At 42.3% G+C, this 55,182-nt stretch carries 44 protein-coding genes and 1 riboswitch (1 of these 45 cut by a window edge); of the genes, 28 read left to right on the top strand and 16 right to left on the bottom strand.

The features are described from left to right. The 4 genes from G500_RS0102070 to G500_RS24710 form a co-directional block, all read right to left on the bottom strand. Window positions 1–390: PD-(D/E)XK nuclease family transposase (locus G500_RS0102070; RefSeq protein WP_211220121.1), on the bottom strand; the 390-nt coding region annotated here is incomplete at its 3' end. Between the two features lie 278 nt (window positions 391–668). Beyond that, window positions 669–1,487, bottom strand: coding sequence for a hypothetical protein (locus G500_RS0102065; protein WP_027001386.1), 819 nt, complete (start codon window positions 1,485–1,487; stop codon window positions 669–671). Between the two features lie 167 nt (window positions 1,488–1,654). Further along, entirely contained in the window at window positions 1,655–2,248 is a 594-nt protein-coding gene (locus tag G500_RS0102060) for a hypothetical protein (RefSeq protein ID WP_154656979.1), read from the bottom strand. A gap of 289 nt (window positions 2,249–2,537) precedes the next feature. Further along, complete coding sequence (locus tag G500_RS24710; protein ID WP_051203219.1) at window positions 2,538–3,296, bottom strand: C40 family peptidase; 759 nt, start codon at window positions 3,294–3,296, stop codon at window positions 2,538–2,540. A gap of 743 nt (window positions 3,297–4,039) precedes the next feature. On the opposite strand from G500_RS24710, the gene G500_RS24705 reads away from it, so the two are divergent. Further along, on the top strand, window positions 4,040–4,576 hold the full coding sequence (locus G500_RS24705; protein WP_154656978.1) for an FKBP-type peptidyl-prolyl cis-trans isomerase: 537 nt from the start codon (window positions 4,040–4,042) through the stop codon (window positions 4,574–4,576). Here the strand turns inward: G500_RS24705 and G500_RS21995 are convergent. Together G500_RS21995 and fabG are read right to left on the bottom strand one after the other, a co-directional pair. Further along, on the bottom strand, window positions 4,544–5,623 hold the full coding sequence (locus tag G500_RS21995; protein WP_051203217.1) for a glycosyltransferase family 2 protein: 1,080 nt from the start codon (window positions 5,621–5,623) through the stop codon (window positions 4,544–4,546). The two genes, G500_RS24705 and G500_RS21995, sit on opposite strands and share 33 nt — an antisense overlap. A 230-nt stretch (window positions 5,624–5,853) precedes the next feature. Continuing rightward, window positions 5,854–6,600, bottom strand: coding sequence for a 3-oxoacyl-[acyl-carrier-protein] reductase (gene fabG, locus G500_RS0102020; protein ID WP_027001384.1), 747 nt, complete (start codon window positions 6,598–6,600; stop codon window positions 5,854–5,856). Between the two features lie 252 nt (window positions 6,601–6,852). Between fabG and G500_RS0102015 the strand changes: the two genes are divergently transcribed. The 10 genes from G500_RS0102015 (at window position 6,853) to G500_RS0101960 (ending at window position 21,575) form a co-directional block, all read left to right on the top strand. After that, complete coding sequence (locus tag G500_RS0102015) at window positions 6,853–7,716, top strand: tetratricopeptide repeat protein (protein ID WP_027001383.1); 864 nt, start codon at window positions 6,853–6,855, stop codon at window positions 7,714–7,716. A gap of 242 nt (window positions 7,717–7,958) precedes the next feature. Next, complete coding sequence (locus tag G500_RS21990) at window positions 7,959–11,363, top strand: two-component regulator propeller domain-containing protein (RefSeq protein ID WP_051203216.1); 3,405 nt, start codon at window positions 7,959–7,961, stop codon at window positions 11,361–11,363. A 7-nt stretch (window positions 11,364–11,370) separates the two neighbouring features. After that, entirely contained in the window at window positions 11,371–11,772 is a 402-nt protein-coding gene (locus G500_RS0102000) for a hypothetical protein (RefSeq protein ID WP_027001382.1), read from the top strand. Window positions 11,773–11,852: 80 nt separating this feature from the next. Continuing rightward, entirely contained in the window at window positions 11,853–14,768 is a 2,916-nt protein-coding gene (locus G500_RS0101995) for a CHAT domain-containing protein (RefSeq protein ID WP_027001381.1), read from the top strand. A gap of 163 nt (window positions 14,769–14,931) precedes the next feature. Beyond that, window positions 14,932–15,031, top strand: a riboswitch (SAM riboswitch). A 388-nt stretch (window positions 15,032–15,419) separates the two neighbouring features. Next, window positions 15,420–16,742 (top strand): O-acetylhomoserine aminocarboxypropyltransferase/cysteine synthase family protein, encoded by a 1,323-nt coding sequence (locus tag G500_RS0101985; RefSeq protein ID WP_027001379.1) that lies wholly within the window; start codon window positions 15,420–15,422, stop codon window positions 16,740–16,742. A 194-nt stretch (window positions 16,743–16,936) separates the two neighbouring features. Then, on the top strand, window positions 16,937–17,914 hold the full coding sequence (locus tag G500_RS21985) for a sulfite exporter TauE/SafE family protein (RefSeq protein ID WP_051203215.1): 978 nt from the start codon (window positions 16,937–16,939) through the stop codon (window positions 17,912–17,914). Between the two features lie 43 nt (window positions 17,915–17,957). Then, entirely contained in the window at window positions 17,958–18,656 is a 699-nt protein-coding gene (locus G500_RS21980) for a phosphoadenylyl-sulfate reductase (protein ID WP_035756006.1), read from the top strand. Continuing rightward, a complete protein-coding gene (gene cysD / locus G500_RS0101970) occupies window positions 18,632–19,582 on the top strand; it encodes a sulfate adenylyltransferase subunit CysD (protein ID WP_281169309.1) in 951 nt (316 codons plus the stop codon). Before G500_RS21980 ends, cysD begins: the two co-directional genes overlap by 25 nt. A 32-nt stretch (window positions 19,583–19,614) precedes the next feature. After that, the gene (locus G500_RS0101965; RefSeq protein ID WP_027001377.1) at window positions 19,615–20,874 is read left to right on the top strand and encodes a sulfate adenylyltransferase subunit 1; all 1,260 of its coding nucleotides are present in this window, start codon (window positions 19,615–19,617) and stop codon (window positions 20,872–20,874) included. 239 nt (window positions 20,875–21,113) lie between these two features. Beyond that, window positions 21,114–21,575, top strand: coding sequence for an OsmC family protein (locus tag G500_RS0101960; RefSeq protein WP_027001376.1), 462 nt, complete (start codon window positions 21,114–21,116; stop codon window positions 21,573–21,575). 41 nt (window positions 21,576–21,616) lie between these two features. Here G500_RS0101960 and G500_RS0101955 read toward each other — a convergent pair whose 3' ends face one another. The 4 genes from G500_RS0101955 to G500_RS0101935 all read right to left on the bottom strand — a co-directional run bounded on the left by G500_RS0101955 (window position 21,617) and on the right by G500_RS0101935 (window position 26,838). After that, window positions 21,617–23,008, bottom strand: a complete 1,392-nt coding sequence (locus G500_RS0101955; RefSeq protein ID WP_027001375.1) for a TlpA family protein disulfide reductase — start codon at window positions 23,006–23,008, stop codon at window positions 21,617–21,619. Between the two features lie 255 nt (window positions 23,009–23,263). After that, on the bottom strand, window positions 23,264–24,955 hold the full coding sequence (locus tag G500_RS21975; RefSeq protein WP_425402035.1) for a sodium:solute symporter family protein: 1,692 nt from the start codon (window positions 24,953–24,955) through the stop codon (window positions 23,264–23,266). A gap of 72 nt (window positions 24,956–25,027) precedes the next feature. After that, window positions 25,028–25,312 (bottom strand): DUF4212 domain-containing protein, encoded by a 285-nt coding sequence (locus G500_RS0101940; RefSeq protein WP_051203214.1) that lies wholly within the window; start codon window positions 25,310–25,312, stop codon window positions 25,028–25,030. 131 nt (window positions 25,313–25,443) lie between these two features. Next, window positions 25,444–26,838: a hypothetical protein gene (locus tag G500_RS0101935; protein WP_027001373.1), complete on the bottom strand. Its 1,395-nt coding sequence runs from the start codon at window positions 26,836–26,838 to the stop codon at window positions 25,444–25,446. 675 nt (window positions 26,839–27,513) lie between these two features. Here G500_RS0101935 and G500_RS25925 point away from each other — a divergent pair. The 5 genes from G500_RS25925 to G500_RS26430 all read left to right on the top strand — a co-directional run bounded on the left by G500_RS25925 (window position 27,514) and on the right by G500_RS26430 (window position 29,072). Next, window positions 27,514–27,837 (top strand): hypothetical protein, encoded by a 324-nt coding sequence (locus G500_RS25925; protein WP_161626061.1) that lies wholly within the window; start codon window positions 27,514–27,516, stop codon window positions 27,835–27,837. 82 nt (window positions 27,838–27,919) lie between these two features. Then, on the top strand, window positions 27,920–28,156 hold the full coding sequence (locus tag G500_RS0101920) for a hypothetical protein (protein WP_027001371.1): 237 nt from the start codon (window positions 27,920–27,922) through the stop codon (window positions 28,154–28,156). Window positions 28,157–28,167: 11 nt separating this feature from the next. Further along, window positions 28,168–28,368 (top strand): hypothetical protein, encoded by a 201-nt coding sequence (locus tag G500_RS0101915; protein WP_027001370.1) that lies wholly within the window; start codon window positions 28,168–28,170, stop codon window positions 28,366–28,368. 213 nt (window positions 28,369–28,581) lie between these two features. Then, the gene (locus G500_RS0101910; protein WP_027001369.1) at window positions 28,582–28,902 is read left to right on the top strand and encodes a hypothetical protein; all 321 of its coding nucleotides are present in this window, start codon (window positions 28,582–28,584) and stop codon (window positions 28,900–28,902) included. Window positions 28,903–28,940: 38 nt separating this feature from the next. Then, entirely contained in the window at window positions 28,941–29,072 is a 132-nt protein-coding gene (locus G500_RS26430; protein WP_281169308.1) for a hypothetical protein, read from the top strand. Here G500_RS26430 and G500_RS0101905 read toward each other — a convergent pair. Next, window positions 29,056–29,487, bottom strand: a complete 432-nt coding sequence (locus G500_RS0101905) for a transposase-like zinc-binding domain-containing protein (RefSeq protein ID WP_027001368.1) — start codon at window positions 29,485–29,487, stop codon at window positions 29,056–29,058. The genes G500_RS26430 and G500_RS0101905 overlap by 17 nt on opposite strands. A 105-nt stretch (window positions 29,488–29,592) precedes the next feature. Further along, a complete protein-coding gene (locus G500_RS25920) occupies window positions 29,593–29,775 on the bottom strand; it encodes a hypothetical protein (RefSeq protein ID WP_027001367.1) in 183 nt (60 codons plus the stop codon). 39 nt (window positions 29,776–29,814) lie between these two features. Here G500_RS25920 and G500_RS0101895 point away from each other — a divergent pair, with 39 nt between their 5' ends. Both G500_RS0101895 and G500_RS0101890 read left to right on the top strand, forming a co-directional pair. Further along, entirely contained in the window at window positions 29,815–30,258 is a 444-nt protein-coding gene (locus tag G500_RS0101895) for a DUF4168 domain-containing protein (protein WP_161626060.1), read from the top strand. Between the two features lie 51 nt (window positions 30,259–30,309). After that, a complete protein-coding gene (locus tag G500_RS0101890; protein ID WP_027001365.1) occupies window positions 30,310–35,130 on the top strand; it encodes a carboxylesterase family protein in 4,821 nt (1,606 codons plus the stop codon). Between the two features lie 110 nt (window positions 35,131–35,240). Here G500_RS0101890 and G500_RS0101885 read toward each other — a convergent pair whose 3' ends face one another. Beyond that, window positions 35,241–36,404, bottom strand: coding sequence for a serine hydrolase domain-containing protein (locus tag G500_RS0101885; protein WP_027001364.1), 1,164 nt, complete (start codon window positions 36,402–36,404; stop codon window positions 35,241–35,243). A 389-nt stretch (window positions 36,405–36,793) separates the two neighbouring features. Between G500_RS0101885 and G500_RS21970 the strand changes: the two genes are divergently transcribed. The 7 genes from G500_RS21970 (at window position 36,794) to phhA (ending at window position 43,752) form a co-directional block, all read left to right on the top strand. Beyond that, complete coding sequence (locus G500_RS21970) at window positions 36,794–38,470, top strand: S8 family serine peptidase (protein ID WP_086047774.1); 1,677 nt, start codon at window positions 36,794–36,796, stop codon at window positions 38,468–38,470. Window positions 38,471–38,643: 173 nt separating this feature from the next. After that, complete coding sequence (locus G500_RS0101875) at window positions 38,644–39,471, top strand: alpha/beta fold hydrolase (protein ID WP_027001363.1); 828 nt, start codon at window positions 38,644–38,646, stop codon at window positions 39,469–39,471. Window positions 39,472–39,534: 63 nt separating this feature from the next. After that, window positions 39,535–40,485 (top strand): DUF3078 domain-containing protein, encoded by a 951-nt coding sequence (locus G500_RS0101870; protein WP_027001362.1) that lies wholly within the window; start codon window positions 39,535–39,537, stop codon window positions 40,483–40,485. 305 nt (window positions 40,486–40,790) lie between these two features. Further along, entirely contained in the window at window positions 40,791–41,168 is a 378-nt protein-coding gene (locus G500_RS21965) for a phasin family protein (protein ID WP_051203212.1), read from the top strand. 172 nt (window positions 41,169–41,340) lie between these two features. Beyond that, a complete protein-coding gene (gene ubiE / locus G500_RS0101855; RefSeq protein ID WP_027001360.1) occupies window positions 41,341–42,063 on the top strand; it encodes a bifunctional demethylmenaquinone methyltransferase/2-methoxy-6-polyprenyl-1,4-benzoquinol methylase UbiE in 723 nt (240 codons plus the stop codon). Further along, the gene (gene porT, locus G500_RS0101850; protein ID WP_051203211.1) at window positions 42,012–42,797 is read left to right on the top strand and encodes a type IX secretion/gliding motility protein PorT/SprT; all 786 of its coding nucleotides are present in this window, start codon (window positions 42,012–42,014) and stop codon (window positions 42,795–42,797) included. Before ubiE ends, porT begins: the two co-directional genes overlap by 52 nt. A 202-nt stretch (window positions 42,798–42,999) precedes the next feature. Beyond that, window positions 43,000–43,752, top strand: a complete 753-nt coding sequence (gene phhA, locus G500_RS0101840) for a phenylalanine 4-monooxygenase (protein ID WP_027001358.1) — start codon at window positions 43,000–43,002, stop codon at window positions 43,750–43,752. A 345-nt stretch (window positions 43,753–44,097) separates the two neighbouring features. Here phhA and nqrF read toward each other — a convergent pair whose 3' ends face one another. Continuing rightward, window positions 44,098–45,375, bottom strand: coding sequence for an NADH:ubiquinone reductase (Na(+)-transporting) subunit F (nqrF, locus tag G500_RS0101830; protein WP_027001357.1), 1,278 nt, complete (start codon window positions 45,373–45,375; stop codon window positions 44,098–44,100). A gap of 144 nt (window positions 45,376–45,519) precedes the next feature. Further along, window positions 45,520–46,275 carry an L-serine ammonia-lyase, iron-sulfur-dependent subunit beta gene (gene sdaAB / locus G500_RS21960; protein ID WP_086047773.1) on the bottom strand — a complete coding sequence of 252 codons (756 nt, stop codon included), beginning with the start codon at window positions 46,273–46,275 and terminating at the stop codon, window positions 45,520–45,522. 229 nt (window positions 46,276–46,504) lie between these two features. On the opposite strand from sdaAB, the gene G500_RS0101815 reads away from it, so the two are divergent. Continuing rightward, window positions 46,505–48,292: an ABC transporter ATP-binding protein gene (locus G500_RS0101815; RefSeq protein WP_027001356.1), complete on the top strand. Its 1,788-nt coding sequence runs from the start codon at window positions 46,505–46,507 to the stop codon at window positions 48,290–48,292. 150 nt (window positions 48,293–48,442) lie between these two features. Here G500_RS0101815 and G500_RS0101805 read toward each other — a convergent pair whose 3' ends face one another. Beyond that, entirely contained in the window at window positions 48,443–52,267 is a 3,825-nt protein-coding gene (locus tag G500_RS0101805) for a two-component regulator propeller domain-containing protein (protein WP_027001355.1), read from the bottom strand. A gap of 95 nt (window positions 52,268–52,362) precedes the next feature. Here G500_RS0101805 and G500_RS0101800 point away from each other — a divergent pair, with 95 nt between their 5' ends. Then, on the top strand, window positions 52,363–54,324 hold the full coding sequence (locus G500_RS0101800) for an OmpA family protein (RefSeq protein ID WP_051203210.1): 1,962 nt from the start codon (window positions 52,363–52,365) through the stop codon (window positions 54,322–54,324). Between the two features lie 536 nt (window positions 54,325–54,860). Continuing rightward, on the top strand, window positions 54,861–55,182 hold the beginning of the coding sequence (locus G500_RS0101785) for a PhoH family protein (protein ID WP_027001353.1). Its footprint extends 731 nt past the window's final position; the window shows 322 of its 1,053 coding nt (coding positions 1–322); it begins with the start codon at window positions 54,861–54,863; its stop codon lies off the right edge, out of view.

Raw genomic sequence — 55,182 nt, 5'->3', positions numbered from 1 at the left:
AACTTCGTCTAAAATGGGCTTGCCATTTTTTTCGCTAATAGTGTAAGGTGCAGTCAAAATCACTATCATATAAACGGTTTGGTCTATATTGTACTCTTTTGCACTTCTTTGTTGCTCGGTAATGAGCATTAAAAAATAGTGCAAAAAACGGTCAAAATGATGGTCGTACTCTACACGCTGAATTTCTATACACACTCTTTTGTCGGCACTTTCGGCATAAATATCCAACTCAAAATCAACAAAGCCGATTTTAGGGCTAAATTTCTTTTCGGTTTCAATTTTTCCCATTTCAAAATCAATTCCCAAAACGTCTTTTACAAATGACTTGAATACTAATTCATTTGTAAATGCTTTTTTGAAAATTACTTCGTTATCTAAATTGGCGAGCATATTCTTATTGATTAAGTTCTTTGTGCAAAGATACGAAAAAAAAGAAAAGCAAGTCGGGTCGGGACTTGCTTTTATCAAAGTTTTTACAGTGGATAGTTTTTTTGAGATTTCGCTGTCTGCCAAGGCTCTGTTATACATTCGGATATCGAAAAATGCTGAACGCAGGTACAGGATTTGAAAGTAAAATGTTTCAATTCAGCACAATGCAAGTTATTGCACTGTCGTTTCAAGTTACGCACAAGACCTGCACTTGTTATTTTAGCATATGTTAGGCAAATTTATTCATAATATTCATATTTAAAAAATTCTGGAACATATCCACGTATACTTTTTAAAAGCCCATTGGAATAGTAAGTGTAAATCAAGTTATACTCAAATTTTCTGTCAATTAAAAATGTTTGATAAACATATGAACTAACTAATTGACCAGATGCATTATATTTATTACTTATTGTTTCAGTTTGTTCAAATCTCTGTAAATCTTTATAGTCTGAATATTGGTATCTTAATGTATCCGTTCCATTAGTAAAATAGCCTTCTTTAAGTTTTGGTTCAATAGTGTATCCAGTTGATTTATAAACATAAAAATCATATTCATACTCAACGGAGTTTCGGTAAACTATCATAGAATCATTTTGTCTAATTGTTACAGACTTATAAGGCGAATAATAATAGTTAGTTACATATAATGGTCTTTCAAATTTTCGCTGAAAATATTTTGAAACACTTAATCTTCCAATGGAATCGTAATAAAAGTAAGTGTTGTTAATACCAAATGTATTATTCCAATATATTGTAGAATCAATAATTTGAATTAATTTATCATTAAAATTATATTTATAATAACTTATCAAATCTATTCGTTTCCTTTTTCTTGTCTTTCTGTTGTAAGATACACTATATTTAACTTTACGAGTTATTTGTCCTTTTGGATTAAAATAAATTATTTCAGAAAGGTCTTTTGGTGAGTTTAAAAATGCTATTATTTTTTTTACTTTTCTATTTTTATATATGCTATCTGGTTGTAGTCTGTTATCAAGCTGTCCATAGACTGTTGAAACTATAAAGATTAACCATATTGTCAATATTTTCTTCATTTAGTTTTTAATAATAGTCAGATTTTTATTTTGCCTAACGGAAAAGCATTTGTGCAGGGCGGGCTTGATAGCAATTCCCTTTCCCTACGCACAAAGTTTTTAGAAAGCACAAAAGCCAAAACTTAGCACATAAGCCCGCCTTTTCGCAAACACAATGTTGGCGGTAGTTATTCATTGTTATAACCTTGCTTTTCAATCCATAATCTCCATTCTTCAAGTTCTCGTTCTTTTGATTTTTCATATGGTTTGTTTGTTTTATTAAATCCATTTTGTTTTCTGACTATATATACAATTTCAAGACTTAGACGAAGTTCTTTAAGTTTTTCTTTTTCAGTTGTATTATTTAGTTTTTCTATCTCTTTTTTTAGTAAGTCAATCTTTTCAGAAAAAAACACTTCTTTTTGATTAGCGTCCATTGTGTTAATCTCATTTTCCAATTCCAGTTTTAAATTATATCGCTTATCTTCATTATTTACTTTATTCTTTTCTGGAACTACTTTTTCTTTCTTTTTTGCTTTGTCTTTTAGGTATTCTTCAAGCAATATTTCATTCTTAGAGATTCCTATTTCTTCTTTTATACTAGTTACGTGCCAACCCGCACAAAAACTACAGTAGTAGCTTCGCTGAGGGGCAATGCCTGTTTCTGCTTTTATCTCTTCTTGGTTAAATGCAATGAAGTTATCTGCCTTTTTTTCTGTTTCAAAAAGCATTTTTGTCCTTCCACAATCTCTGCAAAATACTCTATTTTTTGTAGGTTTCATATCTTTTCACTTCTCGTGTTTAGTATGAATGTCTTTATTTTTGTCAGTTGAAACTCGTATAATTACCGCCAACATATAGTCACACGCAAGCCCTTGCGCATTTTCAAAGTTTTTTGCATTCCTCATCATATCCAAGGGGCTTTTCACCCTTCGATGATACGATAACCTTTATACGCTTTTAACAGTTGCAAGTTACACCTTTTTTGGTGTTGTTACAACGGTCAGGCTATTAAAAAAAAGGCTTTTGTTCGTATCTTAGCGTTTCAAAACCAAAAGAAGCGCAGATAGGCTAATAGTTTTCGCCGTTTCCGTGTTCGATAATCATTTCTTCTTGTTCCTGTGTGTTTTCGTCTGTAATGACTCTTTTGGCAAATAAAAATCTTTTTGCGTAATAATTGCGCCAAGCAGGAGAGTCGAGGCTATCTATCAAGATGCCACGTGAGCAGGAATGTATCATCTTCAAATCGCCTTCTTCGTTGGAATAAACCATAGCGGCATGGCTTACGCGGTGGCTTTTGCCGTATTTATAGCCGAAGAAAAGCAAATCGCCCTCTTTTGCGTCTTTCAAAGGTATCAAAATTCCTTGTTTGGCTTGTGCGCTGCTGCTGCGCGAAACCTTGATGCCAAATTTGGCGAGTACGTGCGAAGTAAAGCCTGAACAATCTAAGCCATTCTGACGGTAACGCCAGCCTAAAAAGTCTTCGGCAAAGTCTATAATTTGGGCGCGAAGTGCGTCTTCTTGGCTTCTATCTTCTAAAAGTTCCGCTTCGGGCAAATCTATGCAGGGAAGGGTAGGATAAGAGGCTAATTCTAAGTAAGTGGTGGCGATAAAGGTAGTAGGGACTTCTATCTGGGGAGCTAAAAAATAGTCGTTTTTTTCGGTAGTGGCGGCAAGCGTTGGAACTTGGCGCGAGGCGATTTTGTTGGTAGAAAAAGCGGTTTGCTTTGCAGAATGGCTTGGAAAAACAGTGGTGTAAATTTGACAACCGCCCACTAAAAGACTTCCTAAAAGCAGTGCGGCAAATTTCGAGTAAGGTTTTAAATCCATAAGAAAGCAAAATTGAGTGAAACTATGGGTCGTTCTTTTTCGTCTTATCAGAAAAGACTGCAAAACTAAGAAAGCAAGACCGCAATAGATTGAAAATTTTTAGAAAAGTGGGAAAAAGGATAGTAATTGAGGTAGCAGCAAAGCCAATAAAATGCTGCGCCTTATTATAGAGAAAAGACCGTAAAAAGCGGGCGTTGTTTTGGGTCAGATTTGCATTTTTTATTTCGCTTTTTGCCAAATCCGACAAAGAAAAACAACCCGATTGCCATTTTTACAAAGGCAATAATAAGTCAAATCTTTCGAAGCGCAAAAGCAAAGCCGCTAAAAATCAGGCTTTTTTTCTAAAACTTTTCTAAAAAAATGGAAAAATCATAAAAAATAGGAAAAAAGTCCTATCTTGAATAAAGTAGGAACGCTTTTTTTCGGATACCTTGCAACACACGCCGCCCTTCTTGCGTGTTTTGGTTTCAATGCTTTGAGTTCGTAAAAATTGATAGGGCTACTACTCACAAGACCCAAAAAGTTTTGAAAAGGCTGCACGCTTCTTCAAAAAAAATGAAAAAAATGTGAAAAGTGCAGCCGCAAAAAAATAGTGGAATTGCGTCAAAGGCAAAAGTAGCAGGTGAAGAAATCAAAAGGCTAAAAAGCTGCCCTTTGTCGGTCAATTTTTACTAACTTTGTCTTTGCAAGGCTGCCTTCAAGGTCTTATTCTTTGTTCTAAATTTATTCCAAACGTAGTTTTTATGGCGTATCTGCAAAAAAATATTTTGGCTTGTATCCTAATTTTGGTGCTATTATTAGCTGCAAGTTGTAACAATGACGAAACCAATCCGAACACGCTCCCCGAATTATACACGCCCGAAGAGGCTTTGGCGCGTGAAACGGCTATCATCGAGCAGTATTTACGTGAAAACAATCTTACCGAAATTACCCAAAAAAGTGAATCGGGGCTTTACTACATCGACTTGCAAGTTGGCGAAGGACCCCTGCCCATTCGTGGCGCAGAGGTAGAGGTGCATTATGTAGCTTCGCTTTTATACGGCAACCGCATCGATGCGTCCGTTTATGACGAAATTCCTTTCAAATTCCGCTTAGGCACAGAAAGTGGCGATAGCCTTTTTGTCGTGCGCGGCTTCGATGAAGGTGTTGGGGGAATGAGACGAGGCGGAAAGCGCGTCCTTATCATTCCTTCTCATCTGGGTTATGGGGCAGCAGGTGTGGGGACAACCATTCCGCGCTATGCCATTCTAAGATTTGATGTTGAATTGATTGATTTTTAATTTTAATTTTCGTAGTAAAAAAAGTAATCGGTTTGCTTTTTTCCAACTTAGTAGCCTACTTTGATGCAAAATCTGGTAGGCTATTTTTTCTGTGTGGTATAAAAAAAGTTCAGAAAGGGATAGCCATTTTCTCTTTTCTTTTAAAATTTTACCATAAAAAAAGAGATAATCAAGGCTGCTTTGGCGCACTTCTAAAAGTAGGGTTGCTCTTAGGTGGTAGCGCAAACTATGTAAGAGAGCCTGCAATTCTTTTTTATTTTCTACTAAAAAAAAGGCTTTTTCCAAAACTTTTAAAGTAGAATCAAGGTGTCGATTTTGTTTTTTTTCTGAAAATTTCTTGCTATGGGAATGGGGCAAGCGTCGGAAATAAGTAAGTTTTTTGTCTAAAAATAAATAGCGATATTTTTTACTGCTTCTCACCCAAAAATCGTAATCTTCGTAGCTAAGATTTGGGTCGTAACCCCCTAAATCGAGCAAGACTTCGCGCCTAATGAGCATGGTAGGAGCGCAAATCAAGCCGCCTGCTTTTAGCAAATCTTCAAAGATGAAGCCTTTGGCAAGTCTTTTTTTGGGTAGGCGCGATTTGGGAATATGTTGGGGATAATAGCTTCCTAAAAGGTTGTCTTGTGCATCTATCAAAAAGGCATTGGTAAAGCAAACGCCTGCAAGAGAAGGTGAAGAAGTGGCAAGATTTGTTTCTTTATCTTTTTGAAAATGAGCGACTTGCAAGCTAATTCTCTCGCGCACCATGATGTCGTCGGTGGCAAAATCTACAATAAATTTGCCTTGGCTGCGCTCAAAGGCGAAGTTGAAGGCTGCACAATTTCCCTGATTTTGGGCAAGCGGAAAAAATTGCCAATGTTTTGTTTTTTCTTTATTTTGGTTTAAAAAAAGATTTATTTTTTCTACACTTTTATCGCTACTTCCATCATCCACTATCAAAACTTCGATATTAGGATAGTCTTGTGCCAAAACTGATTGTAGGGCTTTTGCTACAAAATTTTCGTGATTGTAACAAAGACAGATGATAGTTACAAGTTCGGGCATGACTATTTATTTAGATAAAAATCAAACCAATATCTGAATGTTTTTCGCACCAAAGGGCTTTTTGAAATATAGGACGAATAAAATTTGGTTTGCATCTGCTTTCTAATCTGAACTTATTATTTTCCTGCCAAAGGTAGGACAAGGCAATGCCTTGTCCCTGCATAAAAATTGCATCTGACCGAATCTGACCAAATAAGAGTGAAAAAGGTTAAAAGTTTTCCTATCTTTTTCTAAGTGAGCATCGCACCATCTACTTGAATTACCTGCCCCGAAATATAAGCCGACATGTCAGAGGCTAAGAAAATGGCGCAGTCTGCCACTTCTTCGGCTTTGCCTGCACGCTTCAAAGGAATGGCATTTTTCCATTCTGCTGTCATTTTTTCGTCTAATTCCGCCGTCATTTCAGTTTCGATAAAACCCGGTGCAATGGCGTTGCAACGGATATTGCGCGAGCCTAATTCTAAGGCTACCGATTTGGTAAAGCCGATAATTCCCGCTTTCGAGGCGGCGTAGTTGGCTTGTCCCGCATTGCCTTTGATGCCTACCACAGAGGTCAGGTTGATGATAGAGCCAAATTTTTGCTTCAAAAAGACGCGCGTGGCGGCTTTGGTCAGATTGAAAACGGACTTCAAATTGACACGCAAAACTTCGTCCCATTGTGCCTCGCTCATGCGCATAAGGAGCGTATCGCGCGTAATGCCTGCATTGTTGATAAGGGCATCGAGGGTAGAAAAATCGCTGGTAAAATCTTTGATAAGGGCTTCGGAAGCCTCATAGTCGGCAGCGTCGGAGCGGTAGCCTTTGGCTTTTACCCCGAAAGCCTCCAATTCTTTGACCAATGCCTCGCCTTTTTCCACGCTCGAAAGGTAGGTAAAGCCTACATTAGCCCCCTGCTCGGCAAAGCGAATCGCCATCGCCCTGCCAATGCCACGCGAAGCACCTGTGATAAGTACATTTTTTCCTTTTAATAATGCCATTGTAAATAAAAATAGGGTGAAAATATTGCCCTCTAAAAGGGAACGTTAAATTTGGCTTTAAAGATACGGCAAGTTTTTGAAATGAAACCTATTGTAATGGTCGGTAGTGCGTTTTGCTTTGTGTTTGTTGCATGGGCTTGCATGAAATGAGGCAGTGCTGCAACTCAGAGGCTGCATAAGCGTTTTTGTATAGGCTATGAAAATAGCTTTGACCTTCTTTTTTATCTCTTTCTTTATTTTAATTTTTGCAAAATGAAAAACAAAATCTATCTCGTTTTAGCTGTTGTGCTTGCGTTCTTCTTTCAAAGAGCCTTTTTTAGTGAAGCCTTTGCTCAAAATATGGATATGACGGAGGAGGAAATGGAAGTGGTGCTTTCTTTTTCAAGTAAGGGTCATGCTGCTTATGATAAAGAAGATTACCAAACGGCGGTGATGTACTACGAAAAGGCAATCGCCCTTCAAGACCCTTATGCAGATACTTATTTCTTTTATGCTTTGTCTAAAAAAGCATTGGACGATTATCAGGCAGCGATTCAAAAGTTTGCCTTTGTTGTCAATAAGGGCGACAAGCTTCATGGTGGAATCATGCGGATTGATGAATCCCTATTTTGGTTAGCAGACATCTATTATCACCAGAAGGCGTATGACAAGGCAGACCTCTGCCTACAAAAGATGGGCAAAGAAGAAGAGCCTAACGGAGAGTTTCTTTTTTACCGTATGGTAGAAGACCCCGATATGAGTTGGACATTTAACGTAAATCCCAATTATGCTTCTTTGATAATTGGCAATATTTGGTCAAAACTGAATCGACACAACGAAGCACTCGCCTATTTCACAAAAGTAATAGAGGCAGCAGACAATACGGTAACACGCTTCGACCGCGCTTATTCCTACCTTTCAGTAGGCAAGTATCAAGAGGCGGAGGCAGACCTAACCAAAGTAATTGAAACTACGGAGGTGGATTTTGTCTATTTGTGGCGAGCAGAAGTGAGAATAAAGTTGGGAAATTGCGCCGCCGCCGCCGAAGATTTGGCGAAAGCCAAGTCTTTATTAGAGCCTGCCAACACTGACCGTTTAGAGAAGCTCTATCAAATACAAAAAAGTCAGTGCAAATAGGTATTTGAAGCCCCACAAACCCTTTTTTCTTGCTTTTCTATCGCTTTTTTGTCGGCTTTTGTCGCTTTTTGAGTTGGCTCTGCATTTTTTTCTAAAAAAAATAGCGACGCAATGGGAAAAAAGTTTTAAATTGCCCTCGAATTGAAGTACGTCCTACTCCTTCAATTTTGCCCCTTTGCGAAAGGCGAGGGCATCTTTATTCCTTCCTACTACCCTATTTCTATAAAAGCTATTCCAACCCCTTGTTACCTTTATATACCACACTTTTTGCCGTTTTTGAGAGCCTTAGCCAAAAAATAAACAAGGCAGTCGCCTTCACTTTTTCCGAAAAGTGGTGCGTTTCTTTGTCTATTTTGCTCGTGGCAATGGCAGCGCAGGTAGGAACGGTAAGGGCGCAAGGCTCTACATTTTTTGAGCATATTACGGCGCAAGTGGGGCTTTCTCAAAATTCCCCTAATGCCATCTTACAAGATTCGCGCGGTTTGCTTTGGATAGGCACACAGGACGGTCTGAATCAATACGACGGACAACGCTTCAAACAGTACAAGCGCATCATAGACAATCTCAATTCGCTTTCCGATAACTACATTCTGACCATTTATGAAGATAAAAGTGGAATCCTTTGGATAGGAACAGAAGGCGGACTCAATCAATTTGACTTTGAAAAACAACGCTTTACGCGCTATTTTTCGGATATAAAAGAACCCTATTCTCTTTCCAATAATTACGTCCGCTGCATTTTTGAAGACAGCAAGGGCAATCTCTGGGTAGGAACAGATGCAGGGCTAAACCTATTAGACCGAAAAAGCGGACGCTTTCGCGTTTTTGCTGCCACCACAGACGCAGCTAATCACATTACCTCTATTTTAGAAGATGGTTTGGGAAATCTTTGGGTTGCCTCGCGTGCAGGGGTAGCACGATTTGATATGAGCGATTCTCTTTTCAAAGATAGAACTTTTGAACGCTATCGCATCAGCAAAATGATTATGGATAGGCAAGGTTCGCTTTGGCTTGGCGGTGCAGATGGTTTTTTCAAAAAAGAGCGCACAGGCGATACTTATATAGATGTCGTACAAAACAAAACGCTCAATATTTCCACGCTCCTTTTAGACTCTAAAGATTTGATATGGATAGGAACACCCAGCGACGGACTCCTGACCTATAATTACCTCAAACCCAACTCGCGCCTCAATACTTACAAGAGCAATGTCTGCGACCCGTACAGTTTGGCGGGTGATGCCATTTTGTCCATTTATGAAGACCAAGCAGGTATCCTTTGGATTGGGACAGAGGGCAACGGACTTAATAAGTTTGATAGAAGCCGTACCAAATTTGGCACTTACAATGTCGCCTCCAATGGGCTTACCGATAATCTTATCCGCTGTGTGCATGAAGACCGCTTCGGGATTCTTTGGATAGGCACACAGACGGGCTTGAACAAATTAGACCGAAACCTGCGATATGCCAATTTTGACAATGAACACAAAGGAAATATCGTCTATAAGATTTTTGAAGACCGCGATAGAAATATGTGGGTCGCGACAAGTGTAGGCGTTTTCAAATATAGCAATCCTACGGCTTCTCTTTCGCTGCCCACAGGCAAGCGTTATACACACAACGCGCAAGATAGCAGCAGCCTTTCGGGTAATCCTGTGCGCGTCTTTTTCCAAGATTCCAAAGGGCGCATCTGGTTGGGTACAGAATATCACGGCTTGAATTTGTATCTGCCTGAAAAAGAAGCCTTTAAGCGATACACACACGACCCTCTAAACCCCCAATCCATTTCGAGCAATCGTGTAAAGGGGATTCACGAGGATAAAAACGGTATCTTCTGGATTAGCACCCATGGCGGCGGTCTTAACCGTTTCAATCCCGAAACAGGCGAATTTATAGCCTACAAAACCGACCCCAACGACCCCTATTCTATTAGCACCAACCGCATCTATCCCGTCTATGAGTCTGAACAAGGCGATTTATGGGTCTTGACCAATGGCGGCGGGCTTAATAAAATGACCGACAAGGAAAAAGGCACGTTCATTCACTACACAGAAAGCGAGGGACTGCCCAATAACGTACTCTATGAAGTCCTTGCCGACTTAAAGGGCAATCTCTGGTTTAGCACCAATAACGGACTAAGCAAATTTAGCCCACGCGATACCCTTTTTACCAACTTCAACATTCAGGACGGACTACAAAGCAACGAATTTAATGCAGGGGCAGCCTTCAAAAATAGCAAAGGCGAGATGTTTTTTGGTGGCATCAATGGGCTTAACTATTTTCACCCTGATAAAATCGAGGCAAACGCCTATCGCGCTCCTATCATTTTTACCGATTTTAAATTGAGCAATAGAAGCGTGCAGGTAGGGGCAGAAAAGAGTGTGCTTTCAGAGCATATTAGCCAAACGGATACTATCTTTTTGCTGCACGACCAAAATTCATTTTCTTTCGAATTTGCTGCCCTGCACTATTCTTTCCCTGAAAGAAATCGCTATAAGTACAAATTAGAAGGCTTCGACCCTACCAATTATTGGACAGAAACCAACGTCGGCTCGGCTATTTACACCAACATAGACCCCGGTGTTTATACCTTTAAAGTCTTTGGTTCTAATTCTGATGGCATTTTCACAAAAGAGCCTATCAAAGTGGTCATCATTATCCAAAATCCTTGGTATCGCGAAACTTGGGCAATGGGAAGTGCCTTGATTTTAATTTTCTTATTGGTCTATCTTATCTATAAGATTCGTGTCTATCGCGTTGAGCGTAAGAAGAAAATCTTGGAAGACAAAGTGCAGGAGCGCACCTTCGAACTCGAAACAGAAAAGGCAAATGTAGAAAAGCAGCGCAATCTCATCGAGGAAAGCAATCGCAAAGTTACGGGCAGTATCCGCTCGGCGCAGCGTATTCAAGATGCCATTATTCCTTCAAATTCCGAATTTGATTTGGCTTTTGCCGATTATTTTATCTACTTCAAGCCGCGCGACATTGTTTCTGGCGATTTCTATTGGTGTACCCATACGGAAACGTCCTCTATCTTGGCGGTTGTAGATTGTACGGGTCATGGCGTGCCGGGCGCGTTTATGTCGGTAGTCGGATTTGCGCTTTTAGAGCAAAATGTAAAAGTCAAGAAAATTACCGAGCCTGCTCAAATTCTGACCGAAATGAATCAGGAAATTATAGAGTGGCTCAAACAAGACCAAATTATCGAGCATGAGCATGGTCCTTCTTTGAAGAGCCGCGAAGGTATGGATTTGGCACTTATCAATTTAGACCTTAAAAACAGGAAAATCATCTTTTCGGGTGCGAAAAATTCTATCTTTATCGTCAATGAGCGAGGCTCACAAGAGGTCAGAGGGGATAAGTTTTCTATTGGTGGTACAATGCTGCACAACGAAGAAAAGCTCTTTACGAATCATTTTTTAGCACCTGAAAAAGGTACTATGATTTACCTAACCACAGACGGCTTCTGGGACCAATTTGGCGGCACAGAAAACAAGAAATATTCCAAAAGCAAGTTCAAACAACTTTTGGAGCGTATCCATACCCTTCCTGCACAGGAGCAGCGCGAAGCCTTAGACAAAGCCTATCAAAATTGGAAGGGCATGCAGAAGCAAATCGATGACGTTTTAGTGATTGGCATCAGAATTTAGATTTGACATGAAAAAGCGATACTTTTTTTTAATAATAGCCTTCGTACTGCTTGCTGCCTGCGACCCGATTTATGGTTACAAGTATGAAGTTGAGAATCTTACCGAAAGCACCTTAGTAGTAGAGTACCTCGAAACCGAGAGCATCTTTGTCCGTCAATACCCCGATAGTCTTCGCCGCATCAGAATTGCACCGAATACCAAAAAGGCAATTTTCCTACAAAACCTGCCCGAAGCAAGCCCCAATCAGAGTCAAAGCCGCATCGAGGCATTACAGCACTTGCGCATTTCGAAGGCGGATACGATTTTTTCCAACGTCGATTTTTTGCAGAGTAGCCGTTGGGCATTGAGTCAAGAAAAAAATCCTACGCTTTATGTGTATCGTTTGCAGGTGCAGCAAGGTGATTTTTAGACTTCACAATAAAAAAGACAAAACTAAGCTATAAAATTTTACCCTACTTTTTATATGTTTATTGCTTTTAGAAAAATATCATGAAAAATATCAAACTTTTGTCCTTTCTTTTAGGCTTTGCCTGTTTTTTCCTTTTAGGAAGCGTTTTGTCTGCCCAATCTATTCCTAACAATCCAAACCTAACTGACAAAGAGGGCAAGAGGCAGGGACAATGGACAATCCTTTACGACAAGGGTTGGAACGTCATTACTGATACTGCCAATGTTGCCTACTACCGTCTTATAGCCTACCAAGACGATAAGCCCGTTGGTATCGTCAAAGACTTATATCGCGATGGCAGGGTGCAGATGGAGGCAACTTTATTGGCAGACCGCCCCCAAGACATAATGGACGGCGTTGTTATTTATTACGACGAAGAGGGCAATAAAGAAAAGGAAGCAATTTACAACAAAGGGCAATTAGAAAGTGAGAAATCGCTACTCGACCCCAATAGTTGGAAAGCTCTTGACCAAGCGGCAGGTAAGGCTCTTGAACAAGGGCAATACGAAACCGCAACTAAACTTTTCGAGCGAGTCAGAGAGCAAGCCGAAAAAGAGTTTGGCAAAATAACAAAAACTTATGGAAATGCCTGCAACGATTTGGGTTTAGTTTATTTATTACAAGGCAAATATGAAGAGGCAGAGCTGTTATTGTTAGAGGCAAGAGAAATTCAAGAGCGTGTTGTAGGCAAGGAAGGCAAATATTATTCAACATCTTGCCTCATTAATTTGGGAGCATTATATCTGGAACAAGGTTTATACACCAAAGCAGAACCCTTACTGATAGAAGCAAAAAATATTAGAGCAAATCTTTATGGACAAAATAGCCCAACTTATGCGGTTGCTTGCAGTAGGCTGGGGATATTGTATTACAATCAGCGTTTGTATGAAAAAGCGGAAACTTTGTTTATAGAAGTAAAAAATATCAGAGAAAGTGCGTCTGGGAAAAATAGTCCAGATTATGCTAATTCCTGCAACGATTTAGCCGTAATCTATCGAGACCAAAGAAAATTTAGTGAGGCAGAGGCACTCTTTGTAGAGGCGAAGGAGGCTATGGCACAAACTTTGGGCAGAGAGCATCCTAATTATGCGGCTTGTTGTGGCAATTTGGGGTTCTTATATCAAATGCAAGGTTTGTATGAAAAAGCGGAAGCCTTGTTTATGACAGCAAAAGATATTCAAGCGAAAACATCAGGCACATTTCACCCCGATTATGCCCAGAGCTGTATTTTTTTGGCATCTTTATATCAGGAACAAGGCTTATATGCTAAGGCTGAACCCTTGTATTTAGAAGTGGTAAATACTAAAATCGCACAAATAAGCAGTCTTCTGCCTACTTTTTCCGAAAGTGAGAAGATGTCCTATCTTGCCAGTATTAGGAACGTTTTCAATGGTTCGCAGGATTGGGCGATTGCTTATTCCAAAGAGAAGCCGAGCGTAATAGGCGAACTTTACAATCAAAACCTTTTTATGAAGAGTTTGGTCTTTTCTTCCACACAAAAGATGCGCAAACAGATATTGGGCAGCGGAGATAGCACTTTGATAGCAGATTTTGAGAATTGGAAAAATCAGAAAAGCAGCTATAACAAATTGCTCGAAAAGAGTGGCTTAGTAGCCGAAAAAGATGTAACAAGCCTTGATTCTATGGCTACGGCTATCAATCAACTTGAAAAAAGTCTTTCAAAACGCTCTACTCTTTTTGCCCAAAATGTACAGACGAAAAACTACCAATGGCAGCAGGTAAAGCAAAAGTTGGGTAAAAATCAGGTCGTGATAGAAATTATCCGAACCCTTCGTACAGTAGGCTACGATAGCTTAGGTGGCAGTATTCAAGATACGATATATGTCGCCCTTTTTCTAACCAATAAGACCAAAAAACAGCCTGAAATGCTTATCTTAGAAAACGGAAAAGATTTAGAAAGTAAGCATTTAAGTTTTTATAAAAATGCTATCCAATTCAAACTTAAAGATGCTAATTCGTATCTTCAATATTGGCAGCCAATCGCCTCAAAATTAAAGCAACTCAATAAAAAGGGTTTCGCTAAAATTTACTTTTCGCCCGATGGCGTGTATCACCAAATCAGCCTCAATACTTTGCAAGACCCTGAAAATGAACAGTTTGTATTAGAAAATCAAAATATTCAGCTTATCGGTACGAGTCGTGATTTGATAGAATTGGGGACAAAAGAAAAAGATTTAAGTCAGAATTTTGAAAATTATCAGGCTTATCTGGTGGGTTTTCCTACCTATAATTTAGAGCAGACCGAGCAAAAAACGCAGGTGCAAGACCGCAACTTTTCCGCTATCCAAAAAATTGCGGGTAGGCAGGTGAGCGTCTTGTATGGTACTAAACGTGAAGTTGAGGCTATTGCCGAATTTTTTAATCAAAAAAAGCTTCCTTCTCAAATTTATATAAAGGAAAAAGCAAGCGAGGGAAATCTTAAAAAACTGGTTGCGCCTACTATTCTGCATATCGCTACGCATGGTTTTTTTATACCCCCTCTCAAAGACAAGGGTGTGGAAAATATGCAGGAGGTAATGCGCAATAAAGTCTTAGAGAATCCGCTTTGGCGTTCGGGACTGCTTTTAGCAGGTTGTGAAAATCCAAAAGCGGAGGGCGAAGATGGCGTTCTGACCGCCGAAGAAGCCCTTAGTTTGAACCTCGATAACACTGAATTGGTCGTACTTTCTGCCTGCGAAACGGGTTTGGGCGACATTCAAAATGGCGAAGGGGTCTTTGGTTTGCAGCGAGCCTTTCAACAGGCGGGTGCAAAAACAGTTTTGATGTCTTTGTGGAAAGTATCCGATGAGGCAACTCAAATGTTGATGACCGAATTTTACAAAAACCTATTGGCGGGCAAGACCAAACGCCAAGCCTTTCTATCAGCACAACTTGCGCTCAAAGCACAATTTCCCGAACCCTACTATTGGGGAGCTTTTGTGATGGTGGGGGAATAGTAAAAAAAAATGGAAAACAAAAACCTGCAAGGTGCGCCTAACCTTGCAGGTTTTTTTTGTAAAAAAGCCGCTGGAACGCATTTTAGGGCTAATTTGAAAAAAAATACGAAAAAAAACGCGCTGAAATTTGGTGGTCTGAAAAAAAAGCATTTACTTTGTCCTACATTTATACAGAAGTACCGAGAGAATAGGCTCTGCGACGTACTGGCAACCTGTCAATAGACAAGGTGCTAACTCCTACCTTCATTCAGGACATATAAATCATTTTTGAAATGAAAAACAAAAGCCTCCCTTTCAGCATTTTTGATAGCCCCTTGCACCTAATAGAAAACGGTGCTTCCATCTCCTACTTGGCTATTCCTGAAAATCCAATCCATTCTTGTTGTTGTTGCTGTTGTTAAGCCTCCTTTGAAGGCTCTTTCGTTTGTGCTTTTTGCTGCGGTTGTCTAAGCCCCTCTGCTTACAACACCTTTCCCAAAGAAGCATCGAACCGATAAGAGCTCCAATATAGTGGCTTTTTTTTATACCCTATTTTCATATTTTGAAAATCAAGGTGCTTTGCTGCACAAAGTCAAGTTTTTATATCCGAAGCAATCTTTATTCAGTCTAATTTCAAATAAATTTCATCTTTCACCCCAAACTCTCTTTCGCATGGCTACTCCTCTTCATTTCGAAACCTTGCAATTACACGCAGGACAGGAAGCAGACCCTACCACAGGCTCACGCGCTGTACCGATTTATCAGACTACCTCTTACGTCTTTAAAGATGCTGCCCATGGCGCAAATCTTTTCGCGCTCAAAGAATTTGGCAACATTTACACACGCATCATGAACCCCACTACTGACGTTTTCGAGAAGCGTATAGCTGCCCTCGAAGGGGGGGTAGCAGCCTTAGCAACGGCTTCGGGGCAGGCGGCGCAGTTTTTGGCTTTAAACAATATTTTACAAGCAGGCGACAATTTTGTTTCTACTTCTTATCTATATGGTGGCACTTACAACCAGTTTAAAGTAGCCTTCAAACGCTTAGGCATAGAAGTTCGCTTTGCAGATGGCGATAAAGTTGCCTCTTTCGAGCGTCTGATTGATGAAAAAACGAAAGCCATTTATATCGAAACTATCGGCAATCCAGAGTTTAATATTCCTGATTTTGAGGCAGTTGCGGCTTTGGCACAGCGTCATCAAATTCCCTTAGTGGTGGATAATACCTTTGGCGCAGGAGGCTATCTTTTCCGTCCGCTTGCACATGGGGCAAATATCGTAACGGCTTCGGCTACCAAGTGGATTGGCGGTCATGGCACAAGCATAGGGGGCGTTATCGTAGATGGTGGCAATTTTAATTGGGCAAATGGTAAATTCCCACAATTTACAGAGCCTTCGGAAGGCTATCATGGTCTGAAGTTTTGGGACGTTTTTGGAGAAGGAAACCCTTTGGGGCTGCCAAATATTGCCTTTGCTATTCGTGCGCGTGTCGAGGGCTTGCGAGATTTGGGGGCTGCCTTAAGTCCGTTCAATTCTTTCCTATTGTTGCAAGGTTTGGAAACGCTTTCCCTGCGCGTGCAGCGTCATGTGGATAATGCCTTAGCCTTAGCAAAATGGTTGGAAAGACACGATTTGGTACAAAAGGTACATTATCCGGGTTTAGAAAGTAGCCCATATCACAATTTAGCCAAGAAATATTTAAAAAACGGTTTCGGCGGCGTACTTTCTTTTGAAATAAAGGGCGGAAAGGAAAATGCCGAAAAGTTTGTCAATAGCCTCAATTTGGTTAGCCATTTGGCAAATGTCGGAGATGCCAAAACGCTTATCATTCACCCTGCCTCCACTACGCACCAGCAACTTTCCGAAGCCGAGCAAATTTCGGCAGGCGTAGTGCCGTCGCTCTTGCGCGTTTCGGTGGGTATAGAACACATCGAGGACATCAAAGCCGATTTTATTCAGGCTTTTGAAAAAGTATTTGTAGAAGAATTAGCTTAATGTTATTTAGCCGTCGGCGAGGCGAAACATCTAAAAAAACAAAAACCTCGCTGACGGCTAACAGCCTCTGTTCAAGTAGGGACAAGGCACAGCCTTGTCCTAAGTTGGATTGAAATGAAATTGTTTATTTCAAAAAAACAAAAAACCTCGCTGACGGCTAACAGCCTCAGCGACGGTTCAAAAAAGATAAGAAAATGCAGATACAAGTTTCTGAAAAAGAGATGCTTACCGCTTCTTTTTTCAATGTCTATAAAAGGCAGATTTTGCAATTTGTTGCCTACTTGCTTTTGGTCTTGTTAGCCTTTGGGCTACTGGTGCTTTTGGCGTACTTTGATGAAAATAAAGTTAGTTTTTCTACCTTTTTAAGCGGTAGAGAACTACCTACTTGGCAGACTTTACAGAATATTTTTATTAAAATATTGCCTCAAATTTTGCTTATGATGTTGGTAGGATATATGGCACAACTCATCAATGGCAGTATCGGTATGGGCTATTGCGTCGTTTGTGCAACTTCTATGATGTGGGCGGGTCTGCCTGTGGCGGCAATTAGCAGCAGCATCAATACTTCGGGTGTTATCTCGAATGCAATGAGTGGCTATGCACATTATCGCTTTGGAAATGTAAATAAAAAAATGCTTTACTATTTGGCAGGAGCGGGTCTGATAGGGGCGATTTTGGGTGCTTTGCTCTTGCTTTCCATCAGTGCTGCCTATCAAGAATGGGCGTATGGGGCGTTGGCAATTTATACGCTTTTTGTAGGATTGCGACTTTTTTCTCATGCCTTTTCTAAGGGCAAAAAAGAAAAAAAGCAGACCGCAGGGCTTTTTCCTTTGGGTCTGATAGGGGGCTTTTCGGCGGCTTTTTCAGGCAGCGGCTGGGGACCTATCGTAACTTCCGAATTGATGCAAAAACGGCAAAATCTAAACTATGTAGTAGGTACGTCTTGTGTAGCAAAATTTGTAGTCAATACTATGGCTTCTCTTATCTTATTTATGCACATAGGCATGACAAATTTAGACGTAATTGTGGGTTTAGTTTTGGGAAGTCTTTTGGCTACCCCTACGGCTACCAAACTTACACGCCGTCTGCCACCGCGTCCGATGATGATAGCCGTCGCGCTTTTGGTTGTGCTTTCGAGCTTGAAGATGCTTTATCAATACTTGCCTATTTAATAATTTTATTTTGCAATAAAAATACAATACAAATACAATACAAATGAAAAACCTGCCACCTCTTAAAGGCTTAGAAACACTTTTGCCCGAAGCTGCCCTTGCATTTTTGGCGGAGCAGTTTCCGCAACAAGTCTGTTTCTCTACAAGTTTGGGTTTGGAAGACCAACTTGTTACGCATTTTATCTTTCAAAATAAATTGCCTATCACTATTTTCACCTTGCAAACAGGTAGGTTGTTTAAAGAAACAGAAGAACTTTTACACCAAACTCAAAATTATTACGGACAGAAAATAGAAATTTTCGAACCCCAAGCCGACACAGTAGCCCAATTAGAGCGCGAAAAAGGGCGTTTTAGTTTCTATGATTCGATAGAAAATAGGAAAGAGTGTTGTCAGATTCGAAAGGTAGAGCCTTTGCAGCGTGCCTTGTCGGGTTTTCGAGTTTGGGTTACGGGCATACGCGCCCAACATTCTGAAAATAGACAAAACCTACCTATTTGGGAATGGGACGAAAAGTTTAACTTGTATAAGTTTCACCCTTTGCTACATTGGACTTATGAAGAAGTTTTTGATACAATAAAAAAACAACAAATTCCCTACAATCCATTACACGAGCAGGGTTTTGTCAGTATCGGTTGTGAACCTTGCACGCGAGCGGTGAAGGCAGGCGAGGATTTTCGGGCAGGCAGGTGGTGGTGGGAAAGCAGCCAGCAGAAAGAATGTGGTCTGCATACGAAGTCATAAAATTTTTATACAATCCTAACAAAAAAGAAATGAACTATTTAGACCAATTAGAAGCCGAAGCCATTTACATCTTGCGCGAAGTGGCGGCAGAATTTGAAAAGCCCGCTTTGCTTTTCAGTGGCGGCAAAGATTCTATCGTCTTGGTGCATTTGGCTTTGAAGGCGTTTCGTCCTTTGAAGTTTCCCTTTCCTTTGGTGCATATCGATACGGGTCATAATTTTCCCGAAGCCTTAGCCTTTCGCGATACTTTGGTAGAAAAATTGGGTGAGCGGCTGATTGTCAGGCAGGTAGCGGATACGATTGCGGCTAAAAAATTGGTAGAGCCGAAGGGCAAATACCCAAGTCGGAACGCGCTACAAACTTATACGCTACTCGATACCATAGAAGAATTTGCCTTTGATGCCTGCATTGGCGGAGCAAGGCGCGACGAGGAAAAGGCGCGAGCAAAGGAGCGTGTTTTTTCGGTGCGCGACGAATTTGGGCAGTGGAATCCCAAATTGCAACGCCCTGAATTGTGGAACATTTACAACGGAAGAATCCAGAAAGGCGAAAATGTGAGAGTCTTTCCTATTAGCAACTGGACGGAATTAGACGTTTGGCACTACATCAGACGCGAAAAAATAGAACTGCCGCCTATCTATTTTGCTCATGAACGCGACTGTGTGCGAACTGCCGAAGGGCAACTTTTAGCCATTTCCGACCACATTCAAATCGAGCCACAAGACCAGCGCGTTAGGGCAAGTGTGCGATACCGAACCGTAGGCGACATGACCTGCACCGCCGCCGTACTTTCCCAAGCCACAACGCTTGACGAGGTAATTGCCGAAATTACCACTTCCAAAATCAGCGAAAGAGGCGAAACACGCATAGACGACCAAGTTTCGGAGGCGGCTATGGAGGATAGAAAGAAAAATGGTTATTTTTAATTTTCAAAAAAGCACCTATAAAATTTATTCAGATGGAAATATTACGCTTCATAACCGCAGGTAGTGTAGATGATGGCAAAAGTACGCTAATAGGCAGATTGCTTTATGATTCAAAGTCAATTCTGATAGACCAACTTGCCGCCATTACCAAACAGAGTAAAAATAGAGAAGCAGGCGAAATAGATTTGGCAATCCTGACAGACGGCTTGCGTGCCGAGCGCGAACAGGGCATTACCATCGATGTCGCCTACAAATATTTTTCTACCCCTAAGCGAAAATTTATCATTGCCGACGCGCCAGGGCATGTGCAGTACACGCGCAATATGGTTACGGGGGCTTCTAATTCCGACCTTGCTATCGTTTTGATTGATGCGCGTAAGGGAGTGATTGAGCAGACGCGCCGCCATGCCCTCATTGCCGCACTTTTGGGTATTCCCAAGATGGTAGTGGCGGTCAATAAAATGGATTTGGTAGGATATAGCCAAACTGTTTTTGAGCAGATTCAGGCAGATTTTCAAATTTTACAACAAAAACTAAACTTAGAAACCGTTAAGTTTATTCCTATCTCTGCCCTTAGCGGAGAAAATATTGTCAATCGCAGCGAATATGGATTGAGTTGGTATGAAGGCGAAACCCTTTTGGCATATTTGGAAAACGTAGAAATTGCGACAAAAAAACAAAAAAATGAGCAGCCGCAGCGTTTTTCGGTGCAGTACGTTTTGCGTCCTCAAACTGCCGAACTGCCCGATTATCGCGGTTATGCGGGAGCGGTAAAGAGCGGTATTTTCCGAAAAGGCGATACGGTTTGGGTGCAGCCCACAGGTCTTGCCACTTCGATAAAAAGTATAGAATTGAACCAAAAAGAAATTCCTTTTGCGGCGGAAGGGCAGAGTGTAGTCTTGCACCTTGCCGATGAGATAGATGTAAGTCGGGGCGATTTGATTGTAGGGGAAAAGCAGCCGCCTCTTATTGGTTCGCAGGTGCAGGCGCGTTTTTGTTGGTTGGATACCAAGCCTTTGCAAATAGGCGGCACTTATTTGCTGCAACAGCACAGCCGAAGGGTCAGGTGCAAAGTTAAAAATGTCGATTATCGCCTCAATATCAATACCTTAGAAAAGGAAAGCCAAGTTGCGCAGATTGCCTTAAACGACATCGGCAGCCTCGAACTGAAAGCGGCACAACCGTTGGTCTATGACCCTTATCAGGAGCTAAGGGCAGGTGGCAGTGCCATTTTGATAGATGAAACGAGCAATTTGACGGTTGCGGCTCTGATGTTTGAGCCGTTTAGGTAGGCACAAGGCACTGCCTTATTCTAAGTCGGATTGAAATAAAATTGTTCATTAAAAAAAACAAAAACCTCGCTGACAGCAATAAGTTCTATCAAAAATAAAAACCTCGCTGACGGCTAACAGCCTCAGCGACGGTTCAAAAAAAACCTTACAAATCCTGCAAGAAATGTAAGGTTGCGTTTTCCCAATGGGTAGCAGCCCATTGTGGCTTATCTTTTTTTCACCATTCAAAATTACAAAAAATGTCGAATCTTACCTTTTCTTTGAGCGGAAAAAGTGAAAGTTCTGCCAAATTTCGCGCAAAAGTGCGTCATTTCGAGCTTTTAGTAGATGAACCGCAGGCTTTGGGTGGCACCGACCTTGCGCCCAATCCTGTCGAGTACCTCTTGGCGGCTTATGCAGGCTGTTTGAATGTAGTGGCGCATTTGGTTGCGAAGGAGTACAATTTTGAGCTAAAAAGTTTGAAAATAAATTTGAAAGGTGAAATCAATCCTGAACGGCTTTTTGGCTTTTCCGACCTACAAAGGGCAGGCTATCAGGCTTTGGAGGTGCTTTTAGAGCCTGAAACAACGGCTTCCGACCCTCTGCTTTTGGAGTGGTTGCAGGAAATCGAGCGTCGCTGTCCCGTAGGAGATAACTTGCAAAACAGTACGCCTGTGGCTCTTTCTATTCAAAGAAGGGAGAAAGTTGTTTATTTTGATTAAGTTTAAAATATTGTACAAAAAAATAGCCTTCTTTGAGAAGGCTACTTTTTTAGCAAGTCGCGCAGTTCGGGTGCGATTTTGTTGGGAGAGTTTGCTTTGCGAATGAGTATCTTGCCATCTTTTAGGATTGCATAATGGGGAAAAGTGCTAATACCAAATAGTTGGGTTAGTTCTTTTTCTATTTCGGTATGGCTTACATAAAAATTTTTGCCCTTCATCTGAAAACGCTCAATCGCATTTTGCCATTCTTGCTCACTGCCCGATACGCAAATATTGATGAGTTCGAACTCGTCCGAAGGCAGGCTTTCTACCAATTTATTTTTGTCGGGAATGGCACGAATACAAGGAGCGCAGGAGGGAAACCAAAAGCTAAGATAAACCGTTTTGCCCAACGATTCATTAAGCAAGACCAAGTTTCCTTCTATATCTTTGAGCAAAAATTCTGGAAGTTTTTTTTCTGTGTTAAGATAAGTAACTTGTTGTGTAAAATCATTTATAGTATGTATTGCATAATTTTTAATTGCTTCTTGTTTAAAGTTGAGGATATTAAAAAGTGTAGAGGCTTCTTTTTCGTCGCTGGTTAGGGTTAGAAAATTAGTCAATAGATAGAGTTTGTAGTATTCCGCCACTTCAAAAGCTACCTGTTTTTCCGCATATTCGGCTCTGACTTTGAGCGTTTGTAGCGTGCTATCAGAGAGAAAAGGCGCACAGGTGGCTATCTCACTTATTTTTTTATAGCCCAAAGCTACCTGAATAAAGTTATCTAAGTGCATCATATAATAGGTACTGCCAAGCGCATGACGGTTGGAAAGGGGAGGGCTGACAAGACTTGTGTCAAAGGAAATGATGTATTGTGGGCTTTCTTTTGCTTGATTAAAAAACCAAAGGGGTAGGCTGTGTTTTTTCTGATAGGCTTCTAAATAGGCTATTTCCTTTTTTATAAAAGCCAACTTTTCTTCGGGCGTTAGCCCTGCTAAGGCAAAATCTGTTTCATGATAGCCCAAATCTTTAATTTTATCTACGGCATACTGGGTTAGGGTAGGATATTGGCTGGTTAAAATTTTTTCAAAAATATATTCATCATTTTCTTTATCATATTTAATTTGTACTTTTAAAGTGTCATTCGGCACAAGTACAAGAAAACTGACATAATTGCGTTGCGGTTTGTTTCGAAGCAGGCGCACCGTTTCGGGAAGATGCAAACTAACTGTTCCTGCAAAAATACCTTGTGCTACCTGCGCTAGTTCAAATCGCGCCCAACTTTTAGTAAGGGCAGGGCGGTATTCAATGCTATAATCTGCATCAGGACAGGTGGGGCAGTGCATTTCAACATAGGTCGTGGAGTTGAATTGCAGCGCAAAGGTTGTATCTGTATTTTGGGCAAAAAGAGAGCTGCTCAAAAAAAGGAAGAGGAGGAGAAGTGTATTTTTCATGTTGTTATCATAAACTTTTCACAAAAATAAGACCCATAAAAGTAAAATTTTAAATGCGATTGGACAAGTTTTTTTAATCACTTTAACAAATTTTAACTTGCCAAAGCACAAAAAAATAGCCTTCTTAGAGAAGGCTACTTTTTACTTTCTAAACTTTAAAATTAACCACACACTTTACTAATTTACTTTGTACCCATTTCTATAAGTCTTAATGATGGGTTGCTTCGCCTGCGCCACGTGGGAGGCGGATTTCTTCTACAATGTCCTGTACCTCTTGCGGTGGGGGGGAGTTAGCGAACTCACAACAAGGGCTACTACTACATTGACTATCATGCCTATCGTGCCGATACCTTCGGGAGAAATGCCAAAGAGCCAGTTGGCAGCGATATTTTCTTCTTTGGGAATGGCAAATTTGAAGTAGTAGATGTAGCCGATTGTGAAAAGCAAGCCAATGACCATGCCTGCAATCGCACCCTCGCGGTTAAGGCGTTTGTAGAAAATGCCCAATACAATGGCGGGGAAGAAGGAGGCGGCTGCCAAGCCGAAGGCAAAAGCGACTACCTCTGCCACAAATCCGGGCGGATTGATACCGAAATAACCTGCAATTACTACCGCTACGGCTGCTGCTACACGTGCCGCCACTAATTCGCCTTTTTCGGAAATATCAGGCATGACGATTTTTTTGAAAAGGTCGTGTGCAATAGAAGTAGAGATAACCAAAAGCAAACCTGCCGCTGTAGAAAGGGCTGCTGCCAAGCCGCCTGCCGCTACTAAGGCAATGACCCAGTTGGGAAGCTGTGCAATTTCAGGGTTTGCCAAAACCATAATATCTCTATCTACGGTAAGTTCGTTGCCTTTCCAACCTTTGGCTTCGGCACTTGCTAAAAAGGCAGCATCTTTCGATTTTTCATTGTAGAATTGGACAATACCATCACCATTCTTGTCTTCAATCGTGATAAGTTTGGTCTTTTCCCAGTTTTGTACCCAAGAAGGCATTTCCGAGATTTTCTTACCACTGACACTTTCAATCATATTAGTACGCGCAAAGGCAGCAATCGCAGGGGCAGTCGTGTAGAGAATTGCGATAAAAATAAGGGCGTAGCCTGCCGAAATACGCGCATCTTTTACTCTTGGTACGGTAAAGAAGCGCACAATTACGTGTGGCAAACCAGCCGTTCCTACCATCAAAGCAACCGTAATGGCAAAGACATCTATCATAGATTTTGCACCGTCAGTATAGGCAGCAAAGCCCAATTCTTTGTGCAAACCGTCTAATTTATCCAAAAGATAGAGGTCTGTTCCTGCTACTTTTGCACCAAAACCAAGCTGTGGAAAGAGGCTATCGGTCATTTGTAGCGAAATGAAAATCGCAGGCACCATATAGGCAAAAATCAAGACGCAATATTGGGCTACCTGTGTGTAAGTGATGCCCTTCATACCACCCAAAACGGCGTAGAAAAAGACGATACACATGCCGATAACTACTCCCCATTCGATTTGCACTTCCAAAAAGCGCGAAAATACTACGCCCACACCGCGCATCTGACCCGCCACATACGTAAAGGACACGAAAAGGGCGCAAAAAACGGCTACCAAACGCGCCGTTTGAGAGTAATAACGCTCACCCACAAAGTCGGGAACGGTGAATTTGCCAAATTTTCGTAGGTAGGGTGCAAGCAAAAGTGCCAAAAGTACATAACCACCTGTCCAGCCCATCAAATAAACTGAACCGTCGTAGCCAATGGCGGCAATGATACCAGCCATAGAGATAAAAGAAGCTGCCGACATCCAGTCTGCCGCCGTCGCCATGCCGTTAGCAAGGGGCGAAACGCCACCGCCTGCCACGTAAAATTCTTTGGTAGAGCCTGCTCGCGACCATATCGCGATGCCTATATAGAGGGCAAAGGTTAGCCCCACGATGATATAAGTCCAAATTAAGATACTCATAAAAGGTGCTGTGTTTTAAGGTTGTAAAGGTTTGAAAAGCTATGAGAAGGCAAATAAGTTGGAAATAAACTTTTATTTTTCATCTACATCATATTCTTTGTCTAATTTAGACATAAGCCAGACATAGACGAAAATAATACCCACAAAAATATACATAGACCCTTGTTGGGCAAACCAGAACCCTAACTTGAAGCCCCCAATGCGAATCTCATTGAGCGAATCGGCAAAGAGAATCCCTGCGCCATACGAGGAGATAAACCAGATGAAAAGTAAGATGCCAACGTAGGTGATATTTTTGCGCCAATATTCTTTTAGGCGTTCGATATCCTGACCGTTTTTGTTTAGATTTGATGCCATGGTGGTGTGTGTTTAGAGAGAAAAGGATTTTTTTAGAAAAATAAACAGAAAAACAAAGACTTGGTGCGCCCTGCCTCTTTCTATGAGGCAGAGCATTTTTCAATAGGGTTTAAAGTTGAAGTGAAAAAAGGCTACAAGAAGATATGCGTCTGCAAAATCAGTTCGCCTGCGCTGCCGCTTCTATTGCGGTCGGTGTCGTAAAGTGGGCGCGTGCTATACTGAATCGTGATTTTGGCGTGATGCGAATTGATAAAGTAGTTCATGCCCAAATCAAATTGGGTAGAAGAATCATTCAAACGCTCAAAATCTTTGTAGGTAAAGGCGGCAAAGGGCTGAACTTTGTTGCCGTTCTTGAAAGTAGGCAGCAAATAACCCAGTTGGGTATAAGAGATATTGCCTGTACCGATAAGCGGTTGCGAGTTGCCTGCGCCTGCAAAGGTCGCCTTAGCAGGGTCGGAGCCTGTCGCAATGTTCATAATGCCTACGTTGCGCAAGTAGTTGTCGCCAAAATCGTAATTGTAGAAAACGCTGTAAGCAGTTAGGGCAGTCCCTTTTTCCTTATTAAGCGGCAAATCTAAAAAGGCATCAATTCCGATAAGCAACATGTCGTGATTGGTTACTACGCCTGCTGTTTTTGAAGCCGTCGCTTCGGGGTGATAGTGAAAGCCTGCACCGATATTAAAGACCTTTTTAGAACCCAAATAAGTGCCTACAAAATAGGGAAGTAGGTTTGACTCCATGTCAAAAAACTGCCAATTAAAATAGCCTTGTGAAGCCCAATTTTCGTTTCGCACATTGACCGCTATGCCGTTATCTGCCACATCTTCGGCTCTGCCGCCTACGCTAAAAGGCTTATTGTAGGCGATACGATAATCAAGTTTGCCCAACTGACCCTTTGCGTAAAAGCCAAACTGACGCGCAAATTGGTCGGTGAGTTCTATCAAAGGCCAGTTGAAGATAGGTGCATCTATGGTCATAAAGTTGAGCGTGCTGGCGTTGGTCATGCGCGAAATGCCATTCCAATAGTGCAAGCCGCTACCGATATAGAGCTTTTTATCTACTACTTTAAATTCGTTCCAAATATCGTGAAGGAAGAGTTGTGGCTTTTTGGCAGAAACGGCGATGTCGCTCTGTCCGCCGATAGCACCACTATTTCCTGTCGCGCCTCCTGCGGGTATGCCTCCGTTCACGAAAGTTTGGTTATTGATACCGAAGTGAGTCATTATCATAAAGCGCGGCGAAATCTGTGCATACGCCAAAACACGCGCCCTGCGCATGCCTACATCAAAACTATTCGCCTGCTCTGCCCCATTGACATCTAAAGTCCCAGGGTTATTTTCCGTATAACGCGCCCAGACCTGATTCCAGATAATAAAGCGGACGTACTTTTTTCCGTCTTCGCTCAATTTCATAGTCAGCGGTTTGTAGCTGTGGTCTTCTTTGGGTTTTTCCGCTTCTTGCGAAAAGGTTTTGTAAAGTGGCAGGATTGCCAAACAAAACAGCAGTGTAAAAAATCTTTTTTGCATCTTTGTTGTGTGTTTAGTTGGTAAAACTTTCTTTTGCTTTGGTGAGGGCAATTTAGGCAGAGAGCCGTTGAAGATGCAAAATGAGTATCGTTTTTTGTAAAAATGAGATAGCTATTTCAAAAAGACCCAATAGAAGCGGAACACTCTCAAAATAGATGAAGTAAGGTTTTTTCCTTTTTTGTCAAATTTAGATAATAAGCATAACTTATTTGTCGCGTGTGATTTTCTTCTGTTTAATTTTGTCTTTCTTGCCACAAAACTTATAAAAGTTGCGTCTTTCCGAAAATAACCGCCTTTTGAAGAGCCTTTTAAAGGTAGCGCAGAATTTTATTTGGCTGATAAAAACGCAAAAATAATTCAGATTTGTATTTTTTCAAGATTCGAAAACGCTATTTTTTACAGAAAAAAAAGATTTTTTTATTCCAAATCAAAACCCCAAATTTGCAGTCAGAAAGCGAAGACTCTTTAAGACGCTTAACATTTCTATTTGACGTAGTAGCATTAAAAACAAATACACCAACTCAACAAAACAACACCTCGATGCGCTCTTTGATTATTGGAATTAGCTTTGTTTTTTGCTTTCTTTTTTGGAGTTGTTCTGATGAAGGGGCAGAAATATCCTATCGCACCACCGCGACTCTGATTTATAAAAATCAATCTAAGCAGCCTATTAAAATGGTTGTTTACAACAAGTTAGGCAGTGCTTTTCGTACCCTTCGCTTGCAAGAAGGAGAGTCTGTATCGGTTGAATTGGAGGGTGATGTTGGGGTAAAACCTTGGCATTTTAATGACAATATCAATTCTGCTGGGGACTCATCTGTTATCATTTTTAATGAACTACTATGCCTATCAGAGGTAGATAGAGATGATAAGTACAGAGGCACTTTCGACTTCCGCAACTATGATAACTACACGCCTGAATTAGTGCAGCAGCGCAAATTCACGCTCTACTATACTTTCACCGAAGAACATTATGCGCAAGCACAGCCTTGTGAGTAGCATTTGATTGGTCAGGGCGGGGTTTTCTGCTCTGACTTCTTCGCTAACATCAAAACTAAATACACTAACCCCACCGAACCTCATGTTGATACGCTCTTTGATTATTGGAATTAATCTTATTTCTATTCTATTTCTGACGGCAGCCTCTTGTACTACAGACGAAGCACCCATACAAAGGGCTATGTTTGTATATAAAAACATGACACCTTATGATTTATCGGTTAATGTTTATCCTACTTCTGATGCGGCTTTGGTGAAGCGTTTTCTCATTCGTACCAATGATTCGCTTGTGGTAGAACAAGTAGGCGACCCAGGGTAGTGGCGTGGTATATGAGTCATGGTAATAGTGATTCGGTTATTATCGCTTTTGATAATGAAAAGTGTATCAAACATGAAACTGAAACAAAAATAGGCACTTTCGACTTCCGCAACTATGATAACTACACGCCACAGTTAGTCGAGCAAAGGAAATTCACGCTTTACTATACCTTCACCGAAGAACACTATGCGCAGGCGCAGCCCTGTGAGTAGTTTCTCAAACCCTAAGTTTCTTTAATAAACTTAGGGTTTTTCCCTTTCTAATATACATTAACCTCACCGAAATCCATGTTGATACGCTCTTTGATTATTGGAATTAGTCTTATTTTGAGCTTGTTATTGACAGCAGCGTCCTGCACAACTGACCACGGTCACATAGAAAAAGTCAAATTTGTATATAAAAACACTACCTCTCAACAAATTAAAATGAATTTGTTTAATAGCATTGATACAAATCCCTTTAAGACCTATCAGTTGTCGCCCAATGACTCTGTGGTTGTTGATTTGGTGGGCGACCCTTTTGTTCAAGCATGGGGATTTAGACAAAGTCTTGAAGAAACAGGTGATTCTTTGGTTGTTATTTTCGAAAACGAAAAATGTCTTTCTCATACTTTTCGCAATAGAACAGGCACTTTCGACTTCCGTAATTACGACAATTACACCCCTGAATTAGTTAAACGTGCTAAATTCACGCTTTACTACACCTTCACCGAAGAACACTATGCGCAGGCGCAGCCCTGTGAGTAGTTTAATGTCATTGGTGAAGACACCAATAACGGCATAAGATGAATAAAAAAGCCTCGCCGACGGACAACGCCCTCGGCGACGGCTGCTTCGGTTATAGATGTAAGAAAATATGCTATTTTTCACTTTTTCAGCCCATTCTCTACCTAATTCTGCCTAAGATTGCCCCCTAAATTTTTCCCATTTGATAAGCATAAATTTATCGCCTACAGGGGTGATAAGCAAGCTATTGTCGATGACGTTTTCTTTGTCCTCTAAAAATTCTAAAAGCTCGCGGTGCTTCAAGACGCGATACGTAGGTCTTGAATCGCGCATCTTGGGGCGGCTGATGCGGTATTCTTTCACCCAGTTCATGACCGATACGTGACTTACGCCAATGATGCGCTCTATTTCGCGGTAGCTAAGTCCTTCCAAATAAAGCTGTAAGGCTTTGATGACGTAGTAGTTATCGATGCGTTTTCCTTCTTTTTGTACGGTGAAGTAGTATTCGCAGGCTTTACAATAGTAGCGTTGTCGGTTTCTGATAACGCCGCTTTTGATGGTGCTGTGGTTGTCGCAGCGTGGGCAGTTGGGTAATTGTGCGGACATAGGACAAAATTTTGTTTGTGTTGGGAAAATGGGAAAGGCGTTTTTTTCATGGCTATCCTAACTTTACAGCGCGTAGCTACTGCAATTTAGCATTTGTATATCAATTTACCAAATGCTATTTCTATTTTTTTTGGTGGGAAGCAAGTTTTCCAAAATTTTACGAGGCAAAAAGTGGCTTAGAAGATATAAAAAAGCACTTTTGTAGCCAAAAGCGGTATTTTTATCTTCTACATTTGAAATTACGGCTAAAAAATGCGATATTTCAACCCAATTTGTCTTTTGCTTCATCTTACCTTTATCTTTCTTTCACCTAACTATTCATTTCCCATGCAAAATTTGTTTCCTACCTTTACTTTATGCCTTCTCCTTTGGCTTTTGGGTGCAGTAGGGCAGTCTTTATGGGCGCAAAATGAGCCAATTTCAGAACAGGAATTGCGTCTTTATGCCAAGACGCTCAAAATGCACAATCCTTTACAAGCCGAGTATGAAAAAGAAGTGGCGACGCTGATTCAAAATTCGCCCATTGGGGTCGAGCTTTTTACACAAATTTTGGTAGAAGGCGAAAAAATTGTACCAAAAGACAAGCAAGCCGCCTATCAGACGCTCAAAGTAGAACTTACCACTTTGAAGCAAAAGTTAGAAGCCGAAAAGCGCAAGTTGGCAACTTCGCAGGGGCTTTCCGAAGCGCGTTATTTCTACATCAAGGCAGCCATTGCACAAGACCACAACCTGCACAAACAGGTGCATCAATTTGTAGTGGCGCAAGATTAGATTTTTTTGAAAATGATTTTAAAACAACACCATTTCACAAACACAATAGAGATGAAACAATATCTACCTCGATTCACCAATGCGTTTTCGCACTTCTCACGACGACAACCACTTTTTGGGCATCTTTTCCTGCTCTGCCTCCTAAGCCTTTGGGCGAAAGAAGCACAAGCCCAACTTCCCAATCGCTACTTAGAGGAGGTCTTTCCTACCACAACGCTCATACCCAACGTCCGTTTTGGCACAAATATTCCCAAAGTACGCACAACACCACAGCTTAATCCCTTTGCACCTTTTTTTGCACCTACCGCCAGCATCGTAACGCCAAATGAGGGCGATATGGCGACGCAACAGCAAAATTTGGACATGGATATTTACCTGCCCACAGGTGATACGCTTACCAAACGTCCTGTTATTATCATCTGTTTTGGAGGTGGTTTTGTGGCAGGCAGTCGCGCAGATACCGATATTCAACGTTATGCCGAGCGTTTGGCAAGGCGCGGTTTTGTTACGGCAGCGATAGACTACCGTTTGGGTATGAATATTTTAAATGCAGATGCTTCTTATCGCGGCGTGTATCGTGGCGTTCAGGACGGCAGGCAGGCAGTTCGCTTTTTTCGCGCCAATGCCGCCACTTATGGCATAGACCCTGACCAAGTTTTCATTGCAGGGCATAGTGCAGGTGGTTTTGTGGCTTTGCACAACATTCATTTGGATAAGGTAGGTGAAATTCCTGTCCAGACACAAGCCGTTCCTTCGGGTACGTATGGCAATTCCAACAACTGGCCTTCTTTGGGTGGGCTTGATGGGGTAGGTCAGAATCAGACCCAAAATGGAAAGGCAAACATGGCTTTTGCTTGGGCAGGAGCTTTGGGTTTTCTTTCCTATGTAGAAGGTGCAGACGACGCGCCTGCCTGTATGTTTCATAGTGTTGATGACGGCACAGTGCCTTATAGCAGTGGCGAGCCTTTTCCTGATTTCGCTTTTATTACGGATTTGCCCGTTGTATATGGCAGTGGTACAATTCACCCCTACGCACAGGGCGTTGGCGCACCCACTACCCTGCATGATACCACAGGTTTAGACCACAATCCGCATCTTAGCACAACGGCAAATGAGATTTTGGTACGCAATCGTATGGGCGAATGTTCCTATGAATACCGCCTCAAACCCTTTGAGGTGCAAATTGTAGGCGACGACCAAGTTTGCTTTTCAAGTACCAATCCTGCTCTCAATATCCGAACTTATACCCTTTCCAATACCGACAATTATCACTATGAATGGCAAGTAGTAGGGGGAACTTTCGTAACGCCGCCTACCGTTTTCAGCACTTCGGTACAGGTACAATGGAACAGTGCAGGCACGCATAGCCTCTCTGTTCGTCCTTTTCAGCGGAATTTGGCGCGAAATAAAACCCTCATTACGCGAACCGTTACCGTTACTGCGCCTTCAAATCCGCCCCCTATCACCTGCCCTGCCAATGTTTCGGCAAATGCAGATGCAGGGCTTTGCAGTGCCAATCTAACCCTGACTGCTCCTACCGTAGATGGGTGCGCCGTTTCTCTTGTCAATGATTTCAATAATACGGCTGATGCAAGCGGCGTATATCCCGTAGGCACAACCGCCGTCGTCTGGACAGTAACCGACATCAACGGCAACATCAACACTTGCACCCAAACGGTGACGGTGGTAGATGCCCAAAATCCTACGGCAGTTTGTCAGAATCTGAACCTCAATTTAGATGCTTCGGGTTCGCTTACCTTTTCGGCTACTGATTTTAATAATGGTAGCGCGGACAACTGCCTCATTGCCTCGATTTTGTTTGACGATACAGGGCTGGCTACCAAAACTTTTGATTGTAGTCAGATAGGTACGAATACAGTTACAATTCGAGTAACAGACGCAGCAGGGAATAGTAGCACCTGCACCGCAACGCTTACCGTCGTTGATAACCTTACGCCTACCCCCCTTTGTCAGAATTTGAGCCTCAATTTAGATGCTTCGGGTTCGCTTACTGTTTCGGCTTCCGACTTTAATAATGGCAGTAGCGATAATTGTGGTATTATTTCCATTTTATTTGATGACACAGGAACGGCTACCAAAACTTTCGATTGTGGTGATGTTGGTGCGCACAATCCTGTTATTCGTTTTACAGACGCGGCAGGAAATAGTAACACTTGCACCGCAACGCTCAATGTATTGGACTTTACTTTACCTACTGCGCTTTGTCAGAATTTGAGCCTCAATTTAGATGCTTCGGGTTCGCTTACCGTTTCGGCTTCCGATTTCAACAATGGCAGCAACGATAATTGTGGCATTGCTTCTATTTTGTTTGACGATACGGCTGCGGCTACCAAAACCTTTACTTGTGCTACGGCAGGCGTACAAAATCTTGTCATTCGCATTACTGATACAAATGGCAACGTTAGCACTTGCTCTGCAACGCTTACAGTAGCAGATAATACATTGCCTACGGCAGTTTGTCAGAATTTGAGCCTCAATTTAGATGCGACAGGTTCGCTTACAGTTTCAGCTTCCGATTTTAATAATGGCAGTAGCGATAATTGTGGCATTGCCTCTATTGTATTTACTGACACAGGTTTGACAACGAAGACTTTTTCTTGTGCCGACTTGGGTACGCAAGCGGTTATGATTTCCGTAACGGATACAAATGGAAACGTTAATGCTTGTACGACAAATGCCTTTGTGAGTGCCAATGAATTTTTGGTTTATAGTGGCGCACAGTTTAGTGAAAACAACGCCAACGATGGCAGTATTGGCAATGCGCTCAATCTTACCCTTGCGCCTTGCAAGGAATTTGCAGGGGCAGACGGAACAGATTTAGTCGCCACAGGTGCGGTTACGGTACTCAATTTGCCCGCAGGTCTGACGGCACAAATCATCAAGACAAGCGGCACAACGGCTACTTTTTCTTTGGTAGGAAATGCTAACCCGCACACCAGCGCGGAAAACGTCAATGACCTAACCGTTACTTTCTTAGATGCAGCTTTCAATGGAGGAAATGCGACAACAGTTAGTGGCTCTGTCCGAAACGATTTGCAGGTCTTGTTCCTCAATAGCCCCTTAGTAGGGGGTGGCGGCTTTATTCCTGCCCCTGCCCTAACGATTCCAAACCAGTTTCGCCTCGTGGCAGTCAATACGCATAGTATCGCGCTAACTTGGGAACTTTCGCCACAGGCACAAGGCTATCGCCTCTATCGTTATAGTGCTGCAAACGGTTGGGAAGTTATCGCCTTTTTAGAGGCAGATGTGAGTGAGTATTTGGACACAGACTTGCAAAATGATACCGAATATCGCTACCGTTTGGAAGCCTATCGCGGTGCAGAAACGGCAACAGCAAATGGCAGAGAACATACCTATCCCGAAATGCCTTTGGTAGAAATTTTGCGCCCTGCCTGCTCAAACAATCCTTATGTGCGTTTGCAGGCTATCAATCGCCACACAAACCCCGTTTTTCTTTGGTATGATGCACCCCAAGGCGGAAATTTGCTTTTCAAAAGCCTGACGACACGCATCTTCGAGTATCCTATTTCTTCGCCTACCGTCTTTTATGTGGCGGCAGAAGGGTTGAAATACGAAAGCACCGAGCGCACAAGGGTAGAAATTATACCCCAAACCGCTCCTATGGCGCAGTTTCTGAACCTAACCTCTGATTTGGCTACCCAAAAGGCGATTTATACCTGCCAAAATAGCAGGCTTTTGGAACTATTAGAGCCTACCAACGACCTTATCCAAACCTATACTTGGTATCGCTATGGCGTGCAGGTAGCCCAGACGCAAACGCCCGAATACCTCGCTACCGAAAGCGGCATTTATACGGTGAGAGTAGAAAACGCGAGTGGCTGTTTTACGGTTTCAGACAAAGTAGCGGTTTATCTCAACTATCAGCCCGAAGCCAAAATTTTGGCTTCCGCGCAGGTCTTTTTCTGCCGCCAAGGGCTTTTGAGTGCCAAATCATTGCCCAATGCGACTTACCGTTGGTTTAGAAATGGAGAATCGGTAGCAGAAGGCGAAGTTCTCACCGTATCTATGGCAGGAAACTATACCGTAGAGGTTTCCCAATATGGCTGTACGCAAACTTCGTCCGTAGTTGAGGTTGTTTTGGGAGCTTTCCCCGAAGAAATTGCGCTAAGTGCCACAGATACACAAATATGTCAGGGCAGCACAACGGTTTTAGAAGTGCCTGCTTTTCCACAGACGCTTTACCGTTGGTATAGAAATGGCATTTTCCTAACCACAACCCAAGTTCCGACCCTTGAAGTGGGCAGCGAAGGCGTTTATACGGTAGAATTGCGCTCGCGTGCGGCGGGTCAGAATTGCGCACAATTCACCTCTGCCCTTGCGCTGGACGTGATTGCGGTAGAAAAGGCGCGTCTTTTGCGTATCGGTTCGGCTCTAAAAGTGGAAACACAGGGGCAGGTAGCGCGTGTAGATTGGTATTTTAATGGTGAAATGCGCAGCGATTTAGGCAATGCACTTGAAATTACGCCTACACAAGTGGGACACTACCAAGCCGAAGTGGTCTATGCCTCGAATTGTGCCACCAAAACGCAACGCCTTTTCCTAACCACAGGCGTTACGGGCGAGGAGCAAGAGCCTACCGAAAATCTTGCGTTGCAGATTTTCCCAAATCCTACCCAAGACCTCTGCCATCTTGTAGGACTCGATAAAATCTTCGAAAAAGACCTGCAAGTAGAAATTCACGATGCCACAGGCAAAGTCGTATGGATACAAAAGTATGAAAACGTAGAGCCAACGCTTCAAATCCAGACCCAATCGTGGGCGAATGGAAGCTATTTTATCGTGCTTTCAAATGCAGAAAAAACGGTAATTAGAAAACTCATCAAAGAGTAGTCGGTTTTGAATAGTTTTAAAACCAACTTTTAAACTTTTTACTGAAAAACCCTAAGAAAAGCAAGATTTCTTAGGGTTTTCTTTTTTATGCTCGTCTTTATCGGAAAAGTTTAGGGTAGCATCTGATAGGCTTGGTCTATGTAGGTATAAAAATCGCGGTCGTGGGGGTCGTTTTCGGATTTGCCTCCGTTTTGGTGTCCCAATCGCACAATAATTAGGTTGTCTTCGGGTATGACAATTACGTTCTGCCCCAAATGTCCGCGCAGGTAGAAAATTGCTTTGTTTTTGTAGTTACTAAGCCAAAAGCCATAGCCATATTCGGGCGAGTCGGCAAAGCGCGGTCTGATGCAGGTCTGGACAAAGGCAGTGTCGAGAATCTGTTTGCCGTTCCAATGCCCTAAATCTTTGAAGAGTTTGCCAAAACGGGCAAAATCACGCGCATTGCTGGCGATACAGCAGTAGGCTTTTTCTGTGCCATTTTCGCTATCTAATTGCCAAAAAGCGGGGTTTTCCGCACCCAAAGGCTTCCAAAAACTTTCCGAAATATAGTCGGCTAAGGGCATTTGCGTTGCCTTTTCGATGACCATGCCCAAAAGTTGGGTATTGCCACTCAAATAATGAAAACGTTGGCTTGGCGGCTCACTCACTTCAAGTTCCAACATCATTTTATCTAAGTCGTCATAGAAATAGGCTTTGGTTGTGATAGAAAAAGGACTGTAATAATTTTCGTCCCAGGCCAAACCCGAAGCCATCGAGGAGAGGTCGCCTACGCTTAGGTCGGAGGCATATTTACCCTTTAATTCGGGTAAAAAATCAACTACCTTTTGGTCTAAAGATTTAATTTTACCTTCTTTAATGGCATGTCCCAAGGCGGCAGTAACAATACTTTTAGCCATCGAAAAAGAGTTGGTGTGCGAATTGGCATCATATCCTTCGGCATAATATTCGTGAAGGAGGCTATCATTTTTGATGATTAAAAAGGCTACAGTGCCTAATTCCTGATGCGTCTGTTGTAAAATGTCGGGAATGGCTTTTTGGTTGTAATGTTGATGTTGCGCCCAAGGCTGCCTTTGGTCGGGTGCGTTTTTGATAGTACGGTTGTCAAATTCTTTGTAATCGCCTAAAAAAGCGGTTTGGTGTCCTTGCAGGTAGATGGTACGCACGCCCTTGAGCAGGTAGTCCATATCGAGGCTATAAGCCGTTATGACAACGCCTACCAGCAGCAAACCCACTACGAGCAGCGAAATTTTTAAGGTTTTCATTAAGATTTTCATATCGATAAGCAAAAAGGTTGAGAGATAAAGAGGCGAAAAAAGGCTGCGACTTTGTTTGGAGTCATCTAATTAGATAGCAAAAATAAGCATTTTAGGCTATATGTCCCAATCTTCCTGCTATCCATTTTGCCTTTCTTGAACCTGATTTTGGTTCTGAAAACTTTTTTTATTTCAATCCGACTTCGGACAAGACAATACCTTGAATACCTTGTCCCCAACATTTGCCCTTCATTTTTAGAATCTAACATCATGGGGGCAAAAAGGATAAAAAAGACAATTTTATCGCTACTTTTCGGCTTTGGGTTTGTGTAGGCTTCGGATTTGCTTTATCTTTGTTGTAGGCGCATTGGGTCGCTTTTATTATCTTTCGCTACATTTTTAATAAAAATATGATGTATTTAAAACACTGTTTTGGGCGCATGGCAGCCATTCTTTTGCTTGCCTTTTTATCTATGGGGCAGCCTTTTTCGCTTCTCTGGGGACAGCAAGCAGCTCTTTCTGACCTACCACAAGAATCTTCTCAAAGTAAATCCTCTCAAAATGAATCAGGTAGGGGGCTTTCCGATAACAAAGAAAAGCACAAGTATTGGGTCTTTTTTAAAGAAAAAGAACAATTTACACAAGACCCTACCCTTTTGGTTTCGCCAAAAACGCTGCAAAATAGGTTGGCTTTGGGCTTGCCACTTTTTCAAGAAAGCGATTTGCCACTCACAAAAAAGCAACTTTCAATCATTACCGAAGAAAAAGCAGAAGTAGTTTGTGTTTCAAAGTGGCTCAATGCCGCCTCTGCCTATCTAAGCCAAGCGCAGGTAGAGAAATTGCGTCAAGCTCCTGAAATTGAGCGTGTAGAACGCCTCGATGTAAGTTTGCAGGTGGTAAAATTTCCTACCAACGACTATGAAAATGCCAAATACGGAACGGCAATGGAGCAACTTGGGGTGCAGGCTTTTCAGAAATTAGGACTGACGGGCAAGGGCGTTACGGTGGGCGTAGTTGATGCAGGTTTTTATGGGGCAAAGGATAGCCGCAACCTGATTCACCTCTTCCAAAGTGAGGAGCAGCGCGTTTTGGGTGTGCGCGATTTCGTCTATCCGCAGCGCAGCAATCACTTCAACGATTCGCAATATGGCTCTGAAAGTCATGGTACGCAGGTTTTGGAAATGCTAACAGGGTTTGATAGCGAGAAAAAAGCCTACTATGGGGCAGCCACTGATGCCAACTTTTATTTGGCACGCACCGACGACGGCAAAGGCGAATATCGTGGCGAGGAGGATTTTTGGATAGCCGCAATAGAGTGGCTCGATAGCGCGGGTGTGCGTTTAGTCAATACTTCTTTGGGATATTCAAAAGGTTTTGACGATAAAAATGAAGACTACGCACCCGAACAGATGGACGGTCAGACGGCAAAAATTACGAAGGCAGCCTCCATTGCAGCCCAAGAAAAAGGCATGATTTTGATTGTTTCGGCAGGAAATGAGGGCGACGACAAGAAATGGCGCATCATTTCTGCTCCTGCTGATAGTCAGCACGTTTTATCGGTGGGCGCAACCAATGGCAGTGGTGCGAAGGCTTCTTATAGCAGTGTCGGTGCAGAATTTGTTTCATATCTCAAACCTGATGTTTCTTGTTTTTCTTTCTTCGGGACTTCTTTTTCTGCGCCTAATATCACAGGGTTTGCTGCCTGCTTATTGCAGAAAAAACCAGATATTACGTATCAAGAAATGTTTTCTGTCTTGAAAGAATCTTCAAACTTGTATCCTTACGGCAATAATTATGTAGGGCAGGGTGTGCCAAATGCAGAGAAAGCCCTACAACTTCTCGAAGGTTTGGTAGTGGAAACGAAGCCTTCGGAAACGGTTTCAGGAGAAGAATATAAGTTTAAAGTCAAAGAAAAAGACGTGCGCGTTTTGGTCTTTCATAAAAAAGATGCGCGTTTTGTAACCGAACAACTCTACCTTTCCAGAGGCAAGGGCAAAAATTATAGCCTTAAAAGACCCTCGAAGCAAGTCAAATTTTCTACCATTTTGATAGGAAAGATGGTGCAGGAGATTCAATGGAAAGACTAAGTTTTGTAAAAAACAAAAAAACAAAAAAAAATAGATTTTAGTCTGTTTGTAAGTAGCTGAAAATCAGACCTTCGAGCAGACTAAAATCTACGCCACAAGCCCTATTTGAGAACGCTTCTAAAAATATAAATAGGCTTTGGCAGAAGCTATTTCACACACATTTCCAAAAACAGATGAAACACACACTTCCCGACGGCTTGTCGCTTTACTACGAATTTTGGGAAAAAGAGCCTCAAATTCCTACTTTGGTCTTTCTCAATGGGCTTTCCCAATCTACCGCCGCTTGGACTCCTTTCGCAAAAATGTTTGGAAAGGAGTTTAATATTTTGTTGGTAGATTTAATTTTTCAAGGTGCTTCTGATGCAGGCAGAGAGTATCGCAGTTTCGAGCAACACGCGGCAGATGTGGCGCATTTGGTAGAAAAATTGCGAAAACAGGGGAAAGTAAGCCAAATCGTTCCTATCGGAATTTCTTACGGCGGTGCAGTAGCGCAGAGGCTGATGTATCAAGAAAGCGAAACGATAGCAAGAGCAATTCTGATTTCTACTTTTGCCCACAGAACCCCTTATTTTGATTTTATTGGCTTGGGCTGGCGGCGTTCCCTTTTGGCAGGTGGCTACGAATTGATGTTAGATGTCATGTTGCCTTTGGTTTTGGGGCAGGAATACTTTTTTAATCCGCTTGTTCCGATTGAAGATTTGAGAAAAACGCGCTTATTGAATAATTTAGATACCCAATCGCTTCTAAAATTGATGGAAGCCACTGAAAAAAGTGGCGATTTTCGTCCTAAATTGCGACACCTCAATATGCCTACCCTTGTTGTGCAAGGGCAAGATGACCCCCTTACAACCCCCGAAATGGGGCGTGCCATTGCAGACGCTCTCCCTAAGGCACGTTTCGAGCTTATCAAACACAAGGGGCATACCCTTAATTTGGAGGCAATTCCCGAATTGATGGCGTTGATAAGTGACTTTTTATCGCCTCTTTCAAATTCAATTTGAGGGAAAAGATAAGGCGAAAATGATACAATCTTTTTTAATGTTTGTCATATTTAAAATAAAAAAATGAAAAAAATAATACTACTAACATTATTATTTGCCTACTCATTTGCTTACTCTTGGAATAGTTTTTCGCAAGAGATTGCGACAGATTCTACCAAAAAGCAAACCCTCGCCCCTGACAGTGTGGCTTTGGATACCACTTGGCGCATTACGGGCGCAGCGAATTTTACCTTTTCAAATGTGGGACTGAATAATTGGGTCGGGGGCGGACAAAGTGCGATTGCGGTCGGCACGATTTCAAACCTCAAATTGAAGCGCGAAACGGAAAAATCTATTTGGGTTACGCAGTTTTTGCTACAATTTGGCATGGCGCGAAATGGAAAAAGTAGCCTCAATCTTTTTAAAAAGACAGACGACAATTTGCAAATTCAATCGCAGTGGGGCTACAAACTTTCCAAAAAGTGGAACTTGGCAGGTAGCTTTCAGTTTAGAAGTCAGATGGCTAATGGCTACCTTTACATACGCGATAGCGAAGGCAAAGAGCAACGCGACAAACTTCTTTCGCGCATTTTCGCGCCTGCTTATCTACAAACGGGCGTGGGGATAGCCTTTGATAGCAAGTATTTTTCTATGAAATACGCACCTTTGGCAAGCAAAACTACCCTTGTTTGGGAAGATTCGCTCTCGGCAGTGGGGGCTTTTGGGGTAGAAGCAGGCAAACGCAGCCGTCAAGAAATTTGTACAAATTTAGACCTCGCCTTTCAGTATAGCCCTATGGAAAATGTGCAGTTTAGCACCAAATTGGGCATCTTCGGAAACTATCAGACCCTGACGCAATTAGATGTGAATTGGGAAACGCTGCTCACCTTCAAAGTGAACAAGTACCTAAGTACCAGCTTTTCTACCCAACTGCTATACGACCATGATGTACTCATTCCGCAAGACGACGGTAGCCAAAAAAGAGCCATTCAGTTCAAACACGTCCTCAATCTAAATGTAGGCTATGCTTTTTAGAAAAAACACAAGTCAAAAAAATGACTGTGGGTCAGTTTTTTTAAAAGGCTTTTTTTGAAAAAAATGCAGGCTATCCGCTGTTTTCTTGAAAATTTTGAAATAAAGTAGCGTTTTTTTGCGAAAAGCATATTTCTTTGAAAAAAGTAGGGGAAAAGTTTTGAGATGTTGAAACTTTTTAGGAACTTTGTCGTGTAAATAGTATGCAAGCCGACTAAGCAAGTGTTGTGTGAAGAAGGTTTGACTATTTCTGGATTTCAAAACAAGAAGAACCTCATTTTAAACTCACCTTTTAATTTTCTCTGAACATGGAAGATTTATTTAAAAAACTCATCTATACAGGCGTAGGCTTGGTATCGCTTTCTGCTGAAAAATTGCAAGAGTCGGTAGATAAATTAGTAAGCGACCGCAAACTCACTTCGGAAGAAGGCAAGAAAATCGTAGATGAGTTCTTCAAAAATACAGAAGCGAAGAAAGACGAGTTCGAGTCGCAAATCCGCTCTGTGGTAGAAAAAATCGTCAATACCGTTAATTTCGCTACTGCCAAAGAGGTAGAAGAACTTACCGAGCGCATCAAGGCTTTGGAAGCGCACACTGGTATCGTAGCCGAAGTAGAAGAAACAGAAAAGAAAGCAGACAAAAAAGCCGCTGCTACTAAGAAAAAAGAGCCAGCTTCGGCTGAATAAACTCTTTTTAACTGTGTGTTGGGAAATACAAGATTGAAAAAGCCATAGCCTTTTGGGTATGGCTTTTTTGTTTTGAAGGGGAATAACAAATTTACGCACAAAAAAGTTACCTTTGTGGCTGCAAAGCCCAACCCCCTTATTTTCCAATTTGTATCTATAACTTCCTTTTTTTATGACCGTATTACCCTATAAAGACCAAGAGTTGAACAAAAAGAAGCAGGTGGCGCAGATGTTTGACAACATTTCACCCAAATACGACTTGCTCAATCATTTGCTAAGTGCAGGGATAGATATTGCTTGGCGTAAGAAGGCGGTGCGTCTTTTGTCGGCGGCACAGCCCAAAAAGATGCTTGATATAGCCACAGGGACGGCAGATTTTGCCTTAGAAGCCCTTTCCTTGCAGCCCGACCACATCATGGGCGTGGATATTTCGGAGGGTATGTTGGAAGTAGGTAGGAAAAAAATCGCCGAGCGCAATTTGGAGGATAAAATTTCGTTAAGATTAGGAGATTCCGAAAATTTGCCTTTTGAAGATAATACCTTTGATGCCGTTATTGTGGCGTTTGGAGTTCGCAATTTTGAAAACTTAGAAAAAGGATTAGCCGAAATGCTGCGCGTATTGAAAAAGGGCGGCACTGTTTCTATTCTCGAATTTTCACAACCCCAAGTTTTTCCCATCAAACAATTCTACCAACTTTACTCGCATTATTTACTACCCGCCATCGGAAAAACTATCTCGAAAGATAGCGCGGCTTATACTTACTTGCCCGAATCGGTTGCGGCGTTCCCTTATGGAGAAAGTTTCCTTCAAATTATGCAAAAAATCGGTTATCAACAAACTTCATGCACACCTCTGACTTTTGGAATCAGCTCCATTTATATGGGCAAAAAATAAAGCGGACACCTTCAAGCAAGTCAAACGCACTTTGGAATCTGCTGCTCGGCTGCCTTTTTCTTTCCTTGGTTACGATTGAAAACACGTCGGCGCAAAAATCGAACAACCTGCCTTACTACGACGACAAGCCCCTGCACTATGGCTTTCAAATCGGACTTCACCAATCGTGGCTCAAAGTGCGCCCCTCAAAGACCTTTATGAGCAATACCGATAGCATTACGGCTATCACACCGCTGCCTTCGCTGGGTTTTTCTTTGGGTTTTATCGTTGATGTCCCCATAGATGAGGAATATTGGAACTTTCGCATCAATCCTAACGTGGCTTTCTATGAAAATCAGGTGCGCTTTCGTGAGTTGCGCTTAGAGCGTGGCGACTATGTTTGGCACACCGAAAATGTAGAGTCTGTTTTCTTCGAGTTGCCCTTGCTTTTCAAACACAAATCGGTAAGGCGTGGCAATATGCGCATGTATTTAGTGGGCGGAGCAGTATTAGGTGCAAAAATTGGGGGCAAAAAGCAAAAATTAGACCCCGAAAGATTAGCCACCGAAGACTACAACTTCGAACTAACCTATGGCGCAGGTTTTGATATTTATATGAGTTTCTTCAAATTTTCACCCGAAATAAGGCTCACACATGGCTTGGCGGATATGAAATTTAATAGCCCCAATAGCTATTCGCGCAGTTTAGACCGCGTAACAACCCATAGGGTTACGCTTTATCTCAACTTTGAGTAGCAGCGGAAAACTCAATAAGCCTCATTTGTAAGAAACCTAACAAGCACCAACTTGTTAGGTTTTTTTTGCGTTTTAAATTTTGAAGGCTTAAAATCTCTAAAATCCTGATAAAAGTCATAGCCAGCGATTGCTTTTTTTCGTATCTTAGGGCAAATTATACAAACCAAACAACACACTTTTCACCACTTTAACACAAACCGATATGCTAAACCGCCGCGCCCTTGAAATTCAAGCCCAACACTACGACCAGTATCAGCCAGAGGAGCATCAAATTTGGCAAATCCTCTATGAACGCCAAATGAAGATTTTGCCTAACCGTGCCGATGATGCCTTTTTTGAGGGGATTCGCCTCACAGGTTTCGAGCCGCATCGGATTCCTAACTTCGCGCAGGTCAATGCCAATCTGAAAAAAATCACAGGCTGGGAAATTGTTATTGTGGCAGGTTTGATAGACAACGATATTTTTTTCGACCACCTCAAAAATCGCCGCTTTCCCGCCACTACTTGGATTCGCAAGATGGAGGAGATAGATTATCTGGAAGAACCCGACATGTTTCACGATGTCTTTGGGCATGTGCCAATTTTATCGCACCCCGATTTTTGTAACTTTTTGATAGAATTGAGCCGCATTGCCCTCAAACATATTGGCAGTGAGGAGGCAATAGAGTATGTCTCTCGCCTTTATTGGTATACGGTAGAATTTGGCTTAATCCAAACGGCAGAGGGCTTGCGCATCTATGGCGCAGGAATTCTCTCCTCGCCCGGTGAGTCGGTCTATGCCTTAGAAAGCGATAAGCCCCAACGTTTGCCCTATGAAGTGCAGCGCATCATGGATACGCCTTACATCAAAGACCGTTTTCAGGAGCAATATTTTGTTATTGAGTCTTATCAGGCTCTTTTTGAGTCTATTCCCGAAATTGAGGCGACCTTAGATAAAATGCTGGTCAGAGGATAAGACAAGACCGCCTTATGGGTAGGAATGTTAAATTCTAAAAATCAGACGCACAGGCAGGTATAGGGCAATGTCTTTTCCGCAGTTGGATTGAAGTAAAAAAGGTTTTCAGACCAAAAAATAAGGTTCAAGCCAAATTTTATTTTGTTTCTAATTTGAAAAGGCAAGGCTTTTTTAGAACTTAATAGAATGGGTCAGAATCAGAACCCAGAGAAAAAGAAAATTCTACCCAGAAAATCATACCCAAAGAAAATCATTACTCAAAGCACACAAAAAAACGTTCTATCCCAAAGCATAGAACGTTTTTTTTGTATAAAAAAGATACAAGACGATAATATGAGTTAGTTTTTAGCCACCGAAATCGTCAAACATGACGTTTTCAGGAGGTACGCCCATATCGTCTAACATCTTAACAACTGCCGAGTTCATCATCGGAGGACCGCAGAAGTAATATTCAATTTCTTCGGGGTCTTCGTGCTTAGAAAGGTAGTTGTCGTACAAAGATTGGTGAACGAATCCTCTAAGCCCTGTCCAGTTATCTTCGGGTAGGGGTTCGGAAAGCACCAAGTTGAATTTGAAGTTTGGAAATTCGGCTTCAATTTTCTTAAATTCTTCCACGTAGAAAAGCTCACGCACAGAGCGTCCGCCATACCAGAAAGAAACTTTGCGGTTGGTCTTCAAAGTGTGGAAAAGATGGAAAAGGTGTGAGCGCAAAGGAGCCATACCTGCACCACCCCCGATATAAACCATTTCGTTTTGGGTTTCTTTGATAAAAAACTCGCCATAAGGTCCTGAAATGGTTACTTTATCACCGGGTTTGCGGCTAAAGATATAAGAGGAGCATTTGCCCGGATTTACGTCCATAAATTTGCCCTTTGCTCTATCCCAAGGTGGAGTAGCGATACGAATGTTCAACATGATGATATTGCCTTCGGCAGGGTGATTTGCCATAGAGTAGGCTCTAAATTCAGGCTCTTCGTTCACCATCTTTAAGTCCCAGAGATTGAGTTTATCCCAGTCTTCTTTAAACTTATCTGCGCCGACAGGGTCTTTAGGGTGTGGTTTGATGTCGAAATCTTTGAAGCTCACCGTTAGGGCAGGCACGTCGATTTGGATATAGCCTCCCGATTCGAAATGTAGGGTTTCGCCTTCGGGCAGTTTCACGACAAATTCCTTGATAAAGGTAGCGACGTTGTAATTAGATACGACTTCACATTCCCACTTCTTGATGCCGAAAATTTCTTCAGGGATTCTGATGTGCATATCTTGCTTTACTTTCACCTGACAGGCAAGACGCACTTTTTCCTGCTGCTCCTTACGGCTTAGGTGTCCGACTTCGGTAGGCAATACATCGCCACCGCCATCTTCCACTACGCACTTGCACATGGCACAAGTGCCTCCACCGCCACAAGCAGAAGGCAAGAATATCTTTTGTCCGCTTAGGGTAGAAAGCAAACTCGAACCCGCAGCGACTACGATAGGCTTGCTCTCATCGCCATTGACAATGATTTTAACATCACCACTTTGCACCAATTTCTTTTGTGCAAAGAGCAACATAAAAACCAACAAGAGGATAAGTAGTGCAAAAACGCCTACCGCAACTCCTATAATGACAGCGTTTTCCATTTAGTAAGTTTGTTTGTTGAGTTGAAGGTATGAAAAGGGTTGCACAAAGATACACATTATTATCAATATCCGAACCTACCGATAAAAAAAAGTGTGCAAAGAAATTGTTTATCCAAAAAGCCTGCTTTTGCCTTTGCTCAAAACTTAGTGAGGGGGCAAAATTTCGTCCTGTGCCAATTTATTGCGCTCGGCTTCATCTATGGCATGTTCGGGAATAGCCTCATTGCTGTCTATTTGTGGCATATAAATCACTTCGCGCACCCAATTCAGGGAGCGCAAATATTCGAGCGAAAGCGGACGAATGGAAGAGTCCATTTCTATGACTAAGCAAGCAGTGGCATTTTTTCCACTTCGGCTCACCGACATAGTCGCGATATTGCAATCGTCGTGTGCCAAAAGGCTCGAAATAAAGGCGATACTGCCTTTTTTGTCTTCGGCAAAGATGATAAGGGTAAAGAGGCTGCCCGTAAAGCCCGCAGGATAGCCATTGACTTCCTCGATTTCTACCACGCCGCCGCCTTTGCTGATACCGACAACTTCCACCTGCCGCTCGCCTTTTCTAAGTTTGAGGCGGATAGAATTGGGGTGCAAAGTAGAAGCATTGCCGATGGAGCGAAACTGGTAGGCTAAGTGTGCGGCTTTGGCTTCTTCAAAGGCATTTTTAATGCGTTTGTCGTCGGTGGGAAAGTCTAATAAGCCTGCTAAGATTGCCCTATCGCTGCCGTGTCCTTCATAAGTACGGGCAAAGGAATTGTAGAAGGTGATTTCTGCCCATTCGGGAATTGCGCCCAAGACACGCACAGCGGCGCGTCCGATACGCACCACACCTGCGGTATGCGAACTCGAAGGACCAATCATCACCGGACCAATCATATCAAAGATGCTGCTTCTTTCTGCCATATTGTTTTGTGTTGGGTCTAAAAGGGTGCAAGGTTGGTTTTGGCTAAGGAAATTTTGAGCAATTTATACAAAAAAAATAGGCTTGCCAAAAATGCGCTCTCCAAAAATGCGCTCCCTAAAAATCCGCCCTAAATTTGGCTAAATGCAGAGGCGAAAGAGTGTGTGCCAAAAACTTTCTATCTTTGTAGTCCGTTAGAAACGTATCTTTCCCATTCTTTATCCAACTCTAATGAAAGAGCTTTTTAGCCTTAACCCCTACTTATGGCGATACAAATGGCATCTTTTAGGCGGCATTGTCTTTGTCTTGGCATCGAGCGTCTTTGCCATTATCCCCGCCCAAATTGTGCGTCACGCCTTTGATTTGATAAGCCACAACATCAATACCTACTTTCTATACGAAAATTTTTCGCTTCAAAGTCTGATTGCAGACAATTTCAAGACCGCCGTCCTGCTCTATGGAGGGCTTATTGTTCTTATGGCACTGATTAGGGGTGTTTTCCTTTTTTACCAACGGCAGACAATTATTGTGATGTCGCGTCTGATAGAATATGATTTGAAAAATGACATCTATTTGCATTATCAATCGCTGCCTTTGGCTTTTTATCGTAAAAATAATACAGGCGACTTGATGGCGCGTATTTCCGAAGATGTGAGCCAAGTGCGTATGTATTTAGGTCCTGCGATTATGTATAGTATCAATATGGTCGGAACGTTCGTTATCGTAACGGCTTATATGCTGACTATCAACGTCAATCTGACGCTTTTTGCCCTGCTGCCGCTGCCGATTCTTTCCCTTAGCATTTATTACGTCAATAATCTTATCAATAAGCGTTCTACCGAAATCCAACAAAAACTTTCCGAGCTGACGACCAACGTGCAGGAAGTTTTTTCGGGGATAAGGGTTGTGAAAGCCTTTACGCGCGAGCAAAACTTTAAAGCCGATTTTCACCAACTTTCCGACCAGTACAAAGAAAAATCGCTTTCCCTGACCTTTGTCAATGCCCTTTTCTTTCCGCTTATTATCGCCCTTATTGGTTTGAGTACGATTCTGACCGTTTATGTAGGCGGGCTTGAAGTGATGAAAGGCAACATCACGACAGGGAACATTGCCGAATTTGTGATTTATGTGAATTTGCTCACATGGCCTGTAACCTCCTTAGGTTGGGTATCGAGTATTATCCAGACGGCTTCGGCTTCGATGGTGCGCATCAATGAATTTTTACACCAAAAAACCGACCTTGTTTCTACCCAAAACCTGCGCGAACCGATTAAAGGCGAAGTGCGCTTCGAAAATGTGTCCTTTACCTATCCAGAGTCGGGTATAGAGGCACTGCAAGGCGTTTCGTTTCAAATTCAGGCGGGCAAGACTTTGGCAATTTTGGGGACAACCGCTTCGGGCAAATCTACCTTAGCCAACTTGCTCTGCCGTATGTATGATGTGAGCGCGGGCAAGATTTCGGTCGATAATCGCGATATTAAAGCCTACGACATTGCTTATTTTCGCTCTCATATTGGCTATGTGCCACAAGATGTATTCCTTTTTTCAGATTCTATCCGAAATAATATTGCTTTCGGTTTGAATGAAGGTACTTGGGACGAAAGCCAAATTGTAGCCGCCGCCAAAGATGCCGACCTTTTAGAAAACATCGAGCGTTTCCCAAAAGGCTTCGATACAGAATTGGGCGAGCGCGGCATTACCCTTTCGGGGGGGCAAAAGCAGCGCGTCAGCATTGCAAGGGCAATTATTCGCGACCCTGCCATCTTAATCCTCGACGACTGTCTTTCTGCCGTCGATACCAAAACCGAAAATGCTATCCTACAAAGCCTCAAACGTTTGATGCGCGATAGAACCTCTCTTATCATTTCGCATCGTGTTTCTTCGGTCAAATTGGCTGATGAAATTATTGTCTTAGATGCAGGCAAGGTGCGCGAAAAGGGAACGCACGAAGATTTGATGGCGCAAAATGGAATTTATAAAGAGCTGTACGAAAAACAGTTGCAACAGGAAGAAGCCTAACTTTTCAAATTTTGAGGTAGGGACAAGACACTGCCTTCTTTGAAGCGAAATTGAAATAAAAAAGGTTTTCAGACCCAAAAATAGGCTTCTGTCCAAATTTTATTTCGGTGAAGACTAAAACCCTTGTCGAGGTTTTTTCCAAACAATGCCCTAAATTTTCAGACCCAAAACCATTACATCATCAGTTTGCTGCTCTGTGCCTTGGTGAATCCAATTTTTGAGCGTCTTGTGGAGGGCAATTTCTTGCTCGGCTAAGGGTAGTTCTTGCAGTTGTAGGAGGGTTTCTTTGAGCCTTTTTTTGGTGAATTTCTTGTTTTGTGCGCCCCCAAACTGGTCGGCGTAACCATCTGAAAAAAGGTAGTAGGTGGTGCCTTTTTGATAGGGTAGCCTTTGTAGCGAAAAAAGTTCTTCGCCTTTTTTGTGAATTGTACCTACGCTTACTTTTTCACCTTTGTACTCTTCTAATACAAAATTGTTCAATTTTGTAGCTTCCTCTCCTGTTTTTTGTGGAACAAAGGCAAGTAGGGTCTGAATGGCGGTAGAAAACCAAATTTCGCCTTCGGCAAGCTCTACGCCGCTTTCGGAATCAGAAAGAGGTTCTACAAGGGTGAGCAGGGTTGCGTCCATGCCATCGCCTTGCTGTTTGAAGATGCGTTTGATGTTTTGGTGCAAATGATTGAGAATGGCTTGCGGCTCGGTGATGTTCAAATCATAGACGGCATTATTGAGCAAATCATTTCCTACCAACGACATAAAAGCACCGGGTACGCCATGCCCTGTGCAGTCTAAGGCGGCAAAGATATGATGCTTGCGCCCTTCCACTTCGCGAGCGGCATACCAATAAAAGTCGCCTGAAACGATGTCGCGCGGCAGATAGAGTATCAGAATTTCGCTGACGGCTTGGCGCATTTCTTCCTTTGTCGGTAGCATGGCTTGTTGGATACTCTGTGCATAATACAGGCTTGCCGTAATTTCTTCGTGTGCGTATTGTAGGGCTTCATTTTGTAGCGAAACTTGCTCGTTGGCAAGTTTTAGCTCGTTGGCAAAGTCGGTCAGCACCTCTTTTTGGCTTTCCATTTCGCGATAGGAAAGTTCTAATTCGGCATTTTTTTGCTTGATTTCCTCCAAACGCTGTGCGATAATGCGTTCTAAGCGTTGTTTTTGTGCCTGAATTTGCCTATTGCGTAGCCAGTACAAAAGCCCCAAAAAGGCAAGGAATAAAAGGGCAAGGAGGGCATAAAAAAGCGTAGTTTGGTAAAAAAGCGGCTTGATTATCACTACCAAATCTTTTTCGGCATGATATTCTACCCCTTCTTTGGCCTTGGCGCGGATTTTAAATCGATACGTGCTTGGTGCTAAATTGGTATATTTGGCAAAATGGTAAGGCGTGTATTCCGACCATTTTTCATCTAAACCTTGCATAAAATAGCTATACTGTGTTTGGTCTTCGTTTCGGAATTGTAGCAGGGCAAATTCGAGGCGCAGCAAACTAATTCCCTCTGTAATGATGAGCGTATCTTGGAGGCTATATAGGCTATCATTGACCGAAATTTGGCGCAGTAGCAGCAGCGGTGTATTTTCGCTCTGTTTGTCATATTGCGGCTGATAGCGCACGATACCTTCGGCATGTACGAAGTAGGCTTGTTTTTCTTTTTGGTGGTAAAAATAATTTAGGGGCTTATTACTAAGCAAGCCGTCATTTTTGTCGTAGCCCTGTGTTTTGCCTTTTGCATAGCGAAAAAGCCCGTTGGAAGTGCCTAACCAAACGTTGCTATCAGGCGATTCTGCCAAAAAGCCGATATTTTGTATAGATTGCGTGCTTAGAAAATCGAGGCGAAATTCTTCGAAAGTAGTAGCCTCTTTTTCTAAAACATCGATGCCTTCTTCGTGTATGACCCATAAATTTTGCGCCTTATCGAGCAATAAACTATTGATTTCTTTGCCACGCAAGCCCTTATTTTGTTGGAAAATTTGCATTTTATTCAAACTATCGTAGTAGAGCAAGCCTTTGTTGATAGTGCCTATCCAAAGACCGCCTTTGGAGTCGGGTTGTAGGAGCATGGCGGGTGGGTCGTTGGCTTGTAGGGTTGTATCTTGTGCGTCCGTAATTTTTTGGAAACTTTCTATCACTTTTCCATCTCTGATGCGCTCTATGGCGCACCATGAGCCTATCCAAATATCGCCTTGTTTGTCTTGTGCAATGCTGGCGATAGCTTTGCAAATATTGGGTTCTATAAAATTCCAAGTCCCCTTTCCTTTGTCGTCTTCTTGATAGACAAAAAGCCCGAAATAAGTGCCTATCAAAACTTTACCATCTTTGCCTACATACCACCTTTCGGGATAGTCTATTAGTTTTTGCAACTGAACGGGTAAGCCGCTATTTTTATCTAAGAGGCGATAGGAAAGTGGCTGTTTGATGTCTTCGGGTAGGGTAAAGAGGGCAAAACCCGTCGTTGTCCTGACCCAAATTCTATTTTGGGTATCGATAAAATAGTAGTTGTATCCCTCTAAAATGGGGAGATGGCGGTGAAATTCGCGCCCATTGAAACGGTAAAAGCCTTTGGTAGTCAGGAAGTTGAGGTTGCCAAATTGGTCTTCTATGGGTTTGGAATTGCCAAATTGAACTATCTGCCCTTCGAAGTCGCCGTTCTGTTGGGTGTAGGCTACAAATTTTTTAGACTGCAATTTTTCTACGATATTATCAAAAAAGCCAAGCCAGAGGTTTTCATCTCTATCCAAATATGCCGTAAGCACGTTGGAAAAGGTAAAGCCGCTGCGTTTGTCGTATTGTTCTAAAAATTCGGCTTCGAGTGTAGTAAGTGGCTTTTGGGCTTCTTTTTGCGCTTTCCTATCCCAGACAAAAAGCCCATTGATGCCCGTAATGTAGAGCCTATCTTTGCTATCTGCCCAGATGTCGCGCACGCGCCCAAAGATTTGCGCCTGTGCCTGCCTTTCGAAATGAAGCACCAAACTATCACTACTGCCCTGCTGATTTGCTTGCTTGCCGTCGGAGGTGCGTGTCAGGATTTGGCTTTCCACGCGATAAAGTCCGTCTTCTGTGCCTATCCAGATAGCGGGAATCGCCTTTTGAGGAGCGGTTTGTTTTTCTACCCAAACCTGACGCGGCAGCAGTTGGGAAGGATAAACAAGGTGCTGCGCCTGATAAAAGGGGATAGCAGAATTGCCTTTTTCGTCTTCAAATTGTAACTTTTCTTTTTCTACAATCTCATCAAAACGGCTCTCTTGCGCCGTTTCTACCAAAATCGGACGCTCTAAAAGGCGCGTATCGAGGCATACAAGCCGCTGATTTTGCAGGTCGGTGGTAAAAAGTAGCTTCTTTTCAGAAAGAAAGGCTGCCGAATAAATCAGGTCGTAATTGTGGAGATAGACGCGCCACGTCTTGTAGTCGTAGTGCAGCAGGCGGTGTTCGGCAAAAATCCAGAGGTCGCCTTTTGCATCTTCTAAGATATTGCGTACATTGCGCAGGGTCTTAAAAATTGTCCATTGCGCTTTTTGGGGGTCGTAAATGGAAAGTCCTTCATAAGTGCCAAACCAAAGGCGGTTGCGTCGGTCTTCAAAAATGGTAAAGACAATGCGACTATTGAGTTGGTGCTTTTGCTCGAAACGCTCGAAGCGGATACCGTCGTAACGGGCTACGCCTTTGTCGCTGGCAAACCACATAAAGCCTTTTCGGTCTTGATATATTTTGTAAAACATGTCGCCGACCAAGCCTTTTTCGGCATTGTATTGTGCCACTTGATAGCGTTGCGCCATAGCCGCAGGCATCGAAAAGAGGAGTAGCCAAGAGAAAGCGCAAAGATAGAGAAGTTGCAGTAAGGTAGGAAGAGAGGGCAGAGAGGAATTTGAAAGAGAAGTGTAAAAGCGCATAAAAGGTACGGCTGGAAGGGTCTTGGGTTTTTGTAAAGCACAAAATCTCACAAAAATTTCGATTAAGATAGCGTTTTTTAGTATCATAGCAAAATTTTTGTTTGTTTCGTAAAAAATAAACGCTGCCGCCTTTTGCAGGTTTGTCTTTTATCTCTAATCGCTTTATCTAAACAATTTTCTACATGAAAACAAAAAATGGTCTTGCCCCTTTTCTTCCGTTTGCCTTTTTTTGCCTCTTTGTGGGGGTGAGCTTTTTCGTCACGCCGCTGCTTTGGGCGCAAAATACAGGCACAAGCTCGAAAAAAGCCGAAAAGCACTATGAAGAAGCTATGCAATCCTTTAAAATCCGCAATTTTGAAAAGGGGATTTACGAGCTAAAAAAAGCCGTCCAGAACGACCCCGATTATTTTGATGCCCATTATGAGTTGGCAAATAATTACAAGATTTTAAACAAAACCAAAGAGCATCTTATTCATTTGCGAAAAGCCGCCCAACTCAATCCGCAGGATAGCCGCTTTTCAGATATGTACTTTCAGTATGGCGAAGTTTTGCTCTTGCAAGATGGCGACTATACCGAAGCAGAGGCGCAGTTTTCCAAATATCTGACCATGAAAAAAGAGGGCAGATATAGCAAGATGGCGGTCAAGCACTTGGCTACTTGCAAGTACGCCCTCGAAGGCATGAAAAATCCGCTCAAATTCGAACCCAAACAGATGCCTGACCCCCTCAATCAGTTTCCACTTCAATATTTTCCTGTCGCGACTGCCGACGACGAAGAGATGTATTTTACCGCTCGCCTAAGCAATCAGCGCAAAGATTATGAAGACATTTATCATACCCGAAAAATAGACGGCGTATGGCAAGCCCCTACTTTGGTAGAAGACCTCAACACGCCCTTCAACGAAGGCACTTGCTCTATCTCGGCAGATGGCAAGACCATGATTTTTACCGTTTGCGAAGGCGTGCCAGAGCGCAGGGTCATTGGCAGATGTGACCTTTTTATTTCCTACAAAAAAGGCGATAAATGGACAAAACCGCAAAATTTGGGCGAAAACGTCAATTCTACGGCTTGGGACACGCAGCCTTCACTTTCGGCAGACGGCAGAACGCTTTATTTTATCTCGGATAGGAAAACCGCCCAAACCATAGGGGGCATCGATATTTGGTATAGCCAACTGCAAGCGGACGGCGAATGGTCGCCTGCCCAAAATTTGGGAATACCCATCAATACGGCAGGACACGAAGTAGGCGTTTTTATCCATACCAACGGCAGAACGCTTTACTTTGCCTCGGATACACACATTGGGTATGGTAGTTACGACCTCTTTAAGGCTGAAAAACTCCCCGACGGCACTTGGGAAAAACCCCAAAATTTGGGCTATCCTATCAATACCTTTTCCGACCAATCAGGCATCTTTGTTTCGGCGGACGGCAAAAAAGGCTACTATTCCGATTTGAAGATGGACGACGAAAATATGTTTTATAGTTATCTTTTTGAATTTGAATTGCCACAAGAAGCCCAAGCCAAAACACAGAGCCGCTATGTCAAGGGTACAATTTATGATGCCCAAACCAAAAGACCCTTAGGTGCGAAAATAGAACTCTATAATTTGGAAACCCAAAAGCCCGAATCCTTGCTCGCTTCTGATGATAAAAATGGTTCGTATCTTTTTGTGATGAATGAAGGCGGAAAGTACGCGCTCAATGTCAATAAGGAAAGCTATCTTTTTGAAAGTCAGAGTTTTGACTTTTCAAAGGAAGCGCAAAATCTTACCATCGATTTCTATCTCAAAAAAATAGAAAAAGGCTCGAAAGTGGTGCTTTCTAATATCTTTTTCGAAACGGCAAAGTGGGATTTGAAGTCTGAATCTATTACCGAATTAGATTTGGTAGTCAAATATTTGAAAGAAAATCCGAGCATCAAAATTGAAATTGCAGGGCATACCGATAATGTAGGCTCACAGGCAAGCAATCAGAACCTTTCTGAAAAACGCGCCCAAGCCGTTGTCGAGTACCTCAAAGACAAGGGAATTGCCCAAGAGCGGCTTATCGCAAAGGGCTATGGACAGACGCAGCCTGCTCACCCCAACGACAACGACGAAAATAGAGCGAAAAATAGAAGAATAGAATTTGAGATTTTGTAGCCAAAACTGCCGACAAGTCTTTTGTAGGGACAAGGTACTGCCTTGTCCTTTTTTGTTTCTTCCTTGTCCGTTTTTTGCTCCTTCTTTGTCCGTTTTTTGTCCGCTCTTGCCCTTTTCTTTTTTTGCTAAGTTGGGTTTAAATCAGTGATGTTAAATTCTAAAAATTAGATGCAAATGTAGGGACAAGGCACTGCCTTGTCCTAAGTTGGATTGAAATAAAAAAGGGCTTTCAGACCTAAAAAAAGGTTTGCCCCAAATTTTATTTCCTGTCAAGTTTGATAAAACAAGACTTTTTACAGAACTTAACATTACTGGGGTTTAAATAGGACTGTACATTCAGACCCAAAATAGGTTTCAGACCAAATTTTATGCAATGCGCTGCCTATGTAAGGGAAGGCGAAATGAACTTAAAAGGGCTTGGGGTTGTTTTTTTTGCAACGGGGTTAGATTTACTGACTTTTTTTTACTTTTGTCTTGTTATTGCTACAAAAAGACCGTAACTTTCCCATTATCCGACCACCTTTAATCACACACTTTTGGTAGAAAAAATCCTCTCTTTACAAAATATTTCGCTGGTCGACTTTTTAGGTGTAGAAGACCGTAATATTCGCGAAATTGCGCTTTCCTTTCCCAATAGTAAAATCTTCGCTCGTGGGAATGAAATTCACATACAGGGCAGCACCCCCGAAATACTGCACATCAACGAAATTTTAAACCTACTTTTAGAACACTACCATCGCTATGGCGTAGTTTCGGTAGAAGATGTGCGCGGCTATATTGCGCAAGATGTGTCCCTGATTCGCCTCAAATCGCACCCACAAGGCGATAGCCTGCTTTTTGGCGCACATGGCATGCCCA

The organism is Hugenholtzia roseola DSM 9546, from assembly GCF_000422585.1.
Classification (GTDB): Bacteria; Bacteroidota; Bacteroidia; order Cytophagales; family Bernardetiaceae; genus Hugenholtzia; species Hugenholtzia roseola.
This window is presented reverse-complemented; position numbering and strand designations above follow the sequence as displayed.

What these genes read in the sequence shown, in the direction of transcription:
- G500_RS0102065 (WP_027001386.1), bottom strand. Translation starts at nt 1,487, where the DNA reads ATGAAGAAAATATTGACAATATGGTTAATCTTTATAGTTTCAACAGTC.
- G500_RS0102060 (WP_154656979.1), bottom strand. Translation starts at nt 2,248, where the DNA reads ATGAAACCTACAAAAAATAGAGTATTTTGCAGAGATTGTGGAAGGACA.
- G500_RS24710 (WP_051203219.1), bottom strand. Translation starts at nt 3,296, where the DNA reads ATGGATTTAAAACCTTACTCGAAATTTGCCGCACTGCTTTTAGGAAGT.
- G500_RS24705 (WP_154656978.1), top strand. Translation starts at nt 4,040, where the DNA reads ATGGCGTATCTGCAAAAAAATATTTTGGCTTGTATCCTAATTTTGGTG.
- G500_RS21995 (WP_051203217.1), bottom strand. Translation starts at nt 5,623, where the DNA reads ATGCCCGAACTTGTAACTATCATCTGTCTTTGTTACAATCACGAAAAT.
- fabG (WP_027001384.1), bottom strand. Translation starts at nt 6,600, where the DNA reads ATGGCATTATTAAAAGGAAAAAATGTACTTATCACAGGTGCTTCGCGT.
- G500_RS0102015 (WP_027001383.1), top strand. Translation starts at nt 6,853, where the DNA reads ATGAAAAACAAAATCTATCTCGTTTTAGCTGTTGTGCTTGCGTTCTTC.
- G500_RS0102000 (WP_027001382.1), top strand. Translation starts at nt 11,371, where the DNA reads ATGAAAAAGCGATACTTTTTTTTAATAATAGCCTTCGTACTGCTTGCT.
- G500_RS0101995 (WP_027001381.1), top strand. Translation starts at nt 11,853, where the DNA reads ATGAAAAATATCAAACTTTTGTCCTTTCTTTTAGGCTTTGCCTGTTTT.
- G500_RS0101985 (WP_027001379.1), top strand. Translation starts at nt 15,420, where the DNA reads ATGGCTACTCCTCTTCATTTCGAAACCTTGCAATTACACGCAGGACAG.
- G500_RS21985 (WP_051203215.1), top strand. Translation starts at nt 16,937, where the DNA reads ATGCAGATACAAGTTTCTGAAAAAGAGATGCTTACCGCTTCTTTTTTC.
- G500_RS21980 (WP_035756006.1), top strand. Translation starts at nt 17,958, where the DNA reads ATGAAAAACCTGCCACCTCTTAAAGGCTTAGAAACACTTTTGCCCGAA.
- cysD (WP_281169309.1), top strand. Translation starts at nt 18,632, where the DNA reads ATGTGGTCTGCATACGAAGTCATAAAATTTTTATACAATCCTAACAAA.
- G500_RS0101965 (WP_027001377.1), top strand. Translation starts at nt 19,615, where the DNA reads ATGGAAATATTACGCTTCATAACCGCAGGTAGTGTAGATGATGGCAAA.
- G500_RS0101960 (WP_027001376.1), top strand. Translation starts at nt 21,114, where the DNA reads ATGTCGAATCTTACCTTTTCTTTGAGCGGAAAAAGTGAAAGTTCTGCC.
- G500_RS0101955 (WP_027001375.1), bottom strand. Translation starts at nt 23,008, where the DNA reads ATGAAAAATACACTTCTCCTCCTCTTCCTTTTTTTGAGCAGCTCTCTT.
- G500_RS21975 (WP_425402035.1), bottom strand. Translation starts at nt 24,955, where the DNA reads ATGAGTATCTTAATTTGGACTTATATCATCGTGGGGCTAACCTTTGCC.
- G500_RS0101940 (WP_051203214.1), bottom strand. Translation starts at nt 25,312, where the DNA reads ATGGCATCAAATCTAAACAAAAACGGTCAGGATATCGAACGCCTAAAA.
- G500_RS0101935 (WP_027001373.1), bottom strand. Translation starts at nt 26,838, where the DNA reads ATGCAAAAAAGATTTTTTACACTGCTGTTTTGTTTGGCAATCCTGCCA.
- G500_RS25925 (WP_161626061.1), top strand. Translation starts at nt 27,514, where the DNA reads ATGGTTGTTTACAACAAGTTAGGCAGTGCTTTTCGTACCCTTCGCTTG.
- G500_RS0101920 (WP_027001371.1), top strand. Translation starts at nt 27,920, where the DNA reads ATGTTGATACGCTCTTTGATTATTGGAATTAATCTTATTTCTATTCTA.
- G500_RS0101915 (WP_027001370.1), top strand. Translation starts at nt 28,168, where the DNA reads ATGAGTCATGGTAATAGTGATTCGGTTATTATCGCTTTTGATAATGAA.
- G500_RS0101910 (WP_027001369.1), top strand. Translation starts at nt 28,582, where the DNA reads ATGAATTTGTTTAATAGCATTGATACAAATCCCTTTAAGACCTATCAG.
- G500_RS26430 (WP_281169308.1), top strand. Translation starts at nt 28,941, where the DNA reads ATGAATAAAAAAGCCTCGCCGACGGACAACGCCCTCGGCGACGGCTGC.
- G500_RS0101905 (WP_027001368.1), bottom strand. Translation starts at nt 29,487, where the DNA reads ATGTCCGCACAATTACCCAACTGCCCACGCTGCGACAACCACAGCACC.
- G500_RS25920 (WP_027001367.1), bottom strand. Translation starts at nt 29,775, where the DNA reads ATGAAGCAAAAGACAAATTGGGTTGAAATATCGCATTTTTTAGCCGTA.
- G500_RS0101895 (WP_161626060.1), top strand. Translation starts at nt 29,815, where the DNA reads ATGCAAAATTTGTTTCCTACCTTTACTTTATGCCTTCTCCTTTGGCTT.
- G500_RS0101890 (WP_027001365.1), top strand. Translation starts at nt 30,310, where the DNA reads ATGAAACAATATCTACCTCGATTCACCAATGCGTTTTCGCACTTCTCA.
- G500_RS0101885 (WP_027001364.1), bottom strand. Translation starts at nt 36,404, where the DNA reads ATGAAAATCTTAATGAAAACCTTAAAAATTTCGCTGCTCGTAGTGGGT.
- G500_RS21970 (WP_086047774.1), top strand. Translation starts at nt 36,794, where the DNA reads ATGATGTATTTAAAACACTGTTTTGGGCGCATGGCAGCCATTCTTTTG.
- G500_RS0101875 (WP_027001363.1), top strand. Translation starts at nt 38,644, where the DNA reads ATGAAACACACACTTCCCGACGGCTTGTCGCTTTACTACGAATTTTGG.
- G500_RS0101870 (WP_027001362.1), top strand. Translation starts at nt 39,535, where the DNA reads ATGAAAAAAATAATACTACTAACATTATTATTTGCCTACTCATTTGCT.
- G500_RS21965 (WP_051203212.1), top strand. Translation starts at nt 40,791, where the DNA reads ATGGAAGATTTATTTAAAAAACTCATCTATACAGGCGTAGGCTTGGTA.
- ubiE (WP_027001360.1), top strand. Translation starts at nt 41,341, where the DNA reads ATGACCGTATTACCCTATAAAGACCAAGAGTTGAACAAAAAGAAGCAG.
- porT (WP_051203211.1), top strand. Translation starts at nt 42,012, where the DNA reads ATGCACACCTCTGACTTTTGGAATCAGCTCCATTTATATGGGCAAAAA.
- phhA (WP_027001358.1), top strand. Translation starts at nt 43,000, where the DNA reads ATGCTAAACCGCCGCGCCCTTGAAATTCAAGCCCAACACTACGACCAG.
- nqrF (WP_027001357.1), bottom strand. Translation starts at nt 45,375, where the DNA reads ATGGAAAACGCTGTCATTATAGGAGTTGCGGTAGGCGTTTTTGCACTA.
- sdaAB (WP_086047773.1), bottom strand. Translation starts at nt 46,275, where the DNA reads ATGGCAGAAAGAAGCAGCATCTTTGATATGATTGGTCCGGTGATGATT.
- G500_RS0101815 (WP_027001356.1), top strand. Translation starts at nt 46,505, where the DNA reads ATGAAAGAGCTTTTTAGCCTTAACCCCTACTTATGGCGATACAAATGG.
- G500_RS0101805 (WP_027001355.1), bottom strand. Translation starts at nt 52,267, where the DNA reads ATGATACTAAAAAACGCTATCTTAATCGAAATTTTTGTGAGATTTTGT.
- G500_RS0101800 (WP_051203210.1), top strand. Translation starts at nt 52,363, where the DNA reads ATGAAAACAAAAAATGGTCTTGCCCCTTTTCTTCCGTTTGCCTTTTTT.